The organism is Belliella kenyensis (genome assembly GCF_022549675.1).
GTDB classification, from domain to species: Bacteria; Bacteroidota; Bacteroidia; order Cytophagales; family Cyclobacteriaceae; genus Belliella; species Belliella kenyensis.
In genome coordinates this window covers 1-57,671 of the sequence record NZ_JAKZGR010000007.1, presented here as the reverse complement: position 1 = coordinate 57,671, position 57,671 = coordinate 1, and the positions used below count along the sequence as shown (strand labels likewise).

The window sequence follows — 57,671 nt, the reverse complement described above, 5'->3', positions numbered from 1 at the left end:
TCCATAAGGAAAGTTAAAGAAGATTCTTGAATTTATCGGGAGTAAGTGGTTTTTCTATGAAACCTTCCACGCAATCATATTTTTTTGCTTTCTGTTGATCTTGAAAATCTATAGAGCTTGAAAGCATAATGATTTTGTCTTTTCTGTGCTGATTTTTTTCTAGATATTGATTGAGAAAATCCCAACCATTCATCACAGGCATATTGATATCGAGGAGAATAAGCGTTTTTTCATCTGGCGAGATATTCGCCAATCTTGCAAGTGCTTTTTCTGCTTCAAGATACTCTTCCACTTGTTCTGCGATATTCATTTTGGTGATGAGTCTTTTATTGATCAAGTTATTGATCGGATCATCGTCTACTAGAATGATGGAATAAAATTGATACATTAATACTAATCGCGGTAAAAGTGGACTTTGACTTTAGGTAACTTTGTACTAAAGTACAATTATATTTGGATGATTGAAAAATTATATCAGAAAAAATGATTTAATGATTGATGGACTTTTGAGATTTCTATGATCTATTGTCGTGAAATGGTAGGTGATAGAAACAAAAAAGGGAGAAAAATTCTCCCTTTTTTGTTTATTCATCTATGAAAAGATGCAACTGATTACATCATTCCACCCATTCCGCCACCCATTGGAGGCATTGCTGGTCCTTCTTCTTTTACATCTGCTACTACACACTCAGTGGTAAGTAGTAAAGCAGCGATTGAGGCAGCATTTTCCAAAGCAAGTCTGGTCACTTTAGTTGGGTCGATTACTCCAGCTTCAAATAGATCTTCGTAGACGTCAGTTCTTGCATTGTATCCATAGTGTCCTGAATTTTCTTTGATTCTATTCACTACTACAGATCCTTCACCACCTGCGTTTTCTACGATTGTTCTCAATGGAGCTTCGATAGCAGTTCTGATGATATTGATACCAGTGTCTTGGTCTTCGTTTTCACCTTTGAGTGAATCCAAAGAGGCAGCAGCTCTCACTAGTGCTACACCACCACCTACAACAATTCCTTCTTGTACGGCAGCTCTAGTGGCGTGAAGTGCATCATCCACTCTGTCTTTTTTCTCCTTCATTTCTACTTCAGTAGCAGCACCTATATATAGGATTGCTACACCACCAGAAAGCTTAGCAAGTCTTTCTTGTAGTTTCTCTTTGTCATAATCTGAAGTAGTTTTATCGATTTGAGACTTGATCTCTGCGATTCTAGCTTGAATAGCTGAAGCGTCTCCAGCACCATTTACAATGGTAGTATTGTCTTTATCTATATTTACTTTCTCAGCAGTACCTAGATAGTCGATAGTTGCATTTTCTAATTTATATCCTCTTTCTTCGGAGATTACAGTACCACCTGTAAGGATAGCGATATCTTCTAGCATTGCTTTTCTTCTATCACCGAAACCTGGCGCTTTCACAGCAGCTACTTTGAGAGCTCCTCTGATTTTGTTTACTACCAACGTGGCTAGTGCTTCACCATCCACATCTTCAGCAATGATTACTAGAGGTCTTCCAGCTTGTGCCACAGGCTCAAGTACAGGAAGCAATTCTTTCATGGAAGAGATTTTCTTGTCATAGATCAAGATATAAGGTCTCTCCAATTCAGCTTCCATTTTTTCAGTATTGGTAGTGAAGTATGGAGAAAGGTAACCTCTGTCAAACTGCATACCTTCTACAGTTCTTACTTCTGTCTCTGTACCTTTAGCTTCTTCTACAGTGATCACACCGTCCTTGCCTACTTTTTCCATAGCATCGGCGATCATCTTACCGATTTCATCATCACTATTTGCAGAGATGGTCGCTACTTGCTGGATTTCTTTAGAAGTAGAGATTACTTTGGAGCTAGATTTCAATGAAGCTACTACAGATTGTACAGCTTTATCTATTCCTCTCTTAAGATCCATTGGATTTGCACCAGCTGCTACGTTTTTGATACCAGCATTGAAGATAGCTTGTGTTAGGACCGTAGCCGTGGTAGTACCGTCACCAGCATTATCAGCAGTTTTTGATGCTACTTCTTTTACTAGTTGAGCACCCATGTTTTCGATTGGCTCAGCCAATTCGATTTCTTTGGCTACAGATACTCCATCTTTAGTGATGGTCGGAGCACCAAATTTTTTATCAATGATGACATTTCTACCTTTTGGGCCTAAGGTTACTTTTACTGCATTTGCCAATGCATCAACTCCTTTTTTTAGTTGATCTCTGGCGTCGGTATTGAAAAATAATTGCTTTGACATTTTTTAAATTCTTTTTGGTTTTTGAATGTTTTTGATAGAATGATTAAAGTACTGCAAAGATGTCAGCTTCTCTCATGATCAAGAAATCCTTACCATCCACAGAAAGCTCAGTACCAGCATACTTACCATAAAGGACAGTGTCGCCTACTTTTACAGTCAATGGTTCGTCTTTTTTGCCACTGCCTACGGCTACTACGGTGCCTTTTTGAGGCTTTTCTTTTGCTGTATCTGGAATGTACAATCCTGAAGCGGTTTTTTCTTCAGCTGCAGCAGGCTCTACCAGAACTCTGTCTGCAAGAGGCTTGATGTTGACTTGTGACATAAATTATTTAGTTTTAATTAAGGTTAGTTCAAATTTCTTTCGTGCATCAATAATCACTTTTTGTGCCAATCGTCGAACTTGACTTGTTCCTGCCATAAAGTCTTAAAACGCCTTATTGAGACTGTCAGAATTGATTTCTTTTATTTTTTTTCTGTCAAAATTTCAATCTTAACTTTATATTATGTCAGAAATTTACTAAATTTTAAGTGCTTAAATCGAACGTTATGAAAACATTATCTGAAAACTGGATCACAGAAGGATGGATAGATTTTGAGTACAAGAAATACATTCTTTTGGCCTATTTGAAAGATGTAGATCAAAATTTCAAAAAAGTCAAGCTTTATCCTCCTCTCGCTGACTTGATACATCACTATGGCAGGTTGAGACAATTTGCTGATAACAAAGAACAGCTCAAAGCTGCTTTTCCTAAGCTTATCACCCATGCGGACTTAGATAAGCTAAAATTCAACTACAAGCCCTTACATATTGATGATGATACGATGCAGCTGCTTGAGGATATTGTTCAATATGCCCTTCCTCAGCTAAAAGAACATATAGAGGAAGGTAAAAGAATCTATGATTTTCTAGAAGGAGAAATGTCTATCGAGCCAATAGGTATAAGTCCTATCTATCAAAAGGAAGGTTATGTGCTTTTATCTCAAGAAAAGACTAAGGATATTTTGATCTATAGGTATCAGATCAATCTCTTTCAAAATAGTGTTGATCGATTTAAAGGTATCATGCTCCAATTTATAAAAAATGTAAGACACTCATTAATCTATACTTTTGAGCATATCAAAATGAGCTTGGTAAAAGAGTACAAAGAGCTTCCAAATCCTGCTACGTATCGAATTCATTCAAAATTTCAGTTACCAGTAGAGGAGAGTTTTATCCCAATCAGTAAGAGGCTTTTACTAAGGTATGTGGAATAAAAAATGGCTCTTCAATTTTGAAGAGCCATTTTTTTCTATTTTTAGGAAGGTTAATCTTCGCTAGAATCTTCTGCTGGTACTTCTGACTCAGTAGGTGAGGATGGTAAAAGTGAACCACCTTCTTCATTACCGTCAAATTGAGGAGCTACCATTTGTCTTTTTGCGTTCTCAATATTTGGAGAGCTGAATGAATCTACGCTTGAAGAAGTGTAGAATGCTGAGCTTACTAAAGAAAGAACAAGGATGGCAACGGCCAAAACCCAAGTTGATTTTTCGAGGATATTACCAGTTTTGGTAACCCCCATGATTTGTGATGCGCTTCCGCCAAATGCTGCACCTACACCACCTTTTGAGTTTTGCGAAAGGATGACCAAAATCAATAATACAGCCAATACAATGATTATGCTAATAAGTATGGTAAACATATTTTTAACTTTATTCTTCTAATTCTTTTATCAAGTCCGCAAAGTAAGTGCTTTTATTTGGAAATTTCACAATTAATTTTTTATAAATTTCCTTTGCTTTTCCTTTTTTCCCTTGCTTTACGAGTAATTTGGCAAATGCCTCTGAAATGATGTTGGGATTGAGTTTGGTACTATTTTCAGATAGATCTTCTTGTTTTTGTACATTTTCAATCTCTTTGATTGTAGCAAGCTTGATTTCTTTCTTGCTGAATGCTTTGATGATATCTATTTGTTCTTTTTTCTTACTATCTATTATTTCCTTCTTTTCTTTCTTCTTGATCGTTTCGATCAGGTCATCCGATGTTCCGACTCTTTTGGCTTTTTTTCTTCTTATTACCTTTTTCTCGGGTATCTCATTTGAGGGGTCTTGCTGACTCTTTTGATGTAGATCTTCATCCAATTTTTTTAGAATACTCGCTCTTTGACTTGGGCTTGGATCCTGAGAAGGCTCAGGAACTAAGTCGAATGATTTTTCAGCTTCCTCTTGGATTTTTTGATCTGTTGGCTGATTTCCTGCATAGTTTGACTGGCTTGAAAATTCGATATCATTTTCAAGTAGATGTTTCAACCATTGTCTGTTTGGGCTGCTAATTGCTGCCCAAGGTAGGAATTCGTTTCCTTTTCCTTTGGTATGTTGGTGTTCATATTTGGCAAGCAGGACATTTGGAACTTGAAAATAGGGGAAATTTTCATGAACCTTGATCATCTGGTTGACTTGCTCTTTGTTGAGCTTATTTCCATGCTTGACGATTTCTTGAAATTGTTCTGCGTTCACTTCTTGTATCTACTTAATGGATTTCGAATATAGTCAATTTTACCAATTAGCTACCGTAGCAGTGAAGATATCCTGAATGATGTTCTCAAATATCTCCTCTATCAAGGTACTTTCCACTTGAAGTAAAGAAGTAGTTCTTGGATTATAATCTGAAAAGAAAGAAAAACTCCTTTTGAGATTATCCTCTTCGTTCTGAAGGTTGATGAACTCTACCTCGACGACTATAGTGAGTCTCTCCTGACCTGCTCTGTCTGGTACATTGGGGTCAGTGCTGGTAACTGAAGCCTGAGGAGCAGTATTGTACCTCACTATAGATCCAGAGAGTTGTAAGTCTCCATTGCTCCGAACGAGCTCTAATTGGGTATTTCTTTGATAAAAATCTTTCAATGATTCTGTGAATAGTTGCCCCATATTGGCTGGTCCTCCGCCTGAGTCATTGAAAAAGTTTTCAACTGAAAACGTTTTGGTAATATTATAATCAATGTTGGTACCTGTAAAGCTGTACTTTACCGAGCAAGCCTGAATAGAAAATGCAAGGATTATAAAAACCCCCAATCTCTTCTTTAGTGATCTAATCAATGTCATATTGCTTGATTTTCCTATATAACGTCCTTTCGGAGATTCCAAGGTCATTGGCAGCATGTTTTCTTTTATTTTGATGCTTTTGCAATGCCTTTACAATCATTTCTTTTTCCTTTTTCTCTAATGACAATGAATTGTCGTCCTCTTCATGAATGATATCTTCTATGGCCTCTTCTTCATAGGATTCATGTTCTTCATTTTTCTTCACTTGATCGATTACCAGCGGGAAATTGACAGGGGATGAAGATTGAGGCGGAGAATCATCGAATTTGACAGCGTGATCAAGGTCCTCAAATAAGTTTTGATGTTTGTTGATGATGTTAGCACTAAGGCCTCCCGACTGATATGTTTCCAAAACTAATTGTTTTAGTTCATTCATGTCTTTTTTCATGTCAAAGAGTACCTTATATAAGATGTCTCTCTCTGAAAAATCTTTGTTTGAGTCTTGACTTGATCCAGCTCCTGAGTATGGTGCTGGGAGTCTTGTCTGATCGGAGGGAAGGTATCTGCCCAAAGTTGCAGCATCTATTTCTCTCTCTTGTTCTAGAAGGGAGATTTGTTCGGCTAGATTTTTCAGCTGGCGTATATTTCCAGGAAATGGAAATTTCATCAAAAGCTGCTTGGCATCTTCATCAAGCGAAACGGGTTTTACGCTATACTTTTCCGAAAAGTCTGTCGTGAATTTTCTAAAAAGTAGGACCATGTCTTCTCCTCTTTCTCTCAATGGCGGAACATAGATAGGGACGGTGTTCAACCTGTAGTAAAGATCCTCTCTAAACTTACCCTTTTCTACTGCCTTTATCAAATTGACATTGGTGGCAGCTATTACCCTTACATTTGTTTTTTGAACTTTCGAAGAACCTACTTTGATAAATTCACCATTTTCTAACACCCTTAGAAGTCTAGCTTGCGTACCCAGGGGCATTTCACCGATTTCATCCAAAAATATGGATCCTCCGTCTGTGACTTCAAAGTAACCTTTTCGAGCTTCATGAGCACCTGTAAAGGATCCTTTCTCATGACCAAATAGCTCAGAATCTATCGTACCTTCTGGTATTGCTCCACAGTTGATAGCAATGAATTTACCATGTTTTCTGACACTGAGAGAATGTATGATTTTGGAAAAAGACTCTTTACCACTACCACTTTCGCCCGTGATGAGCACAGTCATGTCGGTTGGAGATGCTTGCATGGCTACTTGTATGGCATGATTGAGCAATGGACTATTGCCAATGATTCCAAATCTTTGCTTTACACTTTGTATCTCTGATGCTGTGATCATTTTTCTGGTTTTGATTTATGATACTACTTCACCAAACAAGGTAGCTGGTGTGCAATCTGTAATTTTAACAGTCACATAGTCGCCTTTCTGAAAGTTTCCTTTATCTATGATGACAACCTTATTAGCAGTGTTTCTGCCTTTAAGTTGATCGGAAGATCTCTTGGACTCACCTTCAATAAGGATTTCTTGGATTTTGCCAATATCCATTTTATTTCTCTCATCTGATAGTTTGTTTTGCTTATCGATGATCTCATTGAGCCTTCTCTTTTTGATATCCAAAGGAATGTCATCTTTGAATTTTTTGGCAGCCAAAGTTCCGGGTCTTTCTGAATAGTAAAACATGTATGAAAAATCGTATTTTACAATATCCATAATGTTCAAAGTGTCCTGATGCTCTTCTTCTGTTTCTGTACAGAACCCTGCAATCATATCAGAAGAAATACCACATTCTTCACCTAGTATTTCTCTGATTTTTGAAACTCTTTCGATATACCATTCTCTGTCATAAGTGCGGTTCATGAGTTCAAGTACTCTTGAGTTGCCACTTTGGACAGGAAGGTGGATGTATTTACAGATGTTATCGTACTTTTTCATGGTATAAAGTACTTCATCTGTAATGTCTTTTGGATGGGAAGTGGAAAATCTGACCCTGAGTTTTGGATCTATTAGAGCAACCATTTCTAGTAGATTTGCAAAATTTACGATCTCGCTAGCATCACTTTTCTTGTTGAGCCTTGCCTTGTTGTTTTCCTCAGGAGACCATTTATAAGAATCTACGTTTTGACCGAGTAGTGTTACTTCTTTGAAGCCTTTGTCAAATAGTTCCTGTGCTTCTTTCACGATAGAGTGTGGATCTCTACTTCTTTCTCTTCCTCTTGTAAATGGCACTACACAGAACGAGCACATGTTGTCGCAGCCTCTCATTATGGAGATAAATGCACTTACTCCGTTGGAATTCAGTCTGACAGGAGAGATGTCTGCATAAGTTTCTTCTCTTGATAAGAAAGTATTGACTCCTTTATTGCCTTCTTCAGCAGTAGCTACTAAGTTTGGTAGATCTCTGTAAGCATCTGGGCCTACCACTACATCTACGATTTGTTCTTCTTCAAGGAGTTTTTCTTTCAATCTTTCTGCCATGCAACCCAGTACTCCAATCGTCATCTCAGGTTTATGCTTTTTGATGGCATTGAATTGAGATAGCCTTTTACGAACGGTAATTTCTGCTTTTTCTCTTATAGAGCAGGTGTTTAAGAAAATCACATCAGCTTGTTCAAAATCCGAAGTAGTGTCGAATCCATTATCTTTCATAATAGAAGCTACAATCTCGGAGTCCGAGAAATTCATCTGACAACCATATGACTCGATGTATAACTTTTTCGATTTTCCTGTGTTTTCATCTCCAGTAGTCTTAAAATCACATGCCTGTGCTTCTTCCGCTGAGATGATATCTATGTCCTTGATGATATTTTCCATATGCTACTTCATTTTGAAGTTGCGAAATTAAGAAAATACCGACAAAATGACAGGCTATTGTGTCGTATTTATTTTGAAGTCTTTACGAAATGGCTCTTGATTTGCTTAAATAATTCTTGAAACTGTTATATTTGAAATTCACCTAAACATAGATAAATATCAAACGCTTTTTATATAGGTTTTTAAAAATTGCAGGTATTGCAATAACCGTTCTACTGCTTTTATTGGCAGTTTTGATACTTTTTATACGAAGTCCTTGGGGACAAGGTATCATAGTGAACAAAGCTACAGCATATGTCTCTGGTAAAACGGGGACTGAAATTTCAATAAATAGACTTTTTGTAACATTTCAAGGAAATGTTTACTTGGAAGGATTATATCTAGAGGATTTGGAAGCTGATACTTTACTCTATTCAAAAAATCTGGAGGTAGGTTTCGGCTTAGTGAAATTCCTAAGGACTGGCGAAATTGATATTACCAAGCTAGATTGGGAAGGCTTAAAGGCAAACGTCTACCGAGAAGAAGGCGAGGGAAATTTCAATTATCAATTTATCATAGACGCTTTTGTATCACCACAAGATACTACTTCTACAAGTGTGGATGATACAGAAATACAAGCCGATGAAGAAACATCAGAACCACTCAAAGTTAGCATTGCTCCTGTGAAGCTCAAGGATTTTGAATTGAAGTATGAAGATGTGGAAGGAGGTATGATGGCTTTTCTCAGTTTTGAGGAGTTATTGATTGATGTTCCTCATTTAGATCTAGATAAATTTGAATTTGATATCAATGAAGTCTCTTTGGTCAAGAGCAAGGTAAGCTACATCCAATCAAAATCCTCTGAGGAGAAGGAAGAGGAAGAATCTTCTACATCAATCCCACTTCTTATAGCATTGAAAAAGCTCAAGATTGAAGAAATTGATATACTATACCATGACCAAGTCAATCAGCAAAAGGCCTCTGTGAACCTTGGGTCGCTAGAGGTAAGCATGCCTGAATTTGATCTTGAAGGTCAAAAGGTGATTTTAAATAGTCTTGACTTGAAAAAGTCTGATATAGCATATCAAGATTTTTCTCCACAGACCTTTGCCAACACCAAAACTTCAGATCAGCAAAATGAGGCTTCAAGTTTTGAATGGCCCGAATGGTTCGTGGAAGTGGGATATGTTGATTTGGAAAATATAAATTTGATATTCAAAACCAAAGATGTATCACCTCGCAAAGGGTTTTTCAATCCTGAATCCATGGAATTTAAAGACTTAAATTTGAATATTTCCAATGTGGCTCTTGCTGACAAATCTGCAAAATTGAAGTTAAGAAACTTCAATTTTCAAGAAGCTGGAGGGTTTGAATTGCAGCAATTTGCTTTTGGTGTCAAGCTTGATGATAATAGAATTGAAGTAGATGATTTAAAGCTCAATACAAATCGTAGCGAACTCAGGGCATCTGTGGATTTATCTTATGCATCTATTGATCAGCTTATTGAGAGACCAGAGTTGGTTAATATGAATTTGAAGCTAAATCGGCTTAGTGCGGATTTGAGAGATGCTTTTTACTTTGAGCCAGATTTGGCCAAAGATCAGATGATAAAACAAATAAGCTCAAACCCCATTTTGGCAAGAGCCAGTGTCAAGGGAGATATGTCCGCAGTTAGGGTGAGTGATTTTCAAACCTCTTGGTCGGATGCAAAGATTACAGCGAAGGGATCATTGAGGAATGTTCTAGATACGGATCAGCTTTATTTTGATTTTCCAGATGTGAACCTAGAGGCAAGTGGAGCTACGATTGGGAAGTTTCTTTCAGAGGCTCAAAGAGAAAGCTATCAATTGCCTGAAAAGGTACACATAGAAGCCAGGGCCAAGGGTAAACTCGAGGACTTGCTATCGGAGATAAAACTTGAATCAGACCTTGGAAATTTGGATCTATTAGCTAAATACAAGGATTCTGGAAGCATGTCTTTTGATATAGAATTGAAAGTAAACGAATTTCAGCTTGGTAATTTACTCAAGAACCCTTCACTTGACACACTTACATTTAGTCTAGAAGCAGTGGGGGAAGGTGCTGATATATCTAGCCTGAATGCCAGTCTCACTTCTAATTTTGAAAGATTGAAATTGAACGGCAATGATTACTCAGGTTTGGAGCTTTCGGGAGAGCTGGTAGATGGAAATGGAGATGTGAAAATGGCACTTGATGCTGATGATTTGAAATTTGAACTTTTGACTAAGTTAGCTTTAGATACAGTAAACTATGATATTGAGTTGAAACTGGATCTTCAAGGTGCAGACTTGTTTGCTTTAGGTTTTACTCCACAAGATACAAGAGCAAAGCTGCTTTTCGAGGCGCATTTTGAAGGCAATGAAAAGTCCTTTGATTTGAAGACCAGAATGACAGATGCGCTTGTGGTTTTTGATCAAAGAACGTATCCTTTGGGGAGATTTGATATAGATGCAAAGATACGTGAAGATGAGACCAATTTTAGCATCAAAAGCTTGATGCTGAATGGGGAGATGAAGTCAAATGCATCGCCAGATGTACTTATTGAATCCATTACTCATCACTTGAGGACTTATATAGACACTCAGGATACTTTGGAGAATTTGATGGGTGAGGATGTGAAGATGAATTTAAATTTGAAGATCAATCAAGCACCAATTTTGAATCAAGTCCTTTTGCCTGCACTAGAAAAGCTAGATACAGCAACATTGCAAATTGATTTTGATCTTCAGGCGGCATTATTGACCACAAGACTAGACTTTCCGTATTTAAAATACGGAGGTATAGAATTAGACAGCCTAGGTTTGAGAATCAAAGCAGATGTCGAAGATCTTGATCTAGCATTTGGGTTTTTAAAACTGAACACTGGTCCCCTGGATATGGGTAAAACTTACTTTACTGGAGAATTAGAGGATTCTAGGCTTTATTTTGATTTCAATTCCTTTGATGGTGATGAGAGAATGGTTCACGTGGCTTCGGATATTGGATTGTTTGGGGATACATTAAGTATACATATTTCACCTGAAGCATTACTACTCAATAAGAGAGATTGGAATATTCCGGAGAATAATGAGATTTTATTAGCTTCAAATTACATTCATTTTCAAGATTTTAAATTCACCAGAAATAATCAATCCCTAAGCATCAGAGATGATGTGGGCAATGTAGCAGAGGAGCACATTGCTTTAGAATTCAGTGAGTTTAGGCTAGAGACTTTTACGAGCTTGTTGAACCCCGAGGAATTGATTGCTGGAGGACTTTTGAATGGTCAATTGATCGTCGAAAATCCTTTTGGTGCATTGGGATTCTTAGCTGAGTTGAAGATTCAAGATTTAAAAGCCTTGAATGTACCCTTAGGAAACCTAAGTTTAGATGCAGAGGCTGAAAATCTAGGTGAATATGTATTAAAACTTGCGCTCAAGGACGGAGGTATTGATTTGGATTTGACTGGTAATTTTATGGCAGATGAGGCAGGAGCTACATTTGATTTGGATTTGGATATCAATAAAATAGAAATGGGAGTTGTGGCGGACTTGTCTGGTGGAGAGCTAAGAGATGCCGCAGGTCAACTGAAAGGAAAAGTAAATGCATCAGGTAGTACTTCTGAGCCTAATTATAAAGGAGATTTAGTGTTTGATGATGCTTCATTTGTTGTTTCACAGTTGAATGCTAAATACACTTTGTCCAATGAAAGACTATCTGTTGATAATCAAGGTGTCAAACTGGATAAGTTTACCATTAGAGATGCTGATAACCAGAGCTTTATCATCGATGGTTCAATTTTGACAGATGATCTAACCAATCCGAGCTTCGATATGAAGCTAGTTGCTAAGAATTTTAGAGCTGTTAGTTCTACGAGAGATGATAATGATCTTTTTTTCGGTACTGCTATCATTGACGCAGATGTGTCTATTCGTGGAGATTTGAATCTTCCTAGAGTTACAGCAGATTTGAAAGTTAAAGATGGAACAGATTTCAATGTGATCATACCAGAATCTCAATTGGACATGGTAAAGCGAGATGGTACAGTGATCTTTGTCAATCGTCAAGATCCGTTTGATATTTTGACTCGACAGACGGATGAGTCTATCAATGCATTTACAGGTTATGACATCAGGGCAGTACTGAAAGTAGATCCAAATGCTGTTTTTAAAGCAATCGTAGATGAGCGATCAGGAGATAACTTAAGCGTATCAGGTCAAGCAGATTTGAATATGGAGATTAATCCGAATGGAAGGATTACGCTGAGCGGAACTTATGAATTGACCAAAGGGCATTATGAAATGTCACTTTACAATTTGGTAAGTAGGAGATTCGAAATAGCAGAAGGCAGTACCATATCTTGGAATGGTGATCCAATGGATGCCAATCTGAGCATATCGGCTATCTATAATGTAAGGACTGCATCCTCGGAATTGATGGCTTCTCAGATAAGTGGCACTAGTGCGGATGCGAGGGTGCAATATCAGCAAGAATTGCCATTTATGGTATATCTCAATGTAGATGGTGAGCTACTCAGACCAGAAATTTCTTTCAGACTAGATATGCCAGAAGATCAGCGGGGAGCTTTGGGCGGGAATGTCTACAGTAGGGTACTACAAGTCAATGATCAAGAAGACGAGTTAAACAAACAGGTATTTTCACTATTGGTACTCAATAGGTTCTTTCCTTCACAAGGGAGTGATGGATCTGGGGGAGGAACTTCTGCTATTGCCAGAAGTAGTGTCAGTCAAGTCCTTTCTGGTCAGCTCAATGCCTTATCTAGTAATATTTTTGGAAATAGTGGACTTGAACTTGATTTTGACTTGGATAGCTTTACTGATTTCCAGAGTGGAACAGGTCAAGACAGGACCCAACTCAATGTCAATGCAAGGAAACGATTCTTCGATGATAGGCTGATCGTGCAAGTAGGAAGTCAGATGGATATAGAAGGAAGTTCACAGAATCCAGACCAAGCCAATGCTGTACTTGGAAATGTGAGCTTAGAATATATGCTTACAGAAAATGGGCGCTACAGGGTTAGAGCATTTAGAAAAAATCAGTTTGAAAGCATTATAGATGGACAGTTGATAGTTACTGGTTTTGGTTTGATATTCAATAGGGAGTTCAACGAGTTCTTTGAACTTTGGAAAGGGGTAGATGCTTCTGAGAATCGTACAAATCCAATAGATAGCATAGAAAGAAAGGAAGAAGAGGATGAGGAGGAGAAAAAGAAGAATGAGACCCAGGAAGCTGAAAAAAAGGAAGAGGAAGAAAATGAGGAAGTTGAGAATGAGAAAACTAGTAATCAAGGCAATTCCGAAACTTTGAAAAGGGAGAAAAATGAGGATTAATCAATTTTTAGTAGGCTTAATTTTAAGTGTATTGATGCTATATTCATGTAGTGTGAAAAAATACATTCCAGAAGACGAGAGTTTGTACACTGGCTCTGAATTGGAAATTGAGACAGAGGAGAAAATAGATGATCTCAAAGGAATCCAAAGGGAACTAGAGGGATTGTTTCGCCCAAGTCCCAATAGTAAGTTTCTGGGGATGTACTTTGGCCTATGGGCACATTATAAGGGGAGTAAGGAAAAGCCTGGATTTATCAATAGATTTTTGAAAAAGAGATTTGGAGAAGAGCCAGTATACTTCAGTCGTGTGAATCCCCAGACCACCGAGGAATTGATGCTCAATAGATTAGAAAATAACGGGTTTTTCTTTGCTGAGACTTCCTCTGAGGTAAAAAGGAATGGAAAATTTACCTCTGTAAGTTATCAAGCCACCTTAAGTGAGCCTTATGTACTTAGAGAATTGAAGATTGATAGAGATTCTTTGGAAGTGGACAAAGAGATCATAAAACTTATGGAAGAAAGTGAGCTTCTTCCTGGAACTAGATTCAACCTGTCCAAGCTAAATGAGGAAAGAGAAAGACTGGATGAATCATTGAAAAACAAGGGGTACTATAATTTTAATCCTAATTACTTGATATTTGAAGCAGACACCAACGTCACAGACAAGCGTGAGTTTGACTTATTTTTGAGGTTTAGGAAAAATGCACCAGAGAATGGCATTATTCCCTATAAAGTCCAAAAAATAAAGATTTTTCCTAATTACTCTGTGACAGAGGATGAAAATAAGCTGGATACTGTAGTAGTAGATGGTAAGGATTTTATTCAAGGGAATTTGGTGTTCAAACCGAACCTCCTAGAACAATATATCCTTTTGGAAAAAGAGGATAGATATAGCCCACTAAGATCTAGACTAACGAGTAATAGGCTGAGCTCCATAGGTACTTACCGATTTGTAAATTTAAGGTATGAAGAGTTAGAAGACAGTGTGACACATGGTAACCTTGAAGCTAACATATACCTTTCACCACTTACCAAGAGGTCTATTAGAGCAGAGCTTCAGGGGGTGTCGAAATCCAATAATTTTGCGGGTCCTGCCCTGAATCTCGTGTATAGAAATAGAAACTTATTCAAAGGGGGTGAGACGCTGAGTCTTACAGGTAAATTTGGATTTGAAACACAAATTGCAGGAGGAGACTTGTCAGGTCTTAATTCCATTGAGTTAGGACTCAAAGCGGATTTGGTTTATCCAAGGGTTATTTTCTTTGTGCCGATCAAGGAGAAGTTTAGCTATTCGGTACCAAAGACAAAGATGAGCTTAGGGACTGAGTATCAAAGTAGAGGAGGTCTATATAGGTTAAATACCTTCTCTGCAAATTATGGTTATTTCTGGAATGCCAACCGATTTGTGTTTCATGAGATAAATCCAATCAGTTTGAATGTAGTGAACCTTACTCGAACATCTCCAGAATTTGAAGAGATTCTTGATAGCAATCCATTTTTGAGAAGAAGTTTTGAGCAGCAATTCATTGCAGGTATCAACTATACCTTCAACTATGATAAACTTTCCGGTAGGTTCAGAACTCATGGAGTCTTTATTGGGACTACTTTGGATTTTGCAGGCAATGCCCTTGGTCTAGCCAATTCAATAGCAGGATGGGAAGAGGGTAAATTTTTAGGATTGAATTATGCGCAGTATTCTAGAGGCGATGTTGATCTTAGATATTACTTTAGAATGAATGAAGAACATACCATTGCTACGAGATTGTTTGGAGGCGTAGGATTACCTTATGGGAATTCGGAATCTCTTCCATTCGTAAAACAATTTTTTGCAGGTGGTCCAAACAGTGTCAGGGCGTTTCGAATTAGATCCTTGGGACCTGGGACATACAGGCCAGAGAACACTGGTATTGGAGCATTTTTTGATCAAGCTGGAGATATAAGGTTTGAAGGAAATATCGAATACAGGTTTCCTATCGTGTCTGTGGTCAAGGGGGCACTATTTATGGATGCAGGGAATGTTTGGTTGATGAATGATAATGAGGCACTGCCAGGTGGGAAGTTTACTTCGGATTGGTGGTCTGAACTTGCTGTGGGAGCAGGTTTTGGTATGAGAATAGATATTGAGTTTTTTGTGATTAGATTTGATTTAGCTACTCCACTTAGAGTACCTTATTTGCCCGAAAATGAAAGATGGGGAAATACCTTCGATATCAGAAGTGGAGACTGGAGAAGAGAAAATTTGATATTTAATTTTGCGATTGGGTATCCATTCTAAAGTATGGTTATGAAGATTTCAAATTTCTATAAATAGGGTTCAAGTAGGAATAATCCAGACTAAGCAGTGAGTGAAGGCCGAAACCTGATCTCTTTTGGATATGGGAATGCATGCAATAATTCACCCTTAGTGATTCTATGTTGAATGTTTTTCCAATGATTGGGATCAAACAAGTCCTTATGATATTGTAAGAAATGATCTTTTACGTCTTTTCTTCCGATCATGAATCTTTTGAAATCTACTGGGAAAATGTCATTTCTAGCGATATCGTACCATGGTGATGAAGCGTAAATTTGCTCATAGTTTTCTGGTTTTGGCTTCCAGCGAAAGTTCATATCAGTGAGAAACTCTATTTCATCATAATCATAAAAGATCACCCTTTTTTGACGCGTTACACCAAAGTTTTTTGTCATCATATCGCCTGGGAAAATATTGGCTTGCGCTAGTTGCAGGATGCTATTCCCGTAATCTTCCACGGCAAATTTAGCATCTTCATGATCGCAAGATTCTAAAAATATATTGAGTGGAGTCATTTTACGCTCAGTGTACAAGTGCTTGATGATAAGCTTTTCTTCTTTGAAAATCAACAAGGAATTGACTGTGTTTTTCAATTCTTGAATAAGCTCTGGGCTTATTCGATTCAAAGGAAGTGAAAAATACTCAAACTCATGTGTATCTGCCATTCTGCCAACTCTATCGTGCAAGGAGACAAGTTTGTATTTTTCCTTTACTTCTTGTCTTGTCATATCTTTGGGTGGCTCAAAATGATCCTTTATCAGTTTGAATACAATATTGTAGCTTGGTAGGGTGAATACAGTCATCACCATACCTTTGATACCTTCTGCTATTTCAAATTGGTCGCTACTTTCTTCCATATGAAGCAAAAAATCCCGATAAAATTCTGTTTTCCCATGCTTATTGAATCCAATGGCATTATATAGTTCATGTATCTGCTTGTGACTGATGACTGCATTCAAAAATGAAACCATTTGAGAAGGTATATCCACCTCAACCATAAAGTAAGACCTACTAAAGCTAAACATATGAGCCATGATTTTAGGGTCAAAAATTAGGGTATCTACATATATTCCATTTTCACTATGCAGAAAAGGAATAATAAATGGCATCCATTTTTCTCCAACTCTGGTACGCCCAATGAGGTAAGCAGCTTTGTTTCTATAGAAAACACTTTTTAAAACTTGAGTCACGGTATCTTTGGTGGTCTCATACCGACTCAAGATGACTTCCCTTACCGCCCTGACAAGTAGCTGAATATCTTCTTCTTTATTGTAATAGGGAACTCCAAAATCAAAGTCTTGAACTATTTGTCTTATAATCTTTTGTAATCCCCATGTCGAAGGATAGCTATAGTAAAGGTTTTCATTTGGATGTAGATCGCAAGCATCATATCCTTCATGTACATACATTAATTCCTCATCTACGGCCAATTGATGTATGGATTTCCGTATGACCGAATTGTAGAATGTTTCAGCAAGTTCTCTGTCTTGTCGATTTTTTATGGCTTGTGTGTATTGATTTTTCACCTCTACCCAAAAAGCTCTATTCTCTCCTTTATTTGCCTTTAGCACATCTATTGAATCGCAGCAAGATTTTACTAAGTCTTTGTATAATCTCAGCCTTTTTCGATGATTGGCTTGCATTTCCCTCCAGTTTCTTGTTTTGAAATATTCTGGGGCTAGGATTGTGAGTTTTTTAAACTCATTGATGTAATGATCAAATCCTTCCGTTATGTTGTTAACAGTTTCAGTAGAAAAGTTTACTTCTTGATTAGTATTCATAAGCTTTAAGTCTCGTAAAAATGCAATAATATAAATAATACTCCAAGTTGATCAACTAGGTAATTTTATGACATGTATATCCGCATAGATACAAGTGACCAAGTCATATATGGAGTTTTCAAGGTCCAGATATTAATTGATACTGGACCCACCTAGACGGACAAGTTACTAGTTGATACTATTTCTGAAGTAATCTATTATTTGAAGGAATTACTTCTTCTTGTATGAAACCAGAAATACATACTTTGTAATTTGATCTTATTTGTATATGCAACTTATTCAGTAAATTATTGAAAATATCGAATTTACTTTGTTTTGATTTGATGCTGCCAAATGATTCATGGATATAGACCAAATTCAACCGATTTTGGCAATGCATTGATATTATTGGCAAAAGAGCGTTCAATCAAATTTGATATAATAGAAAATTTTATCCTAATAATAAGCATATTTTCTTTCAGGATAAATTTTACTTGTGCTCTACTTCTCTTTTACCAAAGGAAGTTATGATTGATGAAGGGCGTGATGATGATTTGAATTTTTTATTGAAAAAATCACAAGTAGTTTTAGACCATATTTTCTTGGATTGATTTTGTCCATTTGACAGATTTTTTGACGAATTAAACTATTTTTACACGCAAAATAAAATTTTCGCAATCGATTGCTTGTACAATAAAAAAACATTTTCTACCTTTCAGCCATGTTATTCACATACTGAATATCTACAATAGGTTTAATAGGTTTGAGAGATAAAAAAGGTTTGGGCAATGTCCAAACCTTTTTTGATTTCTGCGGAATTTACACTTTTTTCGTAATCTTATTGTTGATATTTATATGCGCCAAATTCAAATAACTCAAATTTTACTGTTAGCATGTTTTCAGGTAATTCTATGGTCTTGCGGTGGAAGCAAGGAGGATAGTTACACTGATTCTATATCAATCGGTGGAAATTTACCTGAGGAAGAGCAGTTGTTGACGAGTGGATTTCAACAGTTGACAGATTGGACAGCCCATTGGAAACTTCAAATGCCTGATTTTAATTTGGGTGAATTTAAGCTGTCCAGGATTGATACGATTGAAACTATAGAAAGGCCAGAAGAAAACTTTATCACACAGGGTAATCCATTTTTTCCATTTTTGAAATATCATCCTGAAGGTAAGGGTACTGTAGATATATATAGCTATAAAATCACATTTCCTGAGGAAGGCAAGCCATATTTTAATCCAGATTCTGAGGTTACCTATTTTCGCTCGGATGGTATGCGGGAAAGGCTTCTTTTTATAGGGCCATCTGGTGCATTTGAAGATGCTGTTTGGTTGAATTCAGAAGCACTCTTGGTAGTAGGTCACTTTGAGAGTGAGACAGGTGTATCACCTAAAGCTTGGATTATCTATCCCGAAGGCCAATTGATTTATCAGTATGAAACAAGTCTTACCACTAGCAGTTATACTCGTGAGGGATTTTTAACCAAAAGATTTTCAGTAGAAAAACAATCAAATGGAATTTGATTTAGTGATAGAAAGGGTTCAAAAGATGATGAAAAATCCTCTTCCTGGAAAGATGGGGCAATTGATGATGTCTCCTAAACCTGTGGATGAGTCTCGGTTTGGAAGTCTAGTACCTGATAACGTAAGAAAAGGTGCTGTTTTAATACTGTTTTATCCAGATGATAATCAGGCTTTTGTTCCATTTATCAAAAGACCTAGTTATGATGGTCCTCATGGTGGTCAGGTGGCACTACCAGGAGGGAAGCAAGACGAAACTGACTCAGACTTGAGTTTTACTGCCCTTAGAGAGGCTGAGGAAGAGATTGGAGTGAATGCTGCAAATGTAGAGCTGATAGGTAACTTATCAGACCTATTTATACCTCCGAGTAATTTTTTGGTAAGACCATATATTGGATTTACAACCGAAAAACCAAATTTTATACCTGATCCTTACGAAGTAGAAAGGATTATACCATGTCAAGTAAATCACCTTATTGATAAGGAAATCAGGAAAGAAGGTGAGGTAGTGGTAAAAGGAAATTTCAAGCTTCAAGCACCTTATTTTGATATTGATAGTGAAATGGTGTGGGGAGCTACTGCGATGATGCTTGGAGAGTTTATGTTTCTTTGGGAAAAAGTAAAAGTTTGATTTTTTCGGGCATTTGGTGTATTTATGTATTTCAAATAGCCCAATTTATAATGACAGAAGAGACACCATTCTTGACCAATGATGCAGTAGTTTTTGGTATTTTAGTGACCATATTAGCTTTAGTATTCTCCACATCTTCGAGCAAGCAAGCATTTTGGGTGAAGTTTTACAGGATAGTTCCTTCGATATTGTTATGTTATTTTATTCCGGCGATACTCAATTCCCTTGGACTGATTTCGGGAGAATATTCAAAGCTTTATTTTATGGCCTCAAGGTACCTGCTGCCAACTTCTTTGGTGTTATTGACTTTGAGCATTGATTTTAAAGGAATCATAAAATTAGGTCCCAAGGCATTGATCATGTTTTTGGCTGGAACGCTGGGGATTGTTCTTGGTGGACCGATGGCTCTATTTGTCATTTCGGTGATATACCCAGATATCTTAGGAGGAGTTGGGCCAGACGAAATATGGAGGGGCTTATCAACCATAGCAGGGAGCTGGATAGGAGGTGGAGCAAATCAAACAGCAATGCTTGAAGTATTTGGAGCGAGCCCGTCCTTGTTTTCACAAATGATTGCAGTAGATGTTTTGGTGGCGAATGTTTGGATGGCTGTGTTGTTATATTGGGCAGCAAAGCCCGATAGAATAGATAGACTATTCAAAGCGGACAGTTCGGCAATAATCGAACTTCAACAAAAAGTAGAGAAATATAGAGCCGGTATTTTGAAAATTCCAACAATGGCAGATACGATGAAAATCTTAGGAATAGGTTTTGGAATCACAGCAATGGCTCATTTTATAGCTGATATAGTAGCTCCTTATATTGGGCAGCACTATCCAGCATTAAGTGATTATTCATTGGATTCTACCTTCTTCTGGATAGTGGTATTGGCTACTACAGGAGGCTTAATTTTGTCCTTTACCAAGGCTAGGGCACTTGAAGGAGCAGGAGCATCGCGTTTGGGTTCGGTGATGTTATACGTTTTGGTAGCGACTATAGGAATGCAAATGGATCTCAAGGCAATTTTTGATAATCCACTTTTCTTTTTGATAGGGATAATTTGGATGATATTTCATGTTTTGATTATGTTACTTGTAGCTTATCTTATCAAAGCACCCTTCTTTTTTGTTGCTGTGGGTTCACAAGCGAATGTTGGCGGAGCAGCCTCTGCACCCATTGTAGCTTCTGCTTTCAATCCAGCACTTGCGCCAGTAGGGGTTTTGATGGCTGTATTAGGTTATGCTGTAGGGACCTATGGTGCCTTGCTCTGCGGCTATTTGTTGCAAGCTGTTCATCAAGGGTTAGGTTGATGATTTTTAGCAATATTTTGAATCAACAAACTTCATAATTTACTTAAGAAAGGCCTGGTTTTTAATACCCATGTGAGCTGACAAATTAAGTAGATTCTTTTTTGAAGAAGCACCAAGTTTTTGGGGCTTGTTTGAATTTCTGCCGAAATTTGACCGAAAGAATTCGAATAAAGAAACAGGGTGATTAAATTGTGCGTGAAAGAGATATAATTTCAATTAAATAAAAAATCATGATAGTATCAACAACCCCATCCCTAGAAGGATATGAAATTAAAGAATACCTTGGTGTAGTTACTGGCGAAACCATCATAGGAGCTAATTTATTCAAAGACTTTTTCGCCAGTATCACGGATATAGTTGGCGGTAGATCTGGAGCTTATGAGAGAGTACTTCGTGAAGCAAAGACTACAGCAATGACTGAAATGCAGATGCAGGCAAATGCATTTGGTGGCAATGCCATAGTAGGGATTGACCTAGATTATGAAACAATCCGAGACGGCATGCTGATGGTGACTGCTAGCGGTACTGCTGTAAAGATCGTCAAGAAAGAGAAGGATATTTGAAATAGGTAAAACAAATTGGAAACCGGACTTATTGGGGAGAAGATAAAAAAAAAGAGGCGGTATCGCACCGCTACAACCGCCTACCCTTGCTCCCTTCCGGACCTGGGGGATTCAGCAGGAGCTGGTCGTACCGCCGACACAAAGGTAAGTCAATTTTATTCTATTCCAAAAGCTAAGATTGGAATATTGCATTTGTAAATCTAAAGAGCTCAATTTCAGTTTGAAAAAGTGTGGCAAAGTTTTTGCCGCTTCTCTACAAAAGATATTAAGTTATGAAAAAATCAATTGTTTTTGTATTTACAGTGTTTTTGCTTGGATCATGTGCAGTTTTCACACCTAGACATGAATTCAGAGAAGGTATGTCAGAAGGTCAGTTTTTGAGACAAAATAGAGCTGCAGTGCTAAGCAATATGGAAGGCCCATTAAAAGTATATAGGCTTGATAGGGGAGATCGGTTTTATGTTTTGGCTACATTCGAAAATGGAACATTGATCAAAGTAGAAGAGAGAGAATTGACACCAGGGTGGATGCCGGCAGGTCCACCAGTCGGTAATCAGGAATAAGTACGATACAAACCCTTGAATTGAAACCTGTTCTTTTCAAGGGTTTTTTATTGGAATCAGCTGGAAATATAAACGTTCGCTGATCAGTTTATTTGAGATTAGAAACATATAAGTTGAATTCCATGGCTCCAGATTCCTCAAATTCATCTACAGCCAAGTCCTCAAAAATTTCATCATCAAATTCCATTTCAGTCTTTTCTATTTTGCCATCTGGGTGTATGATCAATTCGGTTCCAGTGTAGTCCTCAGGGTTAACTTTTACCAAAACTTTGTAATCATCGAATGTTCTTTTAAAATATCTTACTATTGCTGACATCTATATTTGATTTTAATTGTACTGTATTTTTTTTTGTTCCCAATGATCTTGCTTTCTGATTATACGCTTTTTTGCCAGTAACGTCAATTCATTGGCTCAACAGGTTGTTAATGGTCAATATCCATGAGTATCCAATATCAATTTATATCGGAAGTTAGATAAATCGGAATTTTGTAATGTCATTGGCAAAGTTCCGTATATCCATTTCTTGCTTTTAATCATTATCCCTTTTGACTTCGGAATTAGAAATTCATAAAATATAAGATCACCTCTAGATCAGCTCTCTTGATGACTTTTTCAGGCCTAATCCAATATTCATTTAAAGCAAAATCATAAAATGGTTTGGTATGATTTTGTAAAAAGGATCTTTGCAGAAGTACATTTTACTTTTTAAGGGCTTCAAGATAAAAGAGATAAATTGATCCACGTTTCACTAAAGAATAGCAAATGTCAGAATAAAAAACTTAAAATCAAGTGCAAATGAAATGATAAGAAGTTACGAATACGCTTTACTTTCACTATTTGTAGTCTCAGATTCAAAATTTTCTATTTTTCAGTCTCAAAAATCCTTTTATAATTCATGTATAGGAAAAAAACTATTGATTTTTTCGCTTTGACTTTTGTCATTCCGTTTGGTGTATTTATATTTGAGCCATATTAGTCATTATGAAATTCATTCAAGCAAAATATTGGTGGTGGCATTTACATTCTTTTCTAGGGGAAGAACCTATTGCTATTGTCTAATATCTACGCTTGTAAAAAGAAATATTAAGGCTTGCTGGTTTTTCCCGGTAAGCCTTTTTTTATTCCAAATTCTCAAAAACATTGCAACCACCTATGAATCAGATCAAACTGAAAACACGACATAAGAAACTTCTAGCTGATACCATTACCCCAGTATCAATTTATCTCCAGATTAGAGACAGGTACGCTAATCCTATACTTTTGGAGAGTTCCGATTACCATGGACAGGAAAATAGCTATTCTTACGTATGTTTCAATCCCTTGGCTTCTTTTTCTTATGATGGTCATGTCATAACGGAAAAGCTACCAGGAAAGGGCACATTTCAAGTTCAGTTGAGTCATAGTGAGAAATTAATCGATAGTTTGAGGACATTTTCATCCAAATTTGATGCATCTACCCAAGATTATAAATTTATCACCAACGGGCTTTTTGGATACATGCAATATGATACAGTTGCCAGTTTTGAAGATATCAAGCTTTCGAATACTGAAGAATCTTCTATACCTATGATGCACTATGCGGTTTATCAAAACGTCATCGTAGTAGATCATTTCAAAAATGAGATGCATTTGATTGAACATACTGTAGAAGGTAGTGAAGTGCAACCGATTTTAGATGATATAGAAACCTTATTGAAAAACAAAAATATTCCTTCTTATGGATTTACACTAGTGGGTGAGGAGGAGTCAAATTATTCGGATGAAGAATTCTTAGATATTCTAAAAAAAGGACAAGAACATTGCTTTAGAGGCGATGTGTTTCAGATAGTTCTATCGAGGAATTTCACCACGAAGTTCAAAGGAGATGAATTCAATGTGTATAGAGCCTTGAGGTCAGTTAATCCATCACCCTACTTGTTTTATTTTGATTACGGTTCTTTCAAGGTATTTGGAAGTTCGCCAGAGGCTCAGATTGTAGTGAAAAATAACAAAGCCACAATATATCCTATAGCAGGGACTTTCAAGCGTACAGGCAATGATCAAGCGGATGCCAATTTGGCTATGAAGCTGTATGACGATCCAAAGGAAAACTCTGAACACGTTATGCTTGTCGATCTTGCTAGAAATGACCTCAGTAGATCATCTTCCAAAGTAGAGGTAGAAGTATTCAAAGAAATACAATATTATTCACATGTGATCCACTTGGTATCCAAAGTGACTGGAATCTTGCCTCCACAAGCAAATCCACTACAACTTGTAGCAGATACCTTTCCAGCAGGTACACTTTCAGGTGCTCCAAAGTTCAGAGCGATGCAATTGATAGATGATTTGGAAAATACCTCTAGAAAATTCTACGGTGGCGCCATAGGGTTCTTAGGCTTCAAAGGCGACTTTAATCATGCTATTTTGATCAGGTCATTTGTTTCTGAAAATAATCAACTTCGATTTCAAGCTGGTGCAGGTGTAGTAGCTAAGTCTTCTATACAATCAGAATTACAAGAAGTATCCAATAAGCTAGAGGCCCTTAGAGTAGCTCTCAAAGCTGCCGAACAAATCTAGAAAACCAAAAAGTAAAGACTTGTCATTATTCAGTTATTTGTAGAGATTTTGACATTCAATGAGTTGAAATAGTTATGATTTGAAAAGTTTGTATGTTTGGTTTGGTTATAGCCCAGAATAGCAATCTCAAAAGAAATGTAATCGAATAGATTTGAAGGCCAAAAGTTCTCTACTTCAATAATCATAATACTTCCCGACTTTAACACCTAGTAATCTTCCAATTTTAAAATGCCCAACCTTAAAATTTCTTATGAAAATACTTGTCCTTGATAATTACGATTCCTTTACCTACAATTTGGTGTATATCATCAAAACATTGGGATATGAAATGGATATTTATAGAAATGATAAAATCAGTCTTGAAGATGTGGCTCAGTACGATAAGATTCTGCTTTCTCCTGGTCCAGGAGTACCATCTGAAGCAGGGATTATGCCAGAACTGATCAAGAAATATGCAGACACTAAAGATATCCTAGGAATATGTCTAGGTCATCAAGCTATAGGTGAGGCATTTGGATCCTCGTTGACTAACTTGTCAGAGGTGGTGCATGGCTTAGCTTCTGAAGTTACGGTAAAAGAAGATCTTCTTTTTCGAGGACTGCCTGAGTGCTTCAAAATCGGTCGTTACCACTCTTGGGTGATTAATGAGCAAACCTTGAGCCCAGATTTGGAAGTGACTGCACGTACTCCAGATGGTCAAATTATGGCAGTGAAGCATAAATCTTTAAAAGTACGTGGTCTGCAGTTTCACCCTGAATCTGTACTCACAGAACATGGGGTAGAATTGATGAGGAATTGGCTTTCTTAAATTTGATCCTCGATCAAAAGCTTGAAATCATTTGTCGAAAATTATTGTTATTTAGACCCAACATCAAATGGTCAGCTCATTAGGTAAGTGATGAGATAGAACGTAATAATTAGACATATACAACTATTGAATTAGATCACTTCATTATCTTTGAATTTGTCAAATACACTAAAGCAAGCATATTAAAATCACCATTTAAACCATGAAAGAAGTACTGAACCATTTGATAGAGCATCGCACGTTAGGGAAAGATCAAGCCAAAGAAGTATTAGTTAAAATCACTTCTGGAGAATATAACCAAAGCCAAATCGCAGCATTTCTGACGGTGTATATGATGAGGTCTGTCACAGTAGAAGAGTTAGGTGGCTTCAGAGAAGCCATGCTCGAGCAGTGTATACCAGTCGAAATTGCTGAATATGATGCTATGGATCTGTGTGGTACAGGAGGGGATGGTAAGGATACTTTTAATATATCTACTTTGGCCTCTTTTATAGTTGCTGGTGCAGGTCAAAATGTGGCCAAACATGGAAATACTGGTGTTTCTTCCATTTGTGGATCATCCAATTTGCTCCAGAGTTTTGGTTATGAGTTTACCAATGATCTAGGGAAAATCAAGAAAAGTTTGGATGAAGCAGGAATTTGTTTTCTGCATGCGCCATTGTTTCATCCAGCAATGAAGCATGTGGGACCGATTAGAAGAGAACTAGGAGTCAAAACGTTTTTTAATATGCTTGGCCCAATGGTTAACCCAAGTTTTCCCAAAAAGCAACTTGTAGGCGTATTTAGTTTGGAGCTTGCTAGATTGTATGCCTATTTGTACCAAAATCAAGAAGGTCAATTTAGTATTCTTCATGCCATTGACGGATATGATGAAATTTCCTTGACTGGCGATTTCAAACTAATCAGCCAACTAGGGGAGAAGCTTTACAGTCCCGAAGCTATTGGCCTTCCTATAATAGATGCCACACAAATCAAAGGTGGAGATAGCATCGAGGAGTCTGCCAAAATTTTTGATCAAATTTTAAAAGGTAAAGGCTCCAAAGAGCAAAATGCAGTTGTCATAGCCAATGCAGCAGCAGCATTACACACCGCATTGCCAGAGCTAAGCTTTCAGGATGCTGTAGAAAAAGCCAAAGATTCATTATTGGGTGGTTCTGCACTTCAAAAATTCAACGCTTTGGTAAAGCCAAAAAAAATCATTTCACTTGCATAAATTCAAAAATCAATGAATATTTTAGATAAAATCATTGCACATAAAAAACAAGAGGTCGCAGAGAAAAGCAGTCTTATTCCTGTGAAACTTCTAGAGAAAAGCATTTTTTTCCAGTCAGAAGTCGTTTCCATGAAGTCTTATGTAGCTGATCCTGATAGAACAGGTATCATTGCTGAGTTCAAAAGGAAATCACCCTCCAAAGGTGTGATCAATGCCAGTGCAAAAGTTGAGGCAACCAGCATAGGATATATGCAAGCTGGAGCCTCAGCCTTGTCAATCTTGACAGATCAGCAGTTTTTTGGAGGAAATAATGAAGATCTAATCCAAGCCAGAAAATTTAATTTCTGTCCCATACTTAGAAAGGATTTCATAATAGAAGAGTATCAAATCATAGAGGCAAAGTCAATAGGTGCAGATTGTATCCTTTTGATTGCGGCAGCTTTAGCGCCAAAAAGGTTGGAAGAATTAGCAAATTTTGCCAAGTCCCTTGGTCTGGAAGTGCTGATGGAAGTGCACGATGCTGACGAGCTTCAGGCCTCACTCAATGATGCCTTAGACCTGGTCGGGGTAAATAACCGTAGCTTGAAAACTTTCGAAGTTTCTGTTGATACATCCTTTGATTTGGTAAATAATATTCCGGATCAATTTGTAAAAATTTCTGAAAGTGGACTTTCAAAACCAGAAACACTCGTGGAATTAAAAAAAGCTGGGTATTCGGGGTTTTTGATTGGAGAGAATTTTATGAAATCTAGTAGGCCGCATCAAGCTGCTTATAATTTCATGAAAGCTTACCATAAGGCACTGTTGGCAGAGGGCTATATTCAAGAAAAATGAAGTTAAAAGTCTGTGGAATGCGTCACCTGAACAACATTCAGGATTTGGTCACAAAAGTTTATCCAGATTGGATGGGATTGATTTTCTATCCTAAGTCCTCACGGTATGTACCTGAGGAGTTAGCTGAGTCCATATCTCAAATACAGGTAAGGAAAGTAGGAGTGTTTGTTGATTCCAATTTTGCAGAAATAAAAAGCAGAATAAAGTCTTTTGGACTGTCTACTGTTCAGCTTCATGGAGGCGAGACGGTAGATTTCGTGAAACAAATCAAAGAGGAAACAGGTGTAGAGGTTTTCAAAGTTTTCTCAGTGAAACAACAATTGGATTGGAGTAAAATGGAAGATTATGTTTCTAATGTAGATTACTTTCTGTTTGATACTTTCACGACGGCTCATGGAGGCAGCGGAAAGACATTTGATTGGAATTTGCTTAAGGAATACCCTTTTACAAAACCCTTTTTACTCAGTGGAGGTTTGGATAATACACACATGGAAAGACTACTGGAATTGCACAGCCAGATTCCTCAAATGGTAGGCTTGGACATCAATTCAAAATACGAAGTCTCTCCAGCCTTAAAGGACATTGAAAAAGTATACGAGTTGAAATCAAGGATTTCAAATTAGAAGTTAGAATCAAAAAATATATCATAATGATAAAAGTTGATGAAAAGGGTTTTTATGGGAAATTTGGCGGTGCCTATATCCCTGAGATGCTTCACCCAAACATTGAGGAATTGAAAGATAGCTATGAGCAAATCATGGCTTCGGAAGAGTTTCAGGCTGAATTTCAGTCTCTACTAAGAGACTACGTCGGTAGACCAACTCCGCTTTATTTTGCAAAGCGAATGTCAGAAAAGTATGGAGCAAAGATTTACTTTAAGAGAGAAGATCTATGTCATACAGGAGCTCATAAGGTCAACAATACTGTTGGTCAGATAATTCTAGCAAAGAGACTTGGGAAAAAACGTATCATAGCTGAAACTGGTGCAGGGCAACACGGTGTGGCGACCGCCACGGTTTGTGCTTTGATGGGACTAGAATGCACTGTGTATATGGGTGCCCTAGATATACAAAGGCAGAGACCAAATGTGGAGCGCATGAAGATTTTGGGAGCAAAAGTGATCCCAGCAACTTCTGGTAGTCAGACACTCAAGGATGCTACAAATGAAGCTATGAGGCAATGGATCAGTAATCCAGTCGATACGCATTATATCATAGGATCTGTGGTAGGACCGCACCCATACCCTGAAATGGTTGCTAGATTCCAATCAGTGATTTCGGAAGAAATAAAAAGTCAGCTTCTAGAAAAAGAAGGTAGACAAAACCCAGACATTGTCATAGCATGTGTCGGAGGAGGAAGTAATGCTGCTGGTGCATTTTATCACTATTACAATACACCAGAAGTAAGACTTGTCGCAGCTGAAGCTGCTGGATTGGGAATCCATTCGGGCAAATCTGCCGCTACTACAGTTCTTGGAACAGCAGGTATTCTTCATGGTAGCAAAACGATTTTGATGCAGACTGAAGACGGACAAGTAGTGGAGCCACACTCTATATCCGCTGGTTTGGATTATCCAGGTATAGGACCAGTACATGCGCACCTATTTGATATTGGCAGGGCTGAATTTGTTGCAGTAGAAGATGAAGATGCCATGAAAGCTGGTATAGAGTTGAGTAGAATGGAAGGAATCATTCCTGCCATAGAAACTTCTCACGCTATCCATGCCCTCAACATGATCGAGTACAAGAAAGACGATGTCATCGTCATCAATTTATCTGGAAGGGGAGATAAGGACTTGGATACTTATATCAAGTGGGGAGGGTATTGAGGTGAAAGATTAGAAACAAGAGACAAGAAACAAGAGACAAGAAACAAGAGACAAGAGACAAGAAACAAGAGACAAGAAACAAGAGACAAGAAACAAGAGACAAGAAACAAGAGACAAGAGACAAGAGACAGAGAGGCGAGAAGCGAGAGAGACAGAGAGGCGTGAAACGAGAGAGACAGAGAGGCGTGAAACGAGAGGCGAGAAGTGAGAGACAGAGAGGAGAAGATTAGAAACAAGAGACAAGAGACAAGAGACAAGAGACAAGAGACAAGAGACAAGAGACAAGAAGCAAGAGACAAGAAACAAGAGACAAAGAAACAAGAGACAAGAGACAAGAGACAGAGAGGCGTGATACGAGAGATGAGAGTCGAGGAAAATTAGAAACAAGAAGGAAGAGACAAGAAGCTATCCCGTAAACCATTGAATCATTGGGTAATAGAAACTTATCGCTCAAATCTTATGTCATATTTCTTGTATCCCGCATCTAAAATCTACAATCTAAAATTACACATGAATCGATTACAAACATTATTTGAAAATAAAAAAGAGCGAGTACTGTCTATATATTTTACAGCGGGATTCCCAAGATTAGAAGATACAATTCCTACTATGGAGGCTATAGAGTCTGCTGGAGCTGATATTATAGAGATTGGTGTGCCTTACTCTGACCCTATTGCCGATGGGCCTACGATTCAGGATAGCAATATGATAGCTTTGGCCAATGGGATGAGTTTGAATAAGCTTTTTGATCAGATCAAGAATATGAGGAATTCTGTTAGTATTCCTGTGGTGTTGATGGGATACCTTAATCCTATCATCCAATATGGTATGGAGAGATTTCTTCAAAAATGCCAAGAAGTGGGTGTAGATGGTTTGATTTTGCCAGACTTACCCATGCAGCAGTACTTAGATGAGTTCAAGGAGATGTTCGAAAAGTATGGTCTTAGCAATACCTTTTTGATATCACCTCAAACAAGTGAGCAGCGAATCAGACAGATTGATGAGCATTCACAAGGCTTTATTTATATGGTATCTTCACATAGTATCACAGGAGCTAAGACAGGTCTCACAGAAGATCAAATCAATTACTTCAAAAGAGTACAATCGATGAATTTAAAGAACCCACGATTGATTGGATTTGGAATATCTGATGGAGAGACTTTCATGAATGCTTCCAAATATAGCAATGGAGCTATCATAGGTAGTGCATTTATCAAAACTGTAAAAAATAGTGTAGATTTAAAAGAGTCTATTCATACGTATATAAAGTCTGTAATTCAATAAAATATGATCATACAGTTAAAACAAGATATCAGTGAAAAGGAAAAGTCAGCTCTAATTGACGAAGTCAATGGGATCGGCTATAAAATCACAGAAGTCAAAACACAGCTTGGCGATTACTTGATCGGGATTGGAAAAGCTGACTTTGACATTCGAAAAATTGGGAAGAAAGCAGGAATTGCAGATATCCATATTGTCTCTGATGAATATAAGCTGGTTTCTAAAAAGTGGAAAGTTAAACCTACTTCTATAGATTTAGGAGATGGAGTGTTTGTCAAAGATGGTGATATGGCTATCATGGCAGGCCCATGCTCTATCGAATCAGAAGACCAGATCAGAAAAGTCATCAATCACTTGAAAGAAAACAACATCAAGTTGATGCGTGGGGGTGTATTCAAACCAAGATCTAGCCCATACGCATTTAGAGGTTTAGGTTTAGATGGCCTAAAGCTTTGGTATGAACTGGCACAAGAGGCAGGGATCAAGATCGTCACAGAAGTAATGCAAGTGTCTCAGATCGAAGAAATGTACCCTTTTGTAGATATCTATCAAGTAGGTGCTAGGAATACACAGAATTTCAACCTTTTGGATGAATTGGGTAAAGTAGATAAAGCTGTGATGATCAAGCGAGGGATTTCTGGCACGATTGAAGAGCTTTTGCAGTCAGCGGAGTATGTTTTTTCAGGAGGAAATGAGAAATTGATCCTTTGTGAAAGGGGAATTAGGACTTATGAAAAGGCAAGTAGAAACACTTTGGATCTGAATGCCGTACCTATTTTGAAGGCTAAATCACACTTACCAGTAGTGGTAGACCCTTCTCATGGTATAGGAATTAGGGCATATGTTCCTCAGATGGCACTTGCTGGTGTAATGTCTGGTGCAGATGGAATTATCTATGAAGCGCATGAAGTCCCTGATAAAGCATATTCCGATGGACAACAGACCTTGGATTTTGCGCAAAGCACTTTGCTTGCAGATCAGATTAGAAAGACCTTTGCTCTACGCAAAACATTTGAATTGTTGTAATTTTCCTCTAAATCCAATACTGTAAATGTATTGATCCAATTGCTCAACTTTGAATGTGAAGTTCTGTGATATTCCCAAAGTGACTCCGTAATATAACCCAAATATAAATGATCAATAAAGCGAAAGATTGGGTCTTCAGTGACCCGAGGTTAAAACAAATGACACAAGATTACGCTGCTTACACAGAAGAGGATTTCAAAGTTTGGAAGATTCTTTTCGATAGGCAAATAGTAAATCTACCAAAAGCTGCTTCAAAGGCATATTTAGATGGAATCAAGGAAATAGGATTTGCTTCTGATAAGATTGCAAACTTTGAAGATGTCAATAGCAGACTTGCTGAATCCACTGGATGGGCAATTCAAGTAGTTCCTGGACTGATAGACGATGATCTGTTCTTTGGATTGATGAACAATAAGAGATTTTGTTCCTCTACCTGGTTGAGAAAAATGGAGCAGCTAGATTACCTACAGGAGCCAGACATGTTTCATGATGCTTTTGCACATATGCCAATGCTTACCAATCAACCTTATGTTGATTTTCTGGAGAATTTGAGTGGCTTGGCACTGAAGCATATTGATAACAAATGGGCCATAGAGATTTTGTCTAGAATTTATTGGTTTACAATAGAGTTTGGACTGATAAGGGAACAAGGAGAGGTCAAAATCTATGGTGCGGGTATTTTGAGTTCGGCTGGAGAGACCAAGTATAGCCTTTCTGATGAGCCATCACACTTTGATTATGATGTTCGCAAGATTATGAATACACCATATTGGAAGGATAAGTTCCAAGATAAATACTTCATCATAGAGAGCTACGAACAACTTTACGAGTCCTTGCCAGAAATAGCTTCCGTGTTGGAAGAGATGGTGGAGGCTGAAGCAAATTAAACATAATTGAATCCGCAAAGGCACTTGCAGTCAATATAAAATTAGTGGTTGTATGATTTGGATAGTAATAGAGCTTGTTTCTAAATCATACGTTTCCAAAGTTTTATTCGTCATGGAACCTTTGCGGATGAATTTTAAAAATAACCATTTAAATTATTTCGCTAAACTTTCAAATCAATTTCCAATGCGAGGGCTTATTATAGTAGATGTTCAAAATGATTTTTTACCTGGTGGTGCACTTGCTGTGGATGAGGGTGATCAAATCATTCCGATCATCAATCAGCTCCAAAGTAGGTTTGATTTTATCATAGCTACTCAAGATTGGCATCCTGAAAATCATGGAAGCTTCGCTGCAAATCACCCAAATAAAAACCCAGGTGAATTTGTGATTTTGGAAGGTGTCCAACAAATATTATGGCCAGTCCACTGTGTTCAAGGTACATTTGGCTCTGAATTTCATCAAGATTTAAATCAAGAAAAATGGCAAGCGGTATTTAAGAAAGGGATGAACCCATTGGTAGATTCTTATTCAGGATTTTTTGATAATAATAAAAAAGGTGATACTGGATTGAGCAAGTTTCTGAAAGATCATGGAGTTGAAGAGATTTTCGTGTGTGGACTTGCAGAAGATTATTGTGTGAAGTTTACGGTATTAGATGGGCTAAATGAAGGGTTTAAAGTTCACTTGATTTTAGATGCCACAAAAGCAGTAAACCTTCATCCGGATGATTTTGCCAAAGCAATGATTGAAATGGAGAATGCTGGAGCGATTATTACTCACTCTGATTCCTTTTAAAGCTAATGTGATTCTTAATACAAATACATGATATTTTGTACTGTACATTTCGAAAGTATTTTCAAATATTCTTCGGATTAAATATATACAGTACATGATATGAATAAAAAAATCAAAATTCTGATAGTTTGGTTCATTTTACTTTCTGCTGAAAGGGTCTACGCAGATGGTATTAGATTAAGTGATTTTAATACGATTGGGTGGTATAACATACATTTAACGCATAAGGTAAATGATAAATGGAGTTTGCACGGAGAGTTCCAATGGAGAAGAGCTAATCTGATAAAAGAATCACAACAAAATTTATTTAGAACAGGAGTCAATTACCAAATTCACCCTTTTGTTTTGATTAGGGCTGGTATTGGTCACATTGAAACCCATCCCTACGGGAAAGTACCTATTCAAAATTCTAGTAGAATTTTCCCTGAATTCAGGTTTTTTCAAATGGTCCAGATCAATAACCCTATTGACAAAATCTTATTGAAGCATAGGTTTATGTTGGAACAACGCTGGGTCGGGAATTATTCAAATGGCCAACTGAACAAAGTATATAACAATACTTACGTGAATAGGATCCGTTATATGGCAACCTTACAATTACCTCTTGACAAGTATTTTTTAGAAAAAAATACGCCATACCTTTCAGTTTATGATGAGATAATGATTGGTTTTGGTAAAAGTATCAATCAGAATATTTTTGATCAAAATAGAGTAGGGTTAGTCTTTGGTCTCCACTTGAACCATAATTTTAAAATGGAATTTGGCGGTATCAATCAAATTCTTCAGTTTGCTCGATTGATAGAAGATAAAGCACTAATTCAGACCAATAGTGGATTGATTTTCAATACTTATTTTACCTTTTGATCTAAAATCTAAAGCAAGGTATTACCGTGCTTCTTCTGTTTCTTTGATTGGGATCTCCGTACATAAAGGAATATCTGATGGAAATCTCATGAGCTCCTGCTGATTGAAGATTTCCCAATTTGGATAATGTGAAATCATAACTATAACCGATGTCGAGTCCGCTTTCCAAAGTCAATCCGAGCAAGCCAGCAATAGACTCATTATTTGGTAAGGAATATTTGACTGGGAATCCTCTATACCAAACCCCAAGAACCAAGGGCTGAAGAAAGAACTGTGTACCGATGTCTAGCTGATTGAAGGGGGCTTGGTGCTTGTAATTAAATGCAAAAAACACTGATCTTTCTTGCCTGCTATTGCTGTAATAATTGTTGATAAACCCTTCTCCAAGGTCAAATTTCATACCGCCATGTGCAGACAATCTCATGGGAAGCTTGCTAATGTTCCCATCTACAAATGAAGTGTTGGGTTGAGAAAGGTGGTGGCCAGATATCCCTAGCCAGTAGGTTTCTGTATGGTATAAAAGGCCAAAGTTATAATCCATGAAACTATGGCGGTAATCACCCGAGAACAACTCTCCACTGTCACCCCCAATACTTCCAGTGTTGATGTCCAATTGATTTCCAAATACTAAATCACCAAAATATGCATCTCTATTGATGTAGCTTACTTGTCCTCCAAATCGTAAAAAGGAATCAAAACCAAGCTTCAATCTGTAGGAGTACGATAGACCAATTTCATTGGTTGATAGTTTAGCTTTACTTTCTTTATTGGCATTGAAGATCACACCTATACCAGAATTGATGTCAAACATGTAGTGATCTATATATGCAGAGTATGAATTGAAAGAGTGATCAAGCCCTGGCCATTGATTTCTATAATTTGCACCTATTCTGGTGAGTTCTGAAGAACCAGTGAAGGCTGGATTTAGGTATAATGGAGCAGCATAGAACTGCGTATATTGCACATCTTGAGCATATGTCGTTCCCATCATGTTGAAAATACACATGAAAATAATGAAGAACTTTATGACCGATGGATAATTCATGACTTACTAATTAATAAGTGTAAATACACCTGTTTGACTTCCTTTTTCACCATCTTCGGCTTCAAAGACCAACTTATAGACATAGTTTCCATTAGGACTCATTTTGCCATTTAGCTGGCCATCCCATCCCTGATCTTCACCAATTACATGTGAATAAATCATTTCACCCCATTTGTTGAAAATATAAAATTCAAAAGTTTTGATTCCCCTGAGTTTAGGGAGAAAAAAGTCATTGATTCCATCACCGTTAGGAGTGAAGGCATTAGGAATCATGATTCTGTATGAGGCAAGCACTTCTATGGTGATGGTAGCTTCTGAAACACATCCATAAATATCGAAGGTTTTTAAGGTGACCTCGTATATTCCAGGTTTTTGATATGTATGAGTAGCATTCTGTGTAGAAGTGTTGGTGCCATCACCGAAACTCCACTCCCAAGCAATTACATTTCCGAGTGTTCTATCTAAGAATTGAACTTCATCATTGACTAATATTTCACCTGTAGTTCCTATGGAAGGAATTGTATAGATGAAATCTGATTCTGAGAATACTAGTGGAAGTTCTACTTGATCACTGATTTCAACCTGGCAACCATTTGAATCTGTGATGATTGTGGAAATTCTACCACTATTATTAAACTCAATTTCAGTTGAATTGTTTACGCCGTTACTCCAAGTGATTTGATAATTTGGAACTCCGCCAGAAATTTCCAGCCAAGCTACACCTACCATTGTTTGATTTTCACAGTCTATGTCAAATCGGTGATTAAGCCTTGCTTCTAAAGGTTCTGGTTCTCGTATTTGAAAGGTTTGTTCAATGATGCAATTGTTGTCGTCTATCAATCTGACTGTGTATGATCCTGCTATAAGACCAGATCTATTGAAGCTGGTAATTTGATCATTGTCCGACCAAATTATGGTATAGGGCTGCATACCTCCAGCCACGCTTACGTTGATGTAGCCTTGATCGTCTCCATAGCAGTTTAAGTTTTCACTATGGTCAGCTGTCATAGAAAGTAGGGTTGGCTCTGAAATGTTAAAACTTCCACCAGTGCTACAACCATTTCTGTCTGTAATTATTACACTATAAGTTCCAGGAGGTAAATTTTGAGGGTTTCTGCCATTGAACCCATTTGACCATGCGTAGCTGTAAGGTGCAGTGCCGCCTCGTACATTTAATTCTATTCGACCATTAGCGGCACCGAAACAGGTGACATTTTCCACTGTTTCATTATAAGAAATCAATTCAGGTTCCCTGATATTGTATGTAGCAGAGGTGATACAACCGCTAGCGTCTGTAATGCTAACATTGTAGTTGCCTGCTACAAGTCCAGATATTGAAGTTTGGTTTCTTACTCCATGACTCCAAATGATCTCAAACGGTGAATTTCCATCTTCAATTGAAATGCTTATCCTTCCATCTGATCCTCCAAAGCAAGTTACATGCACAAGTTCATCAAGTCTCATGGAGAGATTGCTTGGTGGGAGAATCTCAACTTCTTCTATGGCAATACAACCATTGGAATCTGTCACAGTTAAGCTGTATGTTCCAGATGTCAGGTTGGAAGCTATTGGTCCTCTTGCACCAGTTGACCATAAGTAAGTATAAGGTGCTGCACCTCCACTAATGGATGCGGAGAGCATCGTATGGCCGCCTGATGAACATATAGTAGTATTGCCTTCGAATGAAATTTGTAAAGTGGATCTTGGCACTGGAATTTCAAACTCAAGTACTTCACTACAGCCATTCGAATCAGTGACAGTGACCTCATAGTTACCAGTTGATACATTTATCAATGATGTATTGGTAGAACCATTCGACCACAGGTAAGTATAAGGTGCAGTGCCTCCTTGAACATTGAGAGTCACATCTATAGTGTCATCAGGAGTACAAATTTCCGTTGGAAAGATTGCCTGAATTGTCAAATGCTCAGTTGGTTGTGATATTATGAATGTCTCTGAACTGACACAAGAGTTTCCATCATTTACAAAAACTGTATATGAACCAGCTGTAAGGGCACTTATTATTAACCCTTCTTGCCCATTTGACCATTGTACTTGATAGTCTCCACTTCCCCCATTGATCTCAATTTCAATACTTCCATCATTACCATCTCTACAACTCACCTCTTGAATGGAAGCTAGATTAATTTGTATAGGTTCTGATTCAATGATCTCAATTGTAGTGGTAGGTGTTTGACAGCCATTTTGGTCAATAACATTGACTTCGTAAGTACCTGAGGTAAGATTATCAAAAGTCGCTATGCCAGTATAAAAACCAGTTATTGATCTTGTTACACCGTTTTGACCTGTTAAGGTGATTGTTTTTCCAAAATTCCCCCCAGATATATTAAGGATAACTTGCCCTGATTCACCAAAACAAAAAGTTTGTATGTTCTGAGTAAATATTTGAATTTCATCTGGTTGTGTTATGATGTAATCCTCAGAATCTAAAGTGCAATTATCATTATATTGGAATCTTACGAAGTACCGACCTGCTCCTAATTCATTTAAAGTATCAGAGCTTATAGGTGATAAGCTGCCATTGGATTCTCTTCTGTACCATTGATAAGAGATTTCATTGAAATCTCCCAAAGTTTGGAAAGTTAATTGGCCATCATTACCTCCAAAGCAACTTGCGTCTTGAACCTTTTCTACATCATAAACAGGTTGATTTGGATTATTGATTGTAATTGAATCACTATCTTCACAGCCTCTGCTATCCCTCACTGTAATGATATAATTTCCAGATTCTAAATTGGTAATGATATTAGAATCAAGCTCTTCTTGAACTCCATCTAGAGAGATAAAATACCTGTAACTTGGAAGTCCCCCTGAAGCAGAGATAGCTATGATGCCATTTTGGCCTATACAGGTTGGGTTCAATGCATCAATATTTATTCGAAGAGGATTGGTTGGGCCAGCTACATTTATAATATTGTTTACACTACAGGATGTTCCATTTCCAAAAGTGACACTGTAGATTCCGGGAGACACATTCTCCAGTATATTGGTGTTTTCTGCGACAAGAACATTCTCTGGCAATCGAAACCATTGACTTGAGAATGTTTCATCTCCACCTACAAACTCTACCTCAATCCTGCCATCGGTATGTTCACAACTCGGTTCATTTATGTCAATCAAATTGATAGACAATTGATCTGGTTGGGTAATTGAAATGTCTTCAAGCCTAGCTACGCAACCTCTAGCATCTGTTATTGTTACAGCATAATTTCCTACTCCGAGATTTTGAGGGTTTTGATTGATAAAACCATGATCCCATTCAAATCTATATGGAAAAGTACCGCCAGTAACTTGAATATTGATACTTCCATCATTTCTCCCGAAGCAGCTTGCATTTTGTACACTTAGTGCGCTGATTACTATTTCATCTGGTCCTTCCAAAGTGACATCGTGTTCTTCAATACATCCGGCAATATCTCTAACTATGATCTTATAGTTTCCAGCTCTGATACCTACAAGAGATTGTCGTGACCCTCTGAAATTTTCAAAGACACCATTTTCATTCTCTCGCTGCCATGAAATGTAATAGCCAGGACTTCCACCCGAGATTCTGACTTGAAGGGTCCCATCAAATGCTCCTGGACACGATGGTGGTCGTGTAGATAAGGTTTCAATTGACAATGGAGCTTCAGGCTGAGTTACTTCTATGTTGGTAAGTTCTCTATAGCATCCATTTTGGTCTATGACTCTTACACTATAGATTCCAGCTGGAATATTGCTTATGTTTTGTTCGGAAGAAAAGTACCCATTTGACCCGCTCCAAGCAAAAGAATAGTCGCCCGTACCACCACTGACTTGAATGCTGATAGAGCCAGTAGATTCACCATAGCAAATTATGTGAACAACTGATTCGTCTAATTCGAGTTGAAGTTCTGGAGTAGGTAATATTTCAAAAGTCCTTTCTAAAAAGCAATTTTGATTATCAATCTCTGACACTCTTAATACATAACTTCCTGGGCCTATTCCTTCTAAACTTTCGGTGTTTGCGATCACATTATTTAAGTCATTGGAAAGATACCATTGATGTTGCAATTGTCCATCTCCACCAGAAGTTTCGATGAATATATATCCATCTGAGACACCATAGCAACTTTCTTGACTGATTGAAATTAAGTCAATCCTAATCTCCTCTGGTGAAAGAATGTCAAATTGTAATTCATTTATATTGCAATTATTGGCATCCCTAACTATCAGATTGTATCCATTTCCCGAAGAAAGGTTAGGAATAGTGATAATGTTTTCTGTTGTACTGATAAATGAAGCACCATTCAGTGAGTATGCATAGGGTAAATTTCCTCCATTGATAGAGAATGTTACAGAGCCATCTGATGCATTGATGCAAGAAATGGGTTCTGTTTGAAGTCCATTAACTACAAATGGATCTGGCTCATTGATAGCAAATTCTATTTCACTGAAACATCCATTCTCATCAGTTGCTGTGATTTTATAGGTTCCAGCTTCTATGCCTAGCAAGTTCAAAGAATTGTTTCCATTGATGTTAACGTAATTACCATTTTCCAATTTTTGCCATGAAATCGTCAAATTTCCATTGCCTCCTTGGATTGATAATCCTGACACGAAGCCATCAGACTGACCAAAGCATGATACATGAGAGACTTGAAGATTGCTAGTATCAAACTCCACACTTACTACGCTTTCAATCGTGAAATCCAACGTTAGATTACATATACCTTCATAGGTGATTGATACAGTGTGCTCTCCTTCAGGTAAGTTTTCAAAAACTACATTATTTCCTGTGAGTGTTTGTGCTCCTATTGACACATTGTAGTTTGCTGTACCGTTTATTTGAATATTGACCCTGCCATCAGATTCACCCGAACATGACACTGGAAAAGATTCAATTACTACTTCGGGTGGGGGAGGGGAACTCAAATTTTCAAATAGGGTAATGGAGCATCCCAGCGCATCAGTGATGGTTACAGATACCTCACCCTCAGGTAAGCCTTCGGCTCTTTCTGTATTTTGCTGTCCTATGCTCCAAAGAAAGGTATATGGTTCTACACCACCTTGGATATTGAATACCCTCGCCACTCCATCATTGGCACCTACACAAGAGAGATCATCGAGTATTTCAATCCTAGCCTCTAGTGCCGGGGCAATATTTACAATTTCAAACATCTCTCTAATAGAACAACCACCAGCATCAATAATATCTACAAAATAGTTTCCAACAGGCAAATTGTTGATTTGAGAATCTGTGGAGCCATTGCTCCACAAATAGGTATAAGGCTCCCAGCCTCCAGAAGGATTAACTGATGCTACACCCGAGTTTTCTCCAAAGCATTTAATATTTTCTGAAGTAGCATTGGATACTAAAGGGGAATCTGGACTATTTATTTCTATTTCAAAAATTTGGGTACATTCTGGGTAATTGGTACCTCCATGGCTAAAAGTGATGAAATAATTTCCAGAAAGAAGATTATCAAAAAGATGTTCAAAACTTGAAGCTGCCATATCAATGTTGATCACATTTTCAAGGACTTGTCCTGCTGAATTTGATAGTGTGATTTCCACCTCTTCGGGTAGAGTTGAATTGTCAGGATTTCTTTCAATTTCGAATAGGATACTTCCATTTGAATCACCAAAGCATGTAATATCAGCTGTTGTTATTTCATGAAATAATAAAGGATCGTATTCTATGGTAAAAGGAAAAATTTCCGGACAATTTTCTTGTCTAAAGTCATCTGCAATTTCCAAGAAATATTCTCCTGTTGAAAGGCCTTCATATCTGATTTGACCATTGGGTGCTGTAGTCCAAGTATTGATGTAACCGTTTGGAGACCTCCTTCTTATTCTAAATCTCACATCTCCTTCAAACTGCAAGATATCGTAAGCTATGCTACCATTGTCTACACAATTAGATGGGAAGGCTCCTAAACTTCCTCCTCTTGCAAGCCTGATAGGAATGATTGGATCAAGTTCTACTTCATCAAATTCTATACAGCCGTTTGCATTTTGGACTTCTACTAAGTAAGTACCTGCTTGAAAGCCGGTGAGATTGATGGTGTTCCCTGAAATTGGAGTCGATCTTACAACTTGCCTTGACTCATTATATATCGTGACAATAAATGGTGCTACGCCATTATTGATCTCACCAACTATTCTTCCAAATGTGATGCCTTCACAATTGTTGTCTTGCAAGACATCGACATTCAGCGTAAAGTTGGATGATCCTTGAAAGAAAAAAGAGTCGGAATAAACATCTCCATTGGCATCAGTCACTGTAGAAGTGTACATGCCTCTTTTGGCCTGAGTTAAAATACTAATGTCTGATGACCCGAAGTTTTCATCAATTTGAACTATCTCACTATCGTAAGTCCATACATAGGTATAAGGAGGTTGACCGCCTCGAACCCTGAACTCTGCTATCCTTTCACATTCGAATCTTAAGTATCTATCACCTGTCATCGATTGGGCAATAGCGTATTGACATCCCAATGACAAGATGGAAAGTACCAAGAAGCATAATTTTAAATACTGAAATTTCACTACCTACTTCATTTTTAGATAATCAATTTGAGGAGATTTATAAAATCTTTCTCTATAAATACTTTTCACCCTACCTATAGTTAATTTCAGATATAGATAAGAGAATTTCGAATAGTGAATTTTGTAATTGGTGATTACGAATTATTATAAATGTATTTCATAATTGTCAAAATACTATTTTGAAATTATCTCATATCATACAAATATATGTATAAAATGTAAGTTTTTAAAAAATAATATTTTATGAGATTTGATGATTTAGCTTGAGTTTTATATGAATTATTATATCTCTTAATTTTTGTTATTGATGACACAAATAAGATTTTTCATAAAATGAAATTTTTAAATTTCAATCAACAAAAAAAAGGTTTCGGAGAAATATCAACCAAAACCTTTTGTAAAAATAATTTTTTAAAGAATTATGTTTTGTAAAATCAAAATATTAGAATTTTACCTAAATCACTTCTAGAACTTCTACTTTGTTATTTCTAAATTCCCCTTTTTCACCACGCTTCAGTCCCCATAGAGCAGTTAGCAGTGGGGATTCTTTAGATACAAGTTGGTAGTCTGTGCCATCCAAGGTTACTTTTCCCAGTGGAATTGAAACCCATATCCAGCCCATTGCCACTTTGATCAAAGCCCCTTCTTCTACTGAATGTAGCGCTTTGACTGGAACCGCATTCAGTTGATTGAGCATCACCTTGGTGGTGCTGAGTTGCTTTTGAAGCATGCTTCTATTTTGGTTGAGCATTTCTTGGTGCGTTTCATACTTATCTCCAGCAGAGCTCTTTTCTTCTGCTTCTGAAGATTGTTGAAGTTCACTCAATTGTCTATCTATATCAATGATTTGTTCCTTGAGTAATTGTTGTGATTTGCTCAATAGTGCTAGCTTGATTTCTGGGCCATTTGTCTTCATTCGGCAAAAGTAAATAAAAAACAGGAAATCCACCTAGACTTCCTGTTTTCTCAAATAATAACCCAAATAAATAAGTATGTTGTTATGATATTCTTAACCCTTGCCTAAGTAACTATGCATAGCCTTATGTACAGCTTCTGCCAAGCCATCATGCCTACTTAGGTCTTCTCCCCATAGGGTTTCTTCTTTTAAAGCTGATGCCACGATCACATTTGAATCTTCTATAGTCCAAAGGTTTTTGAAAAAACTTGTGATTTCCTTTTCATCATGAACTGGTGTTGCCACACCTTCAAAATCTCCACTGTAAAATATTAGTAAGGCTGCAAATGATTGTATTAAATTATTAGGCCATTCACCCTTCCGTTTTTTATATTCTAGGATACTAGGAAGTACCCTTACTTTAAATTTGGAAATGGAGTTCAGTGCAATAGAGCTCAGCTCATGTCTGATAAAAGGGTTTTTGAATCTGTCGAGTACATCACTTGCAAATTTCTCCAGTTCGGCGGAAGGCAGGTCAAGTGTAGGTATAATTTCATTGTAAATGGCACCTGTGATAAACTGCCCCATTTCAGGGTCTTCTACAGCTTCTCTCACTGTACGTAACCCTGAAAGATATGCTACTGGTACCAAAGCTGTATGAGCACCATTCAGAATCCTCACTTTTCGTGTCCTATAGGGACTTTGGTCTTTTACAAACTTTACTTCTAGACCTGTTTGAGGTCCTGGTAGTATTTCTGCTAATGATTCTTTGCCCTCTATGACCCAAAGGTGAAATGGCTCTGCCATTACTACTAATTTATCTTCGAACCCTAATTCAGCTTTAATAGTATCAATGGTATCTTTTGGAAATCCTGGCACGATCCTGTCTACTAGTGTATTACAAAAGGTGTTGGAGGATTCGATCCAGTTTGCAAATGCCTCAGGAAGTTGCCACAATTTAATATACTTTAATATAGCAGCTTTGAGTTGTTCTGCATTTTTATCTATCAATTCACAAGGAATGATGATAAGCCCTTTGTCATTATCTCCCTCAAACTTCTTAAATCGCTCATAAAGTAATGCTGTAAGTTTACCAGGGAATGTATTTGGTGTGATATGGTAGTCAGTGTCATTTTGATCAAATGCAATGCCTGCTTCTGTGGTATTGGAGATGATGAATTTCAAATCAACCTGATGAGCGAGATGTAAATATTCTTGATAGTGATCATATGGATTGGTGACACCATGGACACAAGTGATCAGCTTGGTCTTGTCCACGGTGTTTCCATCAAGGATGCCTTGCAATTTCACATGGAAAAGTCCATCTTGGTCATTGAGCAGTTTTCCTAAGCCTTGTGCCAATGGTTGTACAATTTGAACATTGCCATCAAATCCAGACTTTTCGTTCATTTCTTCAATCATCCAGTTTACAAACCCTCGTAAGAAATTACCCTCTCCAAACTGAATAACTTTTACCGGTCTTTGTATTGTGTTGACCTGATCTCTATTCAAAGCTTTCATGGATTCCGTTTATTAGAAGTTGAAATAATTTTTTGCATTGTAATAGCTGATGTCCGACACTATTTTACCTAACCAAGCTTCATCAGCTGGCAACTCACCATTAGCAACATCTTCTCCTATGAGGTTGCATAAGATTCTTCGGAAGTATTCATGTCGAGGAAATGAGAGGAAGCTTCTAGAATCTGTAAGCATACCAATAAAACAGCTGAGCAAGCCCATGTTTGAAAGGGCATTGATTTGCTTTTCCATACCATCTTTTTGATCTAAAAACCACCAAGCTGATCCGAACTGGATTTTACCTCTAATGGATCCATCATTGAAATTACCAATCATGGTAGCCATTACTTCATTTGCGGTAGGGTTGAGGTTATAAAGTATAGTCTTAGCAAGCTGATCTGTGCCATCTAGTAAATTTAGAAAACTTGCCAATGCCCGAGCTTGTGAAAAGTCACCAATTGAGTCAAAGCCAGTATCTGGTCCGAGTTTACTTAACATGCGCTCATTGGTGTTCCTAAGTGCACCCAGGTGAAACTGTTGCGTCCAACCTTTTGTGTGATACATTTTGCACAGTTCATACAAGGTGTAAAATTTAAAGTATTGGGTTTCTTCTACACTTAAAATTTTGCCACTAAGGACATTGGTGAATAAAGTGCTGATGTCGTAGCTTCCCAATTCAAAATAATAGAGTTGTTCAAGTCCGTGGTCAGACAATGTCCCTCCATGATTGTGAAAATGATCAATTCTATTTTGTAATGCAGCTAGTAAGTCATTGTAGTTTTTAATCTCGATGCTTGAAACCTCAGAAAGTTGTGAAATATATGCTTTGAAGGCAGCGGGATTTTCTACTGCATAGACCTTGTCAGGTCTGAATGCTGGAAACAATTTCGTGTCAGGGCTACTGCTTTCGGCGATTTTGTGATATTCTAGACTATCAATAGGATCATCTGTAGAGCAAACTATTTCTACATTCATCTTTTTCAACAAACCTTGGGTGTGGTATGCTGGCGATTGAAGTTTTGCAGTGGTTTCATCATAGACACTCTTTGCATTGTCAGGCCCTAGTAAATCTGTGATGTCAAAGTATCGTTGCAGCTCAAGGTGTGTCCAATGGTAAAGGGGATTTCTTAAAGTGTAAGGAACTGCTTCTGCCCATTTGGTGAATTTTTCCTCATCTGTAGCAGCTCCAGTGATGAATCTCTCATCTATTCCAAGTGTACGCATTGCTCTCCACTTATAGTGATCACCAGCAAGCCAAACTTCAGAGGTGTTGTTGAACTTTCTGTTGGTAGCGATATCGTGTGGAGAGAGGTGACAGTGATAGTCTATTATTGGAAGTTTTGAGGCGTAATCATGGTATAGAATTTTTGCGAATTCACTTTTTAGCAAAAAGTCTTTAGTGAGAAATTTGCTAGAGTTTTTTGTAGCTGAGATCATTTTATAATTGAAAATTGATGAAATAATTAGCTTTTGTTCAGAGAAGATTCTCTGATGATTAGTTCTGGTTTCAGAACCGTTTTATGGGTAGCTTTCTTATTGTTTTCTGATTTGAGTAATTCGAAGAAGGTCTCCGCAGTTACTCTTCCCATTGGAATACTCTTTTGATCTACGGTTGTGATGGGTGGAGCAGTGAAAGAGGTAAAAGGTTCATTTCCAAAACCTGCAAGTTTTACTTGATCAGGTACGGAGATTTTATGTTCTCTAAGTACCTGCATCGCACCCATAGCAGCATAGTCAGAAGATGAAAAGACAGCATCAAAACTTACTCCTTTGCGGATGATTTTTTCCATTGATATTCTTCCATCTTCAAGTTGCATGTTACCTTCCTCAACCAAGTCAGGATCAAGGGGGATTTTAGCTTCTTTGAGTGCATCTTCATAGCCCCTTAGCCTCTCTCTATAGATGTTGATTTTCTTTGGTGAAGTCAAATGAACAATTCTTTTGCAGCCTTGATCAATGAGGTGCCTTGTGACTTCGTATGCTCCCTGATAATCATCAATTACCACTTGACTTACATCTAGCTCATTGGTAATCCTATCAAAGAGTATGAGAGGAATGCCCTTGTCAAGCACTTTTTTGAAATGATCAAATGTATCGGTGTTTTTCCCAATCGAGGCAATGATGCCATCCACTCGTGCATTGAGAAGGGCATCTACAGTCTGTACTTCTTTTTCAAAATCTTCATAAGATTGTGAAATGATAACCTTGTAATCTAGCTCATTGGCAATTTCCTCTATCCCCCTTACGACAGAGGAGAAGAAATTTCGGTTGGCAGTAGGCACAAGGACACCGATCAATTTGCTCTTTCCACTCCTCAAGGCAGAGGCGATATGATTTGGCTGATAATTGAGCTGTTTAGCCATTTTAATTACCTGCTTTTTGGTGTTTTCTGAAATCCTCGGGTTGTCATTCAGTGCACGTGAAACAGTCGAAGCTGTGATATTCAACTTTTCAGCGATATCATGTATCGTCGCCTTGCCTTTTTTCATAAATATTAATCTTGTGGCTTACCTATGGTGGCAAGAATGCCGCCATCTACATAAAGAATTTGTCCATTGACAAAGTCGCTGGCTTTACTACTTAAGAATACTACAGCACCAGCCAAGTCACTTGGGTCTCCCCATCTGCCCGCAGGGGTTCGGCTAATAATCCAGTCGTTGAATGGGTGGCCATCTACTCTTATCGGGGCTGTTTGTTCCGTTGCAAAATATCCTGGCCCAATGCCGTTCACTTGAATATTGTATTTTGCCCATTCTGTGGCTAAGTTTCTTGTCAACATTTTGAGACCACCCTTAGCGGCAGCATATGCACTTACAGTGTCTCTTCCTAGCTCACTCATCATAGAGCAAATATTGATGATCTTTCCTCCACCTCTTTTTACCATTGATTTGGCAACTGCTTGAGCTAAGATGAATGGAGATACCAGATCCACATCAACGACTTTCCTGAAATCATCAGGTTCCATTTCTAGTGCTGGTACACGCATGATCACTCCAGCATTGTTCACCAATATGGCTATGGGACCCAAATCTTCTTCAATTTGGGCAATGTTTTGGTTGACAGCACTCACATCTGTGACGTCAAAAAGGTAACCTTTGGCATCGATGCCCTCATTTTTATAAGCTTCAAGTGCTGCTTCCATTTTGGAAGGAGTGTGTCCGTTGATTACCAATGTGGCGCCATGCTCGGCAAGTGCTTTGGCCATCGCCATTCCCAATCCGTGGGTTGCTCCCGTTACTAGAGCAACTTTTCCTTTGATATCGAATAGATCTGTCATTATTTTAATGCTATAGGTGCTACTGTATCCATATCTCCATAATCCAAGTTTTCACCAGCCATACCCCATATAAACGTATAGTTTGATGTGCCAGCGCCACTATGAATTGACCAAGGTGGAGAGATAACGGCCTGATGCTTTTTCATCCATATATGCCTAGTCTCCTCTGGCTGCCCCATGTAGTGACATACTGCTTGATCTTCATTCATGTCAAAATAGAAATACGCTTCCATTCTTCTATCATGGGTGTGAGCAGGCATGGTATTCCATACAGAGCCTGGCTTCAATTCAGTCATTCCCATTTGTAGTTGGCAAGTAGGGACCACAGAGTTTACAAGGAGCTTGTAGATAGTTCTATGGTTAGAATTTTCTAAAGCGCCTAAGGTTACAACTTCTGCATCTTTTTGACTCACTTTTTTGGTAGGGAAAGTTTTGTGCGCAGGTGCGGAGTTGAAATACAAATAGGACTTGCCTTCAGTGGAAGGGTGGAAAACCACATCTTTTGCTCCTTGTCCTATATAAAGTGCCTCTTTGTGAGCAAGCTCGAAGGTATCTCCATCCACTTCAATTTTTGTGGGTGCACCTACATTGATGATACCAATTTCTCTTCTTTCTAAAAAGTATGAAGCTTTGAGTTGATCTACAGTTTCTAAACTTAAAGCTTTGTTTACAGGATGAATTCCACCTACAATAAGGCGATCATTGAGTGTGTATACACCGTTGATCTGATCTTCTACAAAAAGATTCTCAATTAAGAAATGTTCTCTGAGTTGGGAAGTGTCATAGTTTTTGACATCTGCAGGGTGATTTGCGTATCTGGTTTCTATGTTAGTATGCATAATTTATCTTTATGTAATCGTTTGCGCAATATAGTGTATTCTGTCTCAAAGTTGCAAAGGATTGATTGAATTATTATATGTCCATTTTTTTCAAATTTTCGCAAAATTAAATTTCCTAAAAATCTGATTTGATAATTATTTATCGATTATTAAATTTTTATTATTTAATTCTTTTTTAAAATTGATTAATACTTTTTATATATGCAATCGATTGCCTATATATAATTGATTTGCGCACTCAAGTGTGCAATTGCAGTGCAAAAAATATGAATGATCAAACCCTATATTTATGCTAAATTTATTTATGAAAAAACGAACTATCCTCTATCTTTTTCTTTTCTGTATGACAGCTTGCGGGACGCAAAGCGAAGATGTTAGTGATGCTTTTTTAGCATTGAAAGTAACCAATCCTTCTGATGCTATGAGAGTTGATCAGTTAGTTTGGGTTGAAATATCTCATATTCAAGACAATCTTGACGTTGTCAATGACAAAGGATTCACTGCATACATTGGAAACATTGAACTGGCGTCTCAATTTGTCAGAGAAGGAGAGCAACAAGGTCTGGCAATTTTGATTCCTGAGATACAAGGTAAAGAGACACTCTCTGTAAAAGTGATTTATGATGATGAAAGGAAAGAAGGGCGCTTCTATCCCAAAAGGACGCAGGCCGAGCTTTCTCATAAATTTGGAGGGTATTTTGAGAACCGAAAGTACATTGGTGGTGAATTTCAGAATGTAAAAGAACTGCATGTGCCCAAAGAGCATACCGAACACTCATGGTATATTAAATATGAAGGGCCAGGATGGGAGTCTGATAAAGTAGCCTATAGATTCTATCTCGATTGGAGAAATGGGGTGGATGTATTTGGCAAAAGGATAAACGAACCTGTTCTTCAAAATGTGGGAATAAGCAATTTTGACTCTTATCACGATTTACATGATTGGGGTATGGATGTCTTGAAGGTAGGTCAATCTCTGGGCGTCGGTTCTATAGCTACATGGGAAGGAAATAAGGCTAGAAGAGTAGATGTGACTGATAGCCTTTATGCCGCTGTTACTAATGATGGGGCTATATTTTCTTCTGTTTTGACTAAATATTATGGTTGGGATGTAGCCACTGGAAAGACAGACTTGACTTCAAACCTAAGCATCCATGCAGGAAGCCGATTGAGTGAGCAGCGACTACATAGTAGTGAATCAATTCCAACCATAGCTACTGGTTTGATCAAAGATCAGTTGGCAGAAGTGATCCAGAGTAGAGATGATAAAGCATATAGCTACTTGGCTACCTATGGTAAGCAAAGCTTAAATGATGATAATCTGGGTATTGCGATTTTTTATAAAACAAATCAAAAACTGACAGTAACTGAAGATGATCACTCTCATGTAGTAGTGCTCAAGCCAGAAGCTAATCAGATCAAATATTATTTCGCAGCTGCATGGGAGCTAGAACATGAGGGTATCAAAACACGAGAAGATTTTCAGTCTTATCTTGATCAAGTAGTGGAAGAGCTATCGAATCCATTGGTCGTAGAGTTGAATAAGTAGAAGTGCCCTTAGGTTTTTATGTGGTTAGTTTTCAATAATCTAGGTATCAAATGTTAAGCAAAATTTTGTTTATCCTAACCTTATTCTTGTTTTGTTTTCATAGAAATGAGATGGGAAATAAAAGAAAAGTAACCTTGTTCTTGATTGGAGATTCAACTTTGGCAGACAAACCCTACGCAGGTAGCAATCCCGAGAAAGGCTGGGGTCAAGTTTTACCACTATACTTCGATGAGGGGATTGTTGTTGAAAATCATGCCGTCAATGGAAGGAGTACTAAAAGCTTTAGAGATGAAGGGCGATGGGATACAATTTTAGCCAAAATCCAAAAGGATGATTATGTCTTAATTGAATTTGGACATAATGATCAAAAAGTCAATTCCCCAGATAGATACGCTGAAGCTGATACAGACTTCCGAAATAATTTGATCCGATATGTGGAGGAAAGTAGAAAGAAAGGAGCCTTACCTATTTTGGCAACTCCTATTTCGAGACGAAGCTTTGATGGAAAAGGGGACTTGATAGATACACATGGAAGATACTCTGAGGTAGTTCGTGAAGTATCTGAGGCATATGGCGTTCCCTTATTAGATTTACATTTACGGACAATCGATGTCATAGATCAGTTTGGTGTAGAGAAATCAAAAGAGTTGTTTCTTCATTTTAAACCAGGAGACTATGAGCAATTTCCTTATGGTATAGAAGACAATACGCATCTTTCGGCAACTGGGGCGTTCAAAGTTGCAGATCTGGCAGTGCAAGAACTGAAAAAGCATATACCAGAGATAGGTGTTTATTTGAAGAATTGATTTATTGAAAGTTCTACTTTTGAATTTAATAATATCATTTTTGCCAAAAGCTATATGCAGCACCTACTAGCCTTTTAAATCACCTTTATTCGAAGAGGGGAAAAATTAAAGTCAAATTTATTTAGAATAATTCTAAATAAATTTGACTTTCTCAAGATCATCTTGCATCTTTACATCAGCAACGACAAAGACCAATTTTAAGTCCTGGGTTTGGCTGACATAAATAGTGCATTTGGGTTTATTTGCAACTAAATTATAAACGCTAGATTCCAGGCACTAATTTTTTAAGTATCAATAACTATCTACTAATTTTCCCTCCTCAATTATCATATTTGGTTTGCTGACTTTAGCCTTTTGTTCCAAGAATTGAATCGTTTCATTCAATACATTTTGCCAATCTTTTGAAGTGATATCAGAGGCTATCACGTGATCTCTAGCTTCTGGAAAAGCAATTTTAGCTTTTAAGGAGTCCGCAGTATTTACTTGGTCAAACATAGCTATCATCTTGGGGACTGAAACTACAAAGTCCTGTTCCTGATCATTTTTATAATAATAGCCAAGAAAAAGTGGTTGATGGATATTGGCAAAAGTACCTTGATGCATGGTACTTTTCAGTAGGACGGCAAGACTTTCGTAGCCATTGACATGGTAGTTGTCTGACCAATATTTAGCTTTATCTCCTGTTCGGTTTATTGTTTGTACACCATTGGGGAACATGAATTTTTCTGCATAAGTTTTGACCCATGGTTGGAAGAATTGGTCAAGTTGATCACCCCATACGGCAATAGCTGGTGAATACAACACTACGGCCTTGATGTCTGGACGTTCGGCTGCGAGATTTAGTGCCAAAGCACCTCCCATAGATGTACCAATCACGATGACACTATCCCCAAGACTCTTGCCAATCATAAAAGCTTCTCTAGCACTTTCCATCAATTTGGCGGCACTTAGGTGCTTCATTGCATCATCTCTTTGGATACCGTGCTCAGGTAGCCTTACTAAGAAAAGGTTTGATTCAAAATGAGCAGCTACTTCTCTGTTCACAGGATTGCCCTCCATTTCACTGGCGCCAAATCCATGAATATAAACGATGCTATATTTTGTCTTTTGTTTATTTGCACTATCAGCCCAGATGATTTTTGCTTCATTGTTTGGTTTTAGCCCACTAATAGTATCTTCTCTATGTTTTATGAAATCTTCCAAAGCTGATAAATCTTCTGTAACCGTAGGGTAAGTACCATCGAGTCTCTCAATGGAAGCTTTTGGACCTACTGCATAAGCTATGACCAAAGTAATGGCTATAGCCATGATGAAAGGAATGATTTTTTTTAGCATATTATGTTTAGTTGAATGCTTTTCGATTTGAATGTAAATATAGCGTTTACTGGATCTTTTATCTTGGGATTTGCTGATTAATAATATTTATTTGAAAGTTTATATTTTTGAAATATTGTCATAATATAAAGATAATCAATTGTTTACTTTTTTTGTTTTACCCTTATGAATAGTAATTGTTAAGCTTTTGTTAGTATTACAAACAAAATCATCATTTTTGTAAACTATTTCAAATAGGTTCTCGTTAGTAGGTAAGTTTGTAATGTTTTATGGAAAGATTACTTAAGAATATTCGTGTAGACGTCAATGATAAGATCTACATGAAGGATCCCTTTAGTTCTGAATTAGGTCGAGAGATCGTGAATCATAGCTTGGATTTGATTCCAGAGCTTGGACTTGAACATTTTACTTTTAAGAAACTTGCGAGCAGGGTAGGTTGCACGGAAACTGCCATTTACCGATATTTCGAAAACAAGCACAAGCTTATGTTGTTCTTGACCCTATGGTACTGGGGTTTTCTTGAGCAGAATTTGATTCTATCTACCATGAATCTCAAAGATCCCATCAAAAGGTTGAATATAGCTATAGAAATTTTAGTCAAAGGACCTGTATACAAGGATAACGATTTTGTAGATCCAGTTTCGTTAAAGAAACTAATTATAGATGAATCTACCAAAGCCTACATGACCAAGGATGTTGATGATGATTATAAAAATGGTTTCTTTAACTTGTATCACAGGTTGGGAGAGCGTATAGCAAGCATTATTTTAGAGATCAACCCAAAATATGAATTTCCTAAAACTCTAGTATCTACTGTGATGGAGTCTAGTCTCCTTCAGTCGTATTATTCAGAGCATATACCTAGCCTCACCGATATTCATCCAATGGATAGTAAGCGAGTTGAGTTTTTCCAGCAATTAGTATTTAAAGCCATAGAAAATGAAAATTGAAGCAGCACTGACACCTCTAAAGCGGTTTCTCAGATTTCTTAAAGAGGAAAAAAGAGACGTCTATGCGATTTATTTCTATGCCATTCTCAATGGTATAGTTGCTCTTAGTTTACCATTAGGTATTCAAGCGATTTTGAATTTTATCCTAGGAGGAAGGATTAGTACATCTTGGATATTGTTAGTAGTAGTGGTTGGAGCGGGGATTTCTTTTGGAGGCTTTTTACAGATTAGCCAATTGTATCTGACGGAGAAGCTTCAGCAAAGGATTTTCACCAAGTCAGGCTTTAGCTTTGCATATAGATTACCAAGGCTTAAATTGGACAATTTACACGATAAACATGCTCCAGATTTGGTCAATAGGTTCTTTGATGCTGTGAATTTGCAAAAGGGAATGTCGAAGATTTTGATTGACTTTTCTGCGGCTTCGATTCAGGTGGTATTCGGTCTGATATTATTGGCATTCTACCATCCCTTTTTTATTATTTTTGGTTTTATACTGATCTTACTATTGGTTTTGGTGTTTTATTATACCAGCCCACAAGGTATGGAAACTTCACTCAAGGAGTCTACATCGAAATATAAAGTAGCTTATTGGCTGGAAGAGATTGGTAGGACCATGGCTACTTTCAAGCTTGCAGGTAACTCCAAGCTACCATTTATGAGAGTGGATAAGCTACTTCAGACTTATGTTGATTACAGGAACAAGCACTTTTCAGTTTTGATTTTCCAGTACAAGATTCTTATTGTCTTCAAAGTACTTATTGTTTGTTCATTGTTGGTTGCGGGTAGTTTGTTGCTGATCAATAATGAAATCAGTATCGGGCAATTTGTAGCAGCCGAAATAATTATTGTATTGGTAGTAAACTCAGTTGAAAAGTTGATTTTGACTTTGGAGACTATATATGATACATTGACTGCTACAGAGAAGATTGGCCAAATCATGGATTTGCCTGTAGAGCGTATAGAAGGTACTGACAAATCCCTTACTTCTGAGTTTAAGGGCTTGGAGTTCAGTATAAAAAACCTCTCTTATAATTCAAGAGATATGCAATCAAACATCTTAGATGATGTTACCTTTCACCTCGGTACAGGAGAGAAGATAGCATTGACGGGAACAAGTGGTAGTGGTAAAAGTACTTTGATGTACCTCATGGCAGGTTTGTATTCTGATTATAAAGGTAAAATACTTGTCAATGGCTTACCTATTGATACCATGAATCTGGACAAGTTCAGAAGCTTTGTAGGAGATTCATTGACTCATCAATCCATATTCCATGGTTCAATTTATGAAAATATTACGCTGGGTAAGGAAGTAGAAAATAGTCAACTCAAAGAAATCATTGAGTTGGTAGGCTTGAAAGAATATATTTTTGCTCTTCCAGATGATGTAGATACCATTTTGATGCCTGAAGGTAAAGGTTTGAGTAAAAAGACCATAAGTAAAATTATCATGGCGAGGTGTCTGGTAGGATCTCCGAAAGCTTTGATCTTAGAAGATTTGTTTAGCTACTTTGATAATGAGCTCAAGCAAAAGGTTGGTGACTATATATTGAGTGGTACTTGGACTACCGTTATGGTAACTGATGATGTTGAGTTGCTGAAAAAGGCACCTAGGATCATTGAGCTGAGTGAAGGTAAGATTGCCTTTGATGGTCCTAGTGATGCATATTTTGAATTTAAAAATCTTTAATCTGCATAGAAGATGTTAAATATTTCAAGAAATAACGTAGAGAAGAAGGTTTCATTTGATGGGTTCAAGAGCTTAATTATGACTGAACCCTCCAATCAAAGTAGAAAGCGAGTTAGAATTTTACTTTGGGTAGTACTTGCGGTTGTTTTGATGGTGTTTTTGCCATGGACACAGAATGTCAGATCCAATGGCTATGTCACAGCGTTGCGTCCAGATCAACGACCTCAGACAGTGCATTCGATCATTGCAGGAAGGATAGAGAAGTGGTATGTGTCAGAAGGTGATTACGTAAGTAAGGGGGATACTATTTTGATGATTTCAGAAGTGAAGGATGATTACTTTGACCCCTTGCTCTTAGAGAGGACGCAACTTCAAGTGGATGCGAAGAACTTATCAGCAAAATCTTATGAGCAAAAAGTAAAAGCACAACAAGCGCAGATAGATGCGCTAAGGTCAAATAATGTTCTGCGAAAAGAACAGGCTACAAATAGATTGAGAATGGCTGAATTGAAAGTTACTTCTGATAGTATTCGATTTGAACAAGCCAAAGTAAACTATGCGATTGGTGAAGAGCAGCTTCAAAGGGCAGAAGTCTTGCTTCAGGAAGGACTTAGGTCTTTGACTGATTTTGAAGCACGTAAGCTAAGGTTTCAAGAAGTACAAGCTGGCTTGATAGCTTCAGAAAACACCTTGCTTAGCTCTCGGAATGAGCTCATTGCAGCGCAGATAGAATTGAATGCCATAGACAATGACTTCAAAGATAGAATGGCTAAGGCAGAGTCAGATATGTATTCTGCTATGTCGTCCCAGTTTGATTCAGAAGCAGCTGCTACCAAGCTTTCCAATCAATATACCAATTATGAATTCAGGACCGGCTTTAGGTATATCCTCGCTCCACAAGATGGCTATGTAACTCAAGCTATTCAAGTAGGTATCGGAGAGACTATCAAAGAGGGTGCAGAGATCATTAGCATTTTGCCAGCAGACGCTCAGCTAGCAGTAGAAATGTATGTAGATCCTGTGGATCTTCCTTTGTTACGCCCAGGGAACAAAGTAAGGTTTATCTTTGATGGATGGCCAGCGATAGTATTCTCTGGCTGGCCTCAACTCTCAAATGGGACATTTGGTGGGAAGGTAAAAGCCATCGACAATTTTACAGGCCCAAATAACAGGTATAGGGTATTGGTAGTGGAAGATCCAGAAGAAGATCCATGGCCATATGCATTAAAGATCGGTTCTGGTGCAGATGGGATCGCACTCTTAAACGATGTACCTATCTGGTATGAGATATGGCGACAGCTTAATGGTTTCCCAGCAGACTATTACACCAGAAAAGAAAAACTAGCAAACCAGAAAAAGTAATTGATATTGGAATCTTGCCTGATAATAAGTTTCTATTTAAAGAAATGAATTTTGAAAGGGAAAATTCATCGTATCGGTTTAAAGAAGAATTATAAACATATGAAGTATTTAGCTGGTATTTGTTTGAGCTTGATCCTCATAGGGACTAATCAGTCAGTAGTCGCTCAGGAGATGCTCAGCTATGAGCAGTTCTTAGAGTGGGTTAGATTTTATCATCCTGTAGCAAGGCAAGCTGATATCAACTTGAGATTTGGTGATCAAGAATTATTGATGGCTAGGGGAGGTTTTGATCCTAAACTCTATGGGAATTATGATAACAAGGATTTCAATGGTATAGAATATTATGACAAAAGAGAGGCTGGTATAGTCGTGCCCACCATGGCTGGTGTGGAGCTGAAGGGAGTCTTTGAACAAAATTCAGGAACTTATCTTAATAGAGAAAGGACTGTACCAAATAATGGTTTGATTGCAGCTGGTGCATCAGTGAATTTAGGTCAGGGATTATTCATTGATCAAAGAAGAGCCACTTTAAGGCAAGCAGAAATCTACCGTGAGTTGACACAATCTGAAAGGCAGCTTTTTCTCAATGATCTTTTCGTAGAGACTACTGAAAGCTACTGGGACTGGGCCACAGCATATCAAAACATGGTGATCCTTGAAGAAAGCGTTGAACTGGCTCAAATAAGATTGGAAGCTGTGAAAGAAAGTTATAGACTAGGAGAACTTCCCGCTATAGATACAATCGAAGCCTATACTCAGGTTTTGAATAGGGTTTATAGGTTTCAATCATCGCAAATCGATTTTATCAATGCGTCTCAAAATTTGAGTACGCATCTTTGGGATCAAGATGGTGAACCTATGATCCTAGTAGACACAGTCTATCCCCAAAATGTCCTAGAGCCTTTAGAGCTTCCTTATGATGAAATTTCCCTGAGAACTCTGGTAAATGACCATCCAGTCATAAGGATTACAGACTTCGAACTTGCTAGTTTGGATGTAGAGAGGAGATGGAAAGCTGAACAATTGAAGCCTGTGGTGAAAGTCAATTATAACTTTCTTACAGAGTCAGTAGGGCAGTTCAATGAATCTCAATTCTTTGAAAATAATTACAAATGGGGTTTTACAGTCTCTACACCACTTTTTCTTAGAAAAGAAAGGGGAGGACTTGGTCTGACCAAAGCAAAAATAGATTTCAAACAAAATGATAGAGATCTCAAGTTTGTGCAGCTCCAAGCAAAATTGGAGGCAGAAATTAATGGTTTTCAGATTTTAGGTGAGCAGCTTAATGTTTTCAATGCAAATATCCTAGGCCTAGAGCGCTTACTTGAAGGTGAACAAACGAGATTCAGAATTGGTGAAAGTTCGCTATTCTTGATCAATGCGCGAGAGGTTAGTGTATTAGATGGCAGACTTACCCTCAATGATCTTGCTGCAAAGCGTAAAAAAGCTTATGCAAAAATGTTGAATGCAGCAGGTATTGGTTTTGTTGAATAGAAAATCAAATATTTATTTTAGCAAGTTTTAAGCTAATCCTATTGATCTTAAAAGTATCATTTGACAAAAATAAGTGTGCCTTCCTATCTATTTTATGTTCAAAACATTAAGTAGGGCTTCTTGCTTAATTATTAACTAACTGATAATCAGTAAAATAATTAACAAAAACATAACACAAAAACCCCGAATTTGGCTGTTCCCAGCTTTTTTCGGGGTTTTCTTTTTTGTATTTTAAGGT

At 37.6% G+C, this 57,671-nt stretch carries 46 protein-coding genes and 1 other RNA gene (1 of these 47 running past the window's edge); 26 read left to right on the top strand and 21 right to left on the bottom strand.

Annotated features, from left to right (window positions below; genetic code table 11):
- The 4 genes from corA to MM214_RS08885 all read right to left on the bottom strand — a co-directional run.
- Positions 1–5, bottom strand: partial view of a magnesium/cobalt transporter CorA gene (gene corA / locus MM214_RS08900; protein WP_241294483.1) — the start only. The gene continues 994 nt to the left of window position 1, outside the view; the window shows 5 of its 999 coding nt (coding positions 1–5); it begins with the start codon at positions 3–5; its stop codon lies off the left edge, out of view.
- A gap of 8 nt (positions 6–13) precedes the next feature.
- On the bottom strand, positions 14–388 hold the full coding sequence (locus tag MM214_RS08895; protein ID WP_241294481.1) for a response regulator: 375 nt from the start codon (positions 386–388) through the stop codon (positions 14–16).
- 224 nt (positions 389–612) lie between these two features.
- Positions 613–2,238: a chaperonin GroEL gene (gene groL / locus MM214_RS08890; RefSeq protein WP_241294479.1), complete on the bottom strand. Its 1,626-nt coding sequence runs from the start codon at positions 2,236–2,238 to the stop codon at positions 613–615.
- A gap of 43 nt (positions 2,239–2,281) precedes the next feature.
- Complete coding sequence (locus tag MM214_RS08885) at positions 2,282–2,560, bottom strand: co-chaperone GroES (RefSeq protein ID WP_241294477.1); 279 nt, start codon at positions 2,558–2,560, stop codon at positions 2,282–2,284.
- A gap of 224 nt (positions 2,561–2,784) precedes the next feature.
- On the opposite strand from MM214_RS08885, the gene MM214_RS08880 reads away from it, so the two are divergent.
- On the top strand, positions 2,785–3,492 hold the full coding sequence (locus MM214_RS08880; protein WP_241294475.1) for a hypothetical protein: 708 nt from the start codon (positions 2,785–2,787) through the stop codon (positions 3,490–3,492).
- Between the two features lie 50 nt (positions 3,493–3,542).
- Here MM214_RS08880 and secG read toward each other — a convergent pair whose 3' ends face one another.
- The 5 genes from secG to miaB are packed head-to-tail and all read right to left on the bottom strand — an operon-like array spanning position 3,543 to position 8,068.
- A complete protein-coding gene (gene secG / locus MM214_RS08875; protein ID WP_241294473.1) occupies positions 3,543–3,917 on the bottom strand; it encodes a preprotein translocase subunit SecG in 375 nt (124 codons plus the stop codon).
- 10 nt (positions 3,918–3,927) lie between these two features.
- Positions 3,928–4,731 (bottom strand): hypothetical protein, encoded by an 804-nt coding sequence (locus MM214_RS08870; RefSeq protein ID WP_241294471.1) that lies wholly within the window; start codon positions 4,729–4,731, stop codon positions 3,928–3,930.
- 39 nt (positions 4,732–4,770) lie between these two features.
- A complete protein-coding gene (locus tag MM214_RS08865) occupies positions 4,771–5,316 on the bottom strand; it encodes an LptE family protein (protein ID WP_241294469.1) in 546 nt (181 codons plus the stop codon).
- Complete coding sequence (locus MM214_RS08860; RefSeq protein WP_241294468.1) at positions 5,303–6,595, bottom strand: sigma-54 interaction domain-containing protein; 1,293 nt, start codon at positions 6,593–6,595, stop codon at positions 5,303–5,305. Before MM214_RS08860 ends, MM214_RS08865 begins: the two co-directional genes overlap by 14 nt.
- Positions 6,596–6,610: 15 nt before the next feature.
- Positions 6,611–8,068: a tRNA (N6-isopentenyl adenosine(37)-C2)-methylthiotransferase MiaB gene (gene miaB / locus MM214_RS08855; RefSeq protein WP_241294467.1), complete on the bottom strand. Its 1,458-nt coding sequence runs from the start codon at positions 8,066–8,068 to the stop codon at positions 6,611–6,613.
- A 233-nt stretch (positions 8,069–8,301) separates the two neighbouring features.
- Between miaB and MM214_RS08850 the strand changes: the two genes are divergently transcribed.
- Positions 8,302–13,398 (top strand): translocation/assembly module TamB, encoded by a 5,097-nt coding sequence (locus MM214_RS08850; protein WP_241294466.1) that lies wholly within the window; start codon positions 8,302–8,304, stop codon positions 13,396–13,398.
- On the top strand, positions 13,388–15,673 hold the full coding sequence (gene tamL / locus MM214_RS08845; RefSeq protein WP_241294465.1) for a translocation and assembly module lipoprotein TamL: 2,286 nt from the start codon (positions 13,388–13,390) through the stop codon (positions 15,671–15,673). Before MM214_RS08850 ends, tamL begins: the two co-directional genes overlap by 11 nt.
- 59 nt (positions 15,674–15,732) lie before the next feature.
- On the opposite strand, the gene aceK is transcribed toward tamL, so the two are convergent.
- Positions 15,733–17,472 (bottom strand): bifunctional isocitrate dehydrogenase kinase/phosphatase, encoded by a 1,740-nt coding sequence (gene aceK, locus MM214_RS08840; protein ID WP_241294463.1) that lies wholly within the window; start codon positions 17,470–17,472, stop codon positions 15,733–15,735.
- Positions 17,473–18,306: 834 nt separating this feature from the next.
- On the opposite strand from aceK, the gene MM214_RS08835 reads away from it, so the two are divergent.
- The 4 genes from MM214_RS08835 (at position 18,307) to MM214_RS08820 (ending at position 21,482) form a co-directional block, all read left to right on the top strand.
- Positions 18,307–18,981 (top strand): bifunctional isocitrate dehydrogenase kinase/phosphatase, encoded by a 675-nt coding sequence (locus MM214_RS08835; protein ID WP_241294461.1) that lies wholly within the window; start codon positions 18,307–18,309, stop codon positions 18,979–18,981.
- Positions 18,971–19,609: an NUDIX hydrolase gene (locus MM214_RS08830; RefSeq protein ID WP_241294460.1), complete on the top strand. Its 639-nt coding sequence runs from the start codon at positions 18,971–18,973 to the stop codon at positions 19,607–19,609. The genes MM214_RS08835 and MM214_RS08830 overlap by 11 nt, the downstream gene beginning before the upstream one ends.
- Positions 19,610–19,659: 50 nt before the next feature.
- The gene (locus MM214_RS08825; RefSeq protein WP_241294458.1) at positions 19,660–20,919 is read left to right on the top strand and encodes a DUF819 family protein; all 1,260 of its coding nucleotides are present in this window, start codon (positions 19,660–19,662) and stop codon (positions 20,917–20,919) included.
- 230 nt (positions 20,920–21,149) lie between these two features.
- Positions 21,150–21,482, top strand: a complete 333-nt coding sequence (locus MM214_RS08820) for a YbjQ family protein (protein WP_241294457.1) — start codon at positions 21,150–21,152, stop codon at positions 21,480–21,482.
- Between the two features lie 49 nt (positions 21,483–21,531).
- Here MM214_RS08820 and ffs read toward each other — a convergent pair.
- An RNA gene (ffs, locus tag MM214_RS08815) (signal recognition particle sRNA small type) lies at positions 21,532–21,620 on the bottom strand.
- A gap of 134 nt (positions 21,621–21,754) precedes the next feature.
- On the opposite strand from ffs, the gene MM214_RS08810 reads away from it, so the two are divergent.
- Positions 21,755–22,045 (top strand): hypothetical protein, encoded by a 291-nt coding sequence (locus MM214_RS08810; RefSeq protein WP_241294455.1) that lies wholly within the window; start codon positions 21,755–21,757, stop codon positions 22,043–22,045.
- 88 nt (positions 22,046–22,133) lie between these two features.
- Here the strand turns inward: MM214_RS08810 and MM214_RS08805 are convergent, their stop codons facing one another.
- On the bottom strand, positions 22,134–22,361 hold the full coding sequence (locus MM214_RS08805; protein ID WP_241294453.1) for a hypothetical protein: 228 nt from the start codon (positions 22,359–22,361) through the stop codon (positions 22,134–22,136).
- Between the two features lie 837 nt (positions 22,362–23,198).
- Between MM214_RS08805 and MM214_RS08800 the strand changes: the two genes are divergently transcribed.
- From MM214_RS08800 to MM214_RS08745, 12 genes are all read left to right on the top strand, one after another.
- On the top strand, positions 23,199–24,605 hold the full coding sequence (locus tag MM214_RS08800) for an anthranilate synthase component I family protein (RefSeq protein ID WP_241294452.1): 1,407 nt from the start codon (positions 23,199–23,201) through the stop codon (positions 24,603–24,605).
- A 250-nt stretch (positions 24,606–24,855) separates the two neighbouring features.
- Entirely contained in the window at positions 24,856–25,413 is a 558-nt protein-coding gene (locus MM214_RS08795) for an anthranilate synthase component II (protein WP_241294450.1), read from the top strand.
- 202 nt (positions 25,414–25,615) lie between these two features.
- A complete protein-coding gene (trpD, locus tag MM214_RS08790; protein WP_241294449.1) occupies positions 25,616–26,626 on the top strand; it encodes an anthranilate phosphoribosyltransferase in 1,011 nt (336 codons plus the stop codon).
- A 12-nt stretch (positions 26,627–26,638) separates the two neighbouring features.
- A complete protein-coding gene (gene trpC / locus MM214_RS08785; protein ID WP_241294448.1) occupies positions 26,639–27,460 on the top strand; it encodes an indole-3-glycerol phosphate synthase TrpC in 822 nt (273 codons plus the stop codon).
- Entirely contained in the window at positions 27,457–28,083 is a 627-nt protein-coding gene (locus MM214_RS08780) for a phosphoribosylanthranilate isomerase (RefSeq protein ID WP_241294446.1), read from the top strand. The genes trpC and MM214_RS08780 overlap by 4 nt, the downstream gene beginning before the upstream one ends.
- Before the next feature lie 26 nt (positions 28,084–28,109).
- On the top strand, positions 28,110–29,288 hold the full coding sequence (gene trpB, locus MM214_RS08775) for a tryptophan synthase subunit beta (protein ID WP_241294445.1): 1,179 nt from the start codon (positions 28,110–28,112) through the stop codon (positions 29,286–29,288).
- 204 nt (positions 29,289–29,492) lie between these two features.
- Complete coding sequence (locus MM214_RS08770) at positions 29,493–29,669, top strand: hypothetical protein (RefSeq protein WP_241294444.1); 177 nt, start codon at positions 29,493–29,495, stop codon at positions 29,667–29,669.
- Positions 29,670–29,798: 129 nt separating this feature from the next.
- A complete protein-coding gene (trpA, locus tag MM214_RS08765; RefSeq protein ID WP_241294442.1) occupies positions 29,799–30,572 on the top strand; it encodes a tryptophan synthase subunit alpha in 774 nt (257 codons plus the stop codon).
- Positions 30,573–30,575: 3 nt separating this feature from the next.
- Positions 30,576–31,595 carry a 3-deoxy-7-phosphoheptulonate synthase gene (gene aroF, locus MM214_RS08760; RefSeq protein ID WP_241294441.1) on the top strand — a complete coding sequence of 340 codons (1,020 nt, stop codon included), beginning with the start codon at positions 30,576–30,578 and terminating at the stop codon, positions 31,593–31,595.
- 107 nt (positions 31,596–31,702) lie between these two features.
- On the top strand, positions 31,703–32,482 hold the full coding sequence (locus MM214_RS08755) for a phenylalanine 4-monooxygenase (RefSeq protein ID WP_241294440.1): 780 nt from the start codon (positions 31,703–31,705) through the stop codon (positions 32,480–32,482).
- A 184-nt stretch (positions 32,483–32,666) separates the two neighbouring features.
- Positions 32,667–33,278, top strand: coding sequence for a bifunctional nicotinamidase/pyrazinamidase (gene pncA, locus MM214_RS08750; protein WP_241294438.1), 612 nt, complete (start codon positions 32,667–32,669; stop codon positions 33,276–33,278).
- 99 nt (positions 33,279–33,377) lie between these two features.
- Positions 33,378–34,142 carry a DUF2490 domain-containing protein gene (locus tag MM214_RS08745; protein WP_241294437.1) on the top strand — a complete coding sequence of 255 codons (765 nt, stop codon included), beginning with the start codon at positions 33,378–33,380 and terminating at the stop codon, positions 34,140–34,142.
- Between the two features lies 1 nt (position 34,143).
- Here the strand turns inward: MM214_RS08745 and MM214_RS08740 are convergent, their stop codons facing one another.
- The 8 genes from MM214_RS08740 to kduI form a co-directional block, all read right to left on the bottom strand.
- Positions 34,144–35,187, bottom strand: coding sequence for a PorP/SprF family type IX secretion system membrane protein (locus tag MM214_RS08740; RefSeq protein WP_262916607.1), 1,044 nt, complete (start codon positions 35,185–35,187; stop codon positions 34,144–34,146).
- A 6-nt stretch (positions 35,188–35,193) separates the two neighbouring features.
- Complete coding sequence (locus MM214_RS08735; RefSeq protein ID WP_241294433.1) at positions 35,194–41,688, bottom strand: T9SS type B sorting domain-containing protein; 6,495 nt, start codon at positions 41,686–41,688, stop codon at positions 35,194–35,196.
- A 484-nt stretch (positions 41,689–42,172) separates the two neighbouring features.
- On the bottom strand, positions 42,173–42,634 hold the full coding sequence (locus MM214_RS08730; RefSeq protein ID WP_241294431.1) for a hypothetical protein: 462 nt from the start codon (positions 42,632–42,634) through the stop codon (positions 42,173–42,175).
- 93 nt (positions 42,635–42,727) lie between these two features.
- Positions 42,728–44,134, bottom strand: a complete 1,407-nt coding sequence (locus MM214_RS08725; protein ID WP_241294429.1) for a tagaturonate reductase — start codon at positions 44,132–44,134, stop codon at positions 42,728–42,730.
- Between the two features lie 12 nt (positions 44,135–44,146).
- Complete coding sequence (gene uxaC, locus MM214_RS08720; protein WP_241294427.1) at positions 44,147–45,568, bottom strand: glucuronate isomerase; 1,422 nt, start codon at positions 45,566–45,568, stop codon at positions 44,147–44,149.
- Between the two features lie 26 nt (positions 45,569–45,594).
- Positions 45,595–46,620, bottom strand: a complete 1,026-nt coding sequence (locus MM214_RS08715; protein ID WP_241294425.1) for a LacI family DNA-binding transcriptional regulator — start codon at positions 46,618–46,620, stop codon at positions 45,595–45,597.
- A 5-nt stretch (positions 46,621–46,625) separates the two neighbouring features.
- Complete coding sequence (locus tag MM214_RS08710) at positions 46,626–47,408, bottom strand: gluconate 5-dehydrogenase (protein WP_241294423.1); 783 nt, start codon at positions 47,406–47,408, stop codon at positions 46,626–46,628.
- A complete protein-coding gene (gene kduI, locus MM214_RS08705) occupies positions 47,408–48,247 on the bottom strand; it encodes a 5-dehydro-4-deoxy-D-glucuronate isomerase (RefSeq protein ID WP_241294421.1) in 840 nt (279 codons plus the stop codon). The genes MM214_RS08710 and kduI overlap by 1 nt, the downstream gene beginning before the upstream one ends.
- A 304-nt stretch (positions 48,248–48,551) precedes the next feature.
- On the opposite strand from kduI, the gene MM214_RS08700 reads away from it, so the two are divergent.
- On the top strand, positions 48,552–49,796 hold the full coding sequence (locus tag MM214_RS08700; RefSeq protein WP_241294419.1) for a DUF4861 domain-containing protein: 1,245 nt from the start codon (positions 48,552–48,554) through the stop codon (positions 49,794–49,796).
- Between the two features lie 110 nt (positions 49,797–49,906).
- On the top strand, positions 49,907–50,602 hold the full coding sequence (locus MM214_RS08695; protein WP_241294417.1) for a rhamnogalacturonan acetylesterase: 696 nt from the start codon (positions 49,907–49,909) through the stop codon (positions 50,600–50,602).
- A 291-nt stretch (positions 50,603–50,893) separates the two neighbouring features.
- Here MM214_RS08695 and MM214_RS08690 read toward each other — a convergent pair whose 3' ends face one another.
- Positions 50,894–51,937 carry an alpha/beta hydrolase gene (locus tag MM214_RS08690; protein WP_241294415.1) on the bottom strand — a complete coding sequence of 348 codons (1,044 nt, stop codon included), beginning with the start codon at positions 51,935–51,937 and terminating at the stop codon, positions 50,894–50,896.
- Between the two features lie 269 nt (positions 51,938–52,206).
- On the opposite strand from MM214_RS08690, the gene MM214_RS08685 reads away from it, so the two are divergent.
- The 4 genes from MM214_RS08685 to MM214_RS08670 all read left to right on the top strand — a co-directional run bounded on the left by MM214_RS08685 (position 52,207) and on the right by MM214_RS08670 (position 57,433).
- On the top strand, positions 52,207–52,887 hold the full coding sequence (locus MM214_RS08685; protein ID WP_241294413.1) for a TetR/AcrR family transcriptional regulator: 681 nt from the start codon (positions 52,207–52,209) through the stop codon (positions 52,885–52,887).
- Complete coding sequence (locus MM214_RS08680; protein WP_241294411.1) at positions 52,877–54,577, top strand: peptidase domain-containing ABC transporter; 1,701 nt, start codon at positions 52,877–52,879, stop codon at positions 54,575–54,577. Before MM214_RS08685 ends, MM214_RS08680 begins: the two co-directional genes overlap by 11 nt.
- A gap of 12 nt (positions 54,578–54,589) precedes the next feature.
- Complete coding sequence (locus MM214_RS08675; RefSeq protein ID WP_241294409.1) at positions 54,590–55,939, top strand: HlyD family secretion protein; 1,350 nt, start codon at positions 54,590–54,592, stop codon at positions 55,937–55,939.
- Positions 55,940–56,038: 99 nt separating this feature from the next.
- Complete coding sequence (locus tag MM214_RS08670; RefSeq protein WP_241294407.1) at positions 56,039–57,433, top strand: TolC family protein; 1,395 nt, start codon at positions 56,039–56,041, stop codon at positions 57,431–57,433.
- Positions 57,434–57,671 lie beyond the last annotated feature (238 nt).

Bases quoted from the DNA above. Each gene is read 5' to 3' on its own strand.
- MM214_RS08730 (WP_241294431.1), bottom strand. From the start codon at position 42,634: ATGAAGACAAATGGCCCAGAAATCAAGCTAGCACTATTGAGCAAATCA.
- MM214_RS08795 (WP_241294450.1), top strand. From the start codon at position 24,856: ATGAAAATACTTGTCCTTGATAATTACGATTCCTTTACCTACAATTTG.
- trpA (WP_241294442.1), top strand. From the start codon at position 29,799: ATGAATCGATTACAAACATTATTTGAAAATAAAAAAGAGCGAGTACTG.
- MM214_RS08710 (WP_241294423.1), bottom strand. From the start codon at position 47,408: ATGACAGATCTATTCGATATCAAAGGAAAAGTTGCTCTAGTAACGGGA.
- aceK (WP_241294463.1), bottom strand. From the start codon at position 17,472: ATGAATACTAATCAAGAAGTAAACTTTTCTACTGAAACTGTTAACAAC.
- tamL (WP_241294465.1), top strand. From the start codon at position 13,388: ATGAGGATTAATCAATTTTTAGTAGGCTTAATTTTAAGTGTATTGATG.
- MM214_RS08800 (WP_241294452.1), top strand. From the start codon at position 23,199: ATGAATCAGATCAAACTGAAAACACGACATAAGAAACTTCTAGCTGAT.
- pncA (WP_241294438.1), top strand. From the start codon at position 32,667: ATGCGAGGGCTTATTATAGTAGATGTTCAAAATGATTTTTTACCTGGT.
- miaB (WP_241294467.1), bottom strand. From the start codon at position 8,068: ATGGAAAATATCATCAAGGACATAGATATCATCTCAGCGGAAGAAGCA.
- MM214_RS08810 (WP_241294455.1), top strand. From the start codon at position 21,755: ATGAAAAAATCAATTGTTTTTGTATTTACAGTGTTTTTGCTTGGATCA.
- MM214_RS08895 (WP_241294481.1), bottom strand. From the start codon at position 388: ATGTATCAATTTTATTCCATCATTCTAGTAGACGATGATCCGATCAAT.
- uxaC (WP_241294427.1), bottom strand. From the start codon at position 45,568: ATGATCTCAGCTACAAAAAACTCTAGCAAATTTCTCACTAAAGACTTT.
- MM214_RS08825 (WP_241294458.1), top strand. From the start codon at position 19,660: ATGACAGAAGAGACACCATTCTTGACCAATGATGCAGTAGTTTTTGGT.
- secG (WP_241294473.1), bottom strand. From the start codon at position 3,917: ATGTTTACCATACTTATTAGCATAATCATTGTATTGGCTGTATTATTG.
- MM214_RS08695 (WP_241294417.1), top strand. From the start codon at position 49,907: ATGGGAAATAAAAGAAAAGTAACCTTGTTCTTGATTGGAGATTCAACT.
- kduI (WP_241294421.1), bottom strand. From the start codon at position 48,247: ATGCATACTAACATAGAAACCAGATACGCAAATCACCCTGCAGATGTC.
- MM214_RS08755 (WP_241294440.1), top strand. From the start codon at position 31,703: ATGATCAATAAAGCGAAAGATTGGGTCTTCAGTGACCCGAGGTTAAAA.
- MM214_RS08820 (WP_241294457.1), top strand. From the start codon at position 21,150: ATGATAGTATCAACAACCCCATCCCTAGAAGGATATGAAATTAAAGAA.
- MM214_RS08830 (WP_241294460.1), top strand. From the start codon at position 18,971: ATGGAATTTGATTTAGTGATAGAAAGGGTTCAAAAGATGATGAAAAAT.
- MM214_RS08740 (WP_262916607.1), bottom strand. From the start codon at position 35,187: ATGAATTATCCATCGGTCATAAAGTTCTTCATTATTTTCATGTGTATT.
- MM214_RS08880 (WP_241294475.1), top strand. From the start codon at position 2,785: ATGAAAACATTATCTGAAAACTGGATCACAGAAGGATGGATAGATTTT.
- MM214_RS08685 (WP_241294413.1), top strand. From the start codon at position 52,207: ATGGAAAGATTACTTAAGAATATTCGTGTAGACGTCAATGATAAGATC.
- MM214_RS08725 (WP_241294429.1), bottom strand. From the start codon at position 44,134: ATGAAAGCTTTGAATAGAGATCAGGTCAACACAATACAAAGACCGGTA.
- MM214_RS08680 (WP_241294411.1), top strand. From the start codon at position 52,877: ATGAAAATTGAAGCAGCACTGACACCTCTAAAGCGGTTTCTCAGATTT.
- MM214_RS08780 (WP_241294446.1), top strand. From the start codon at position 27,457: ATGAAGTTAAAAGTCTGTGGAATGCGTCACCTGAACAACATTCAGGAT.
- MM214_RS08745 (WP_241294437.1), top strand. From the start codon at position 33,378: ATGAATAAAAAAATCAAAATTCTGATAGTTTGGTTCATTTTACTTTCT.
- MM214_RS08670 (WP_241294407.1), top strand. From the start codon at position 56,039: ATGAAGTATTTAGCTGGTATTTGTTTGAGCTTGATCCTCATAGGGACT.
- MM214_RS08885 (WP_241294477.1), bottom strand. From the start codon at position 2,560: ATGTCACAAGTCAACATCAAGCCTCTTGCAGACAGAGTTCTGGTAGAG.
- trpC (WP_241294448.1), top strand. From the start codon at position 26,639: ATGAATATTTTAGATAAAATCATTGCACATAAAAAACAAGAGGTCGCA.
- MM214_RS08865 (WP_241294469.1), bottom strand. From the start codon at position 5,316: ATGACATTGATTAGATCACTAAAGAAGAGATTGGGGGTTTTTATAATC.
- MM214_RS08715 (WP_241294425.1), bottom strand. From the start codon at position 46,620: ATGAAAAAAGGCAAGGCGACGATACATGATATCGCTGAAAAGTTGAAT.
- MM214_RS08675 (WP_241294409.1), top strand. From the start codon at position 54,590: ATGTTAAATATTTCAAGAAATAACGTAGAGAAGAAGGTTTCATTTGAT.
- MM214_RS08690 (WP_241294415.1), bottom strand. From the start codon at position 51,937: ATGCTAAAAAAAATCATTCCTTTCATCATGGCTATAGCCATTACTTTG.
- trpD (WP_241294449.1), top strand. From the start codon at position 25,616: ATGAAAGAAGTACTGAACCATTTGATAGAGCATCGCACGTTAGGGAAA.
- MM214_RS08860 (WP_241294468.1), bottom strand. From the start codon at position 6,595: ATGATCACAGCATCAGAGATACAAAGTGTAAAGCAAAGATTTGGAATC.
- MM214_RS08805 (WP_241294453.1), bottom strand. From the start codon at position 22,361: ATGTCAGCAATAGTAAGATATTTTAAAAGAACATTCGATGATTACAAA.
- trpB (WP_241294445.1), top strand. From the start codon at position 28,110: ATGATAAAAGTTGATGAAAAGGGTTTTTATGGGAAATTTGGCGGTGCC.
- aroF (WP_241294441.1), top strand. From the start codon at position 30,576: ATGATCATACAGTTAAAACAAGATATCAGTGAAAAGGAAAAGTCAGCT.
- MM214_RS08835 (WP_241294461.1), top strand. From the start codon at position 18,307: ATGCGCCAAATTCAAATAACTCAAATTTTACTGTTAGCATGTTTTCAG.
- groL (WP_241294479.1), bottom strand. From the start codon at position 2,238: ATGTCAAAGCAATTATTTTTCAATACCGACGCCAGAGATCAACTAAAA.
- MM214_RS08700 (WP_241294419.1), top strand. From the start codon at position 48,552: ATGAAAAAACGAACTATCCTCTATCTTTTTCTTTTCTGTATGACAGCT.